The 54,535-nt window shown below is 68.0% G+C and carries 37 protein-coding genes, 2 tRNA genes and 2 pseudogenes; 15 read left to right on the forward strand and 26 right to left on the reverse strand.

What is annotated here, in order from left to right; genetic code table 11:
* From D3P35_RS22440 to D3P35_RS26335, 4 genes are all read left to right on the forward strand, one after another.
* Positions 1-77 (forward strand) — tRNA-Met (locus D3P35_RS22440).
* A gap of 595 nt (positions 78-672) precedes the next feature.
* A complete protein-coding gene (tnpB, locus tag D3P35_RS22445; protein ID WP_198670759.1) occupies positions 673-1,047 on the forward strand; it encodes an IS66 family insertion sequence element accessory protein TnpB in 375 nt (124 codons plus the stop codon).
* A gap of 1 nt (position 1,048) precedes the next feature.
* On the forward strand, positions 1,049-2,137 hold the full coding sequence (locus tag D3P35_RS22450; RefSeq protein ID WP_118138136.1) for an AAA family ATPase: 1,089 nt from the start codon (positions 1,049-1,051) through the stop codon (positions 2,135-2,137).
* A gap of 39 nt (positions 2,138-2,176) precedes the next feature.
* The gene (locus tag D3P35_RS26335) at positions 2,177-2,434 is read left to right on the forward strand and encodes a hypothetical protein (RefSeq protein WP_157982269.1); all 258 of its coding nucleotides are present in this window, start codon (positions 2,177-2,179) and stop codon (positions 2,432-2,434) included.
* Here D3P35_RS26335 and D3P35_RS22455 read toward each other — a convergent pair.
* The 4 genes from D3P35_RS22455 to D3P35_RS22470 are packed head-to-tail and all read right to left on the reverse strand — an operon-like array spanning position 2,382 to position 9,813.
* Positions 2,382-3,122, reverse strand: coding sequence for a M48 family metallopeptidase (locus tag D3P35_RS22455; protein WP_118138138.1), 741 nt, complete (start codon positions 3,120-3,122; stop codon positions 2,382-2,384). The two genes, D3P35_RS26335 and D3P35_RS22455, sit on opposite strands and share 53 nt — an antisense overlap.
* Positions 3,109-6,177, reverse strand: a complete 3,069-nt coding sequence (locus D3P35_RS22460) for a type I restriction endonuclease subunit R (RefSeq protein ID WP_118138140.1) — start codon at positions 6,175-6,177, stop codon at positions 3,109-3,111. The genes D3P35_RS22455 and D3P35_RS22460 overlap by 14 nt, the downstream gene beginning before the upstream one ends.
* A gap of 40 nt (positions 6,178-6,217) precedes the next feature.
* Entirely contained in the window at positions 6,218-7,378 is a 1,161-nt protein-coding gene (locus D3P35_RS22465) for a restriction endonuclease subunit S (protein ID WP_118138142.1), read from the reverse strand.
* Positions 7,375-9,813, reverse strand: coding sequence for a class I SAM-dependent DNA methyltransferase (locus D3P35_RS22470; protein ID WP_118138144.1), 2,439 nt, complete (start codon positions 9,811-9,813; stop codon positions 7,375-7,377). Before D3P35_RS22470 ends, D3P35_RS22465 begins: the two co-directional genes overlap by 4 nt.
* Positions 9,814-10,258: 445 nt before the next feature.
* Between D3P35_RS22470 and D3P35_RS22475 the strand changes: the two genes are divergently transcribed.
* From D3P35_RS22475 to D3P35_RS22495, 5 genes and pseudogenes are all read left to right on the forward strand, one after another.
* On the forward strand, positions 10,259-10,513 hold the full coding sequence (locus tag D3P35_RS22475; RefSeq protein ID WP_232830600.1) for a helix-turn-helix domain-containing protein: 255 nt from the start codon (positions 10,259-10,261) through the stop codon (positions 10,511-10,513).
* 205 nt (positions 10,514-10,718) lie between these two features.
* Positions 10,719-11,132, forward strand: a pseudogene (locus D3P35_RS27040) (hypothetical protein); the annotation flags it as partial.
* A gap of 231 nt (positions 11,133-11,363) precedes the next feature.
* Positions 11,364-12,383 (forward strand): annotated as a pseudogene (locus D3P35_RS27045) (IS66 family transposase).
* A gap of 390 nt (positions 12,384-12,773) precedes the next feature.
* A complete protein-coding gene (locus tag D3P35_RS22490; protein WP_118138150.1) occupies positions 12,774-14,558 on the forward strand; it encodes an ATP-dependent endonuclease in 1,785 nt (594 codons plus the stop codon).
* Between the two features lie 34 nt (positions 14,559-14,592).
* Complete coding sequence (locus D3P35_RS22495; RefSeq protein WP_232830601.1) at positions 14,593-16,362, forward strand: ATP-dependent helicase; 1,770 nt, start codon at positions 14,593-14,595, stop codon at positions 16,360-16,362.
* A 695-nt stretch (positions 16,363-17,057) separates the two neighbouring features.
* Here the strand turns inward: D3P35_RS22495 and D3P35_RS22500 are convergent.
* The 5 genes from D3P35_RS22500 to pncA all read right to left on the reverse strand — a co-directional run bounded on the left by D3P35_RS22500 (position 17,058) and on the right by pncA (position 23,730).
* Positions 17,058-17,132, reverse strand: a tRNA-Thr gene (locus D3P35_RS22500).
* Positions 17,133-17,191: 59 nt separating this feature from the next.
* Complete coding sequence (locus tag D3P35_RS22505) at positions 17,192-20,314, reverse strand: efflux RND transporter permease subunit (RefSeq protein ID WP_198670760.1); 3,123 nt, start codon at positions 20,312-20,314, stop codon at positions 17,192-17,194.
* 82 nt (positions 20,315-20,396) lie between these two features.
* Positions 20,397-21,515, reverse strand: coding sequence for an efflux RND transporter periplasmic adaptor subunit (locus tag D3P35_RS22510; RefSeq protein ID WP_118138156.1), 1,119 nt, complete (start codon positions 21,513-21,515; stop codon positions 20,397-20,399).
* A 241-nt stretch (positions 21,516-21,756) separates the two neighbouring features.
* Positions 21,757-23,046, reverse strand: a complete 1,290-nt coding sequence (gene pncB, locus D3P35_RS22515; protein WP_118138158.1) for a nicotinate phosphoribosyltransferase — start codon at positions 23,044-23,046, stop codon at positions 21,757-21,759.
* Between the two features lie 87 nt (positions 23,047-23,133).
* Positions 23,134-23,730: a bifunctional nicotinamidase/pyrazinamidase gene (pncA, locus tag D3P35_RS22520; RefSeq protein WP_118138160.1), complete on the reverse strand. Its 597-nt coding sequence runs from the start codon at positions 23,728-23,730 to the stop codon at positions 23,134-23,136.
* Positions 23,731-23,883: 153 nt separating this feature from the next.
* On the opposite strand from pncA, the gene D3P35_RS22525 reads away from it, so the two are divergent.
* Positions 23,884-24,174: a YggT family protein gene (locus D3P35_RS22525; RefSeq protein ID WP_157982271.1), complete on the forward strand. Its 291-nt coding sequence runs from the start codon at positions 23,884-23,886 to the stop codon at positions 24,172-24,174.
* A 72-nt stretch (positions 24,175-24,246) separates the two neighbouring features.
* On the opposite strand, the gene D3P35_RS22530 is transcribed toward D3P35_RS22525, so the two are convergent.
* The 4 genes from D3P35_RS22530 to D3P35_RS22545 all read right to left on the reverse strand — a co-directional run bounded on the left by D3P35_RS22530 (position 24,247) and on the right by D3P35_RS22545 (position 27,896).
* Positions 24,247-25,038 carry an NAD(P)-dependent oxidoreductase gene (locus D3P35_RS22530; protein ID WP_118138164.1) on the reverse strand — a complete coding sequence of 264 codons (792 nt, stop codon included), beginning with the start codon at positions 25,036-25,038 and terminating at the stop codon, positions 24,247-24,249.
* Positions 25,039-25,051: 13 nt separating this feature from the next.
* Positions 25,052-26,332: a TRAP transporter large permease gene (locus tag D3P35_RS22535; protein WP_118138166.1), complete on the reverse strand. Its 1,281-nt coding sequence runs from the start codon at positions 26,330-26,332 to the stop codon at positions 25,052-25,054.
* A gap of 3 nt (positions 26,333-26,335) precedes the next feature.
* Positions 26,336-26,824 carry a TRAP transporter small permease gene (locus D3P35_RS22540; RefSeq protein WP_118138168.1) on the reverse strand — a complete coding sequence of 163 codons (489 nt, stop codon included), beginning with the start codon at positions 26,822-26,824 and terminating at the stop codon, positions 26,336-26,338.
* A gap of 106 nt (positions 26,825-26,930) precedes the next feature.
* Positions 26,931-27,896 (reverse strand): TRAP transporter substrate-binding protein, encoded by a 966-nt coding sequence (locus tag D3P35_RS22545; protein ID WP_118138170.1) that lies wholly within the window; start codon positions 27,894-27,896, stop codon positions 26,931-26,933.
* A gap of 155 nt (positions 27,897-28,051) precedes the next feature.
* On the opposite strand from D3P35_RS22545, the gene D3P35_RS22550 reads away from it, so the two are divergent.
* The 4 genes from D3P35_RS22550 to D3P35_RS22565 all read left to right on the forward strand — a co-directional run bounded on the left by D3P35_RS22550 (position 28,052) and on the right by D3P35_RS22565 (position 31,720).
* Positions 28,052-28,768, forward strand: a complete 717-nt coding sequence (locus D3P35_RS22550; protein ID WP_118138172.1) for a FadR/GntR family transcriptional regulator — start codon at positions 28,052-28,054, stop codon at positions 28,766-28,768.
* Between the two features lie 69 nt (positions 28,769-28,837).
* Positions 28,838-29,752, forward strand: a complete 915-nt coding sequence (gene kdgD, locus D3P35_RS22555) for a 5-dehydro-4-deoxyglucarate dehydratase (RefSeq protein WP_118138174.1) — start codon at positions 28,838-28,840, stop codon at positions 29,750-29,752.
* Positions 29,749-30,885: a mandelate racemase/muconate lactonizing enzyme family protein gene (locus D3P35_RS22560; protein ID WP_118138176.1), complete on the forward strand. Its 1,137-nt coding sequence runs from the start codon at positions 29,749-29,751 to the stop codon at positions 30,883-30,885. The genes kdgD and D3P35_RS22560 overlap by 4 nt, the downstream gene beginning before the upstream one ends.
* A 1-nt stretch (position 30,886) precedes the next feature.
* Positions 30,887-31,720: an amidohydrolase family protein gene (locus D3P35_RS22565; RefSeq protein WP_118138178.1), complete on the forward strand. Its 834-nt coding sequence runs from the start codon at positions 30,887-30,889 to the stop codon at positions 31,718-31,720.
* 90 nt (positions 31,721-31,810) lie between these two features.
* Here the strand turns inward: D3P35_RS22565 and D3P35_RS22570 are convergent, their stop codons facing one another.
* The 9 genes from D3P35_RS22570 to D3P35_RS22610 form a co-directional block, all read right to left on the reverse strand.
* Complete coding sequence (locus D3P35_RS22570; protein ID WP_118138180.1) at positions 31,811-32,158, reverse strand: hypothetical protein; 348 nt, start codon at positions 32,156-32,158, stop codon at positions 31,811-31,813.
* Positions 32,159-32,404: 246 nt separating this feature from the next.
* Entirely contained in the window at positions 32,405-32,956 is a 552-nt protein-coding gene (locus D3P35_RS22575; RefSeq protein WP_157982272.1) for a sarcosine oxidase subunit gamma, read from the reverse strand.
* A complete protein-coding gene (locus D3P35_RS22580) occupies positions 32,949-35,888 on the reverse strand; it encodes a sarcosine oxidase subunit alpha family protein (protein WP_118138184.1) in 2,940 nt (979 codons plus the stop codon). The genes D3P35_RS22575 and D3P35_RS22580 overlap by 8 nt, the downstream gene beginning before the upstream one ends.
* Positions 35,885-36,157 carry a sarcosine oxidase subunit delta gene (locus D3P35_RS22585; RefSeq protein ID WP_118138186.1) on the reverse strand — a complete coding sequence of 91 codons (273 nt, stop codon included), beginning with the start codon at positions 36,155-36,157 and terminating at the stop codon, positions 35,885-35,887. Before D3P35_RS22585 ends, D3P35_RS22580 begins: the two co-directional genes overlap by 4 nt.
* Positions 36,158-36,168: 11 nt before the next feature.
* Positions 36,169-37,419 carry a sarcosine oxidase subunit beta family protein gene (locus D3P35_RS22590; protein ID WP_118138188.1) on the reverse strand — a complete coding sequence of 417 codons (1,251 nt, stop codon included), beginning with the start codon at positions 37,417-37,419 and terminating at the stop codon, positions 36,169-36,171.
* Positions 37,420-37,661: 242 nt separating this feature from the next.
* Complete coding sequence (locus D3P35_RS22595) at positions 37,662-39,011, reverse strand: aminotransferase class I/II-fold pyridoxal phosphate-dependent enzyme (RefSeq protein ID WP_118138190.1); 1,350 nt, start codon at positions 39,009-39,011, stop codon at positions 37,662-37,664.
* A gap of 6 nt (positions 39,012-39,017) precedes the next feature.
* Positions 39,018-46,403 carry a type I polyketide synthase gene (locus D3P35_RS22600; RefSeq protein WP_118138192.1) on the reverse strand — a complete coding sequence of 2,462 codons (7,386 nt, stop codon included), beginning with the start codon at positions 46,401-46,403 and terminating at the stop codon, positions 39,018-39,020.
* Positions 46,404-46,608: 205 nt separating this feature from the next.
* Positions 46,609-47,385: an SDR family oxidoreductase gene (locus D3P35_RS22605; RefSeq protein ID WP_118138194.1), complete on the reverse strand. Its 777-nt coding sequence runs from the start codon at positions 47,383-47,385 to the stop codon at positions 46,609-46,611.
* A gap of 4 nt (positions 47,386-47,389) precedes the next feature.
* Complete coding sequence (locus D3P35_RS22610) at positions 47,390-48,592, reverse strand: capsule biosynthesis protein (RefSeq protein WP_118138196.1); 1,203 nt, start codon at positions 48,590-48,592, stop codon at positions 47,390-47,392.
* A 107-nt stretch (positions 48,593-48,699) separates the two neighbouring features.
* Here D3P35_RS22610 and D3P35_RS22615 point away from each other — a divergent pair, with 107 nt between their 5' ends.
* Positions 48,700-49,905 carry a capsule biosynthesis protein gene (locus D3P35_RS22615; RefSeq protein WP_118138199.1) on the forward strand — a complete coding sequence of 402 codons (1,206 nt, stop codon included), beginning with the start codon at positions 48,700-48,702 and terminating at the stop codon, positions 49,903-49,905.
* 131 nt (positions 49,906-50,036) lie between these two features.
* Here D3P35_RS22615 and D3P35_RS22620 read toward each other — a convergent pair whose 3' ends face one another.
* From D3P35_RS22620 to D3P35_RS22635, 4 genes are all read right to left on the reverse strand, one after another.
* Positions 50,037-50,351 carry a hypothetical protein gene (locus D3P35_RS22620; protein ID WP_118138201.1) on the reverse strand — a complete coding sequence of 105 codons (315 nt, stop codon included), beginning with the start codon at positions 50,349-50,351 and terminating at the stop codon, positions 50,037-50,039.
* 276 nt (positions 50,352-50,627) lie between these two features.
* A complete protein-coding gene (locus D3P35_RS22625; RefSeq protein WP_118138203.1) occupies positions 50,628-51,869 on the reverse strand; it encodes an aminopeptidase in 1,242 nt (413 codons plus the stop codon).
* Positions 51,870-52,235: 366 nt separating this feature from the next.
* Positions 52,236-52,505 (reverse strand): DksA/TraR family C4-type zinc finger protein, encoded by a 270-nt coding sequence (locus D3P35_RS22630; protein WP_118138205.1) that lies wholly within the window; start codon positions 52,503-52,505, stop codon positions 52,236-52,238.
* Between the two features lie 397 nt (positions 52,506-52,902).
* Positions 52,903-54,535: capsule polysaccharide export protein (locus tag D3P35_RS22635; RefSeq protein ID WP_118138207.1), on the reverse strand; the 1,633-nt coding region annotated here is incomplete at its 5' end.

A 54,535-nucleotide genomic window follows, 5' to 3' on the forward strand; every position in this document is an offset into this window, starting at 1 on the left:
CGCGGGGTGGAGCAGCCCGGTAGCTCGTCAGGCTCATAACCTGAAGGCCGCAGGTTCAAATCCTGCCCCCGCAACCAGAAATACAGAAAGCGCCGCCCCAAAAGGGCGGCGCTTCTGCGTCGGGCGCGCCCGACAAGCATGGTCCCGCCCCGCATGCTGCCATTGGCCGAGCCATCCGGTGGTAAGCGTTGCATTTGACCCCTTGTTTACCCTCTAAACCTGACCACTTCTCGTCCGCTAGTCTGCATCCGAACTACGATCGGAGGCGACTATGGCGGAAAGTGAAGTCTGGGGGTTCAAGATCCGGACCTCCCCGTCGGGCAAAAGGATTTGGCCGAGCGAACTCAAACGCGAGGCGACAAGGCGCCTTCGGGAAGATGGCATGTCACCTGGAGATGTCGCCGCCGAGCTGGATGCCCACGAATGCCTAGTGAGAAAGTGGTGGGTCGCTGATCGGCGAGAGCGAGGCGAACAGATCTCCGTCGATGGGCCAGCCTTCGCGCAGATATCAGTCGAACCGGCTGTCGCGCCGGCGGCGCCCCAAACGACCGCTGCAGGTAATGGCTCAGCCGGCTCTGCTCATCTGTACGTGGGCGGGATCTGCCTACAATTTCCTTTGTCCATCGACGAAGCAGACCTTCTGAAGCTGATCCGTGTTGCGGGGCAGTGTCAGTGATCGCGCCGTCCAGCAGCTATCGTATCTATCTGGCCACTCAACCTGTCGACTTCCGGAAGGGGATGGATGGCTTGGCCAATTACGTCATGACCAATTTCGAACTCGATCCCTTCTCCGGTGCATTCTTCGTCTTCCGCTCGAAGGGTCGTGACAAGATCAAGGTCCTGATGTGGGACGGCACCGGCCTCGTGCTGATCTACAAGCGTATCGAAGGCGCGGGCTTCGTTTGGCCCAAACTTTCCGACGGGACGATGACCCTGACGAAGGCCCAGTTTGAAGCTCTCTTTGAAGGGATCGATTGGCGCCGCGTCGTCTCGGCCGCCTATCACCACCCCTCCATTTTCAGTAAAACAACCGCGGAGGTCGAGTGAGATGGCGACGATCCCATTCATTCAGTGCAAGATCTTTCCCGTCGAGCAGACCGCGGACTACCTCGAAAAGCGCTTTATCAAGCACCTACGGCTACTGCGAAGTGGCCCGGTCGGCCAGCCGGCGCATGAAGTCGAACTGCTTGGAGACGACAATCAGGAACTGCATGAGGTGAGGATAACCCATCTCGACAGGAGCAGGATTCAAAAGCGTGTCAAAAAGCTTATCGCACGCCGCCAGGAAGCGTCAGGGATGGGCCATTTGCAAAGGGATGAACGGGAGAGATTGACCGCCTGTGCAGGCGGCGTTCGGCTTGCGGCGGTGAAGACCGAACACCAAGCGGACGAAATCGCGGCGGCCCTTCACGATGAAATGCCCTGGATGGGGCCCGCGACCGAACAGGTCTGGAAGGCCATGCGCAGGTCGGTGAGAGAAGGCTCCAGCGGTCTTCGCCTGCCGCCCATCCTGCTCGATGGCCCTCCCGGGATCGGCAAGAGCTTTTGGGCGCGGCGCCTTGGTCGCCTCTTGACCGTACCCACGACCGTTATCGAGGCAACGAATGAAAATGCCTCATTCGGTGTCGTCGGGTCTCAGCGCGGATGGGGAAGCGCCGGCCCAGGGCGTCTCATTTCCACGATTCTTATGGAACATGTCGCCAATCCGGTCATGGTCGTGGATGAGGTCGAAAAGTCGGGGACTGCAATGTCCATGTCGGGCAGAGCGTTCGGACTGTCGGAGGCGCTGCTACCCCTGCTGGAGCCCTTGACCGCAAGAAGCTGGAGTTGCCCATTCTACCAGGTCAAGTTCGACATGAGCTGGGTCATCTGGGTCCTGACATCCAACAACTACCACATGTTGCCCGAGCCGCTTCTGAGCAGATGCCCACCCATATCCCTACGAGCGTTAACGACTGAGGAACTGGTCATGTTCATCTGGCGCGAAGGGCGCAGGCAGGGGACCAGCGACGTGGCGCTGGACGCCGCAGTCGAAGCTTTCAAGCGTGCGGGCCAGACAAGCCAACCGAGTCTGAGAACTGCAGCACGGGTGCTGCAGAGGGCAGCCGATCTCGAATGTCACCCCACGTTGCATTGAACTGATTTCACGCGCTCATCACACAAGGGAGGCGGCTTCGTGACTGAATTCGAGATCATCTTCGTCGTGGTTGGTATCGGCGCATGCATCGATGGCGCCATCCATGTCACCATCGCCTACCGCTCTTCGATACGAGATGTCGAACCAGATCCGGAACGTGTTCGGCGATTTGTGGAACGGGGAATGGAGCTGCGGCGGCAGGCCCTGGAAAAATCGCGCGCAACCGACAGGCCGAGCGACGACGTCACCGAGCCAAAGTCTGCAGATCTTCCCAAGCGGCAAGCGGATACTGATTGAGCTCGTCGCGTATGCTGCGCCACTTCGGCATATTGTCGTCAAGGACCTTGATGAAACGCTCATCATGGCGCGGCGATATCAGGTGGGCGAGCTCATGCAGCAGTACGTACTCAATCGCCCGAGCGGGTTTCTTGGCGAGCTCGAGATTAAGCCAGACGATTTTCTTGTCCGGGTTGCAGCTGCCCCATTTCGTTTTCATTGGCCGGATGCCCCAGGTTTCGGTGGCAACGCCTAAGTGCGATGACCAATGCTCTAGCCGTGGGGCGACGTGCTCTCTTAGGCGAGCCTTGTACCAGTTCTCCAGCCAACACCTGCGTACTGCGGGCGTTGTGTCTGCCGGCACCGAATAGCGGAGCCGGTCACTGCCGATGAGTTCGATCCGGTGGACCTTCTTATCCCAGTGGATCACATCCAGCCGAAGAGGCCGGCCGAAAACGAAGTGTGTCTCGCCGGAGACGTACTGCCGTTGCGTCTGGCGCTCCTGAGCTAGGAAACGGGCCTGTTTGCGACGAACCCAATCCATTCTCGTGAGTACAGCCAGCTTGACGGCATCGAGACTGACGCTCAGCGGGGCGGCAACTCTGACCTGGCCGTCAGGCGGATAGACACCGACATGGAGGTTCTTGATCGCCTTCCAGCGGACCTCGACCAGCGTCCCTCCGATGATGTGGTGTTCAGTATTCACCATGGTTCTTCAGTATATGCAGTAGCGTATCCACAGTGTCGGGATCCGAAATCTCCGCTTCCAGGCAGCGTCTGACTTTCTTTTCTTTCATCGTATGTCCGCGCCACCCGTGGGGGGCAGTCGCCCGTACAGCCTCATCGATTCGGCGCGCTAGGGCCTCATCTTGTCCCAGGTTGTCGAACAACGCCTTCTGCCCGGGCGACTTCATGCTCTCAGGATAGGTGTTGCCATGCCCGGATTTCGCGGCCCGTACCAGCTCCGCGATCTTCTCCAAATACTCGGCGTACTCGATCGCGCCGCTCCGGCGCTGCGCCACCAGGTCAGTCAACAGCTCCGACATCTTCTCGTAGAACTTTGGGTTCACCGGTGTTTCGTCGATGATCAGCTTCCTGACGTTGTTCTCGATCGCCTCGGCAACATTCTCACGCTTGCGCTTGGAGGGCGCCGGAAGATCATCCTCGGCTTCGGCGCCTTTGCTCTCGACTAGGTCAATCAGGCTGATGTCATCCAGGTGAGAGATGACCTGAGAGTCATCGGCCCTGATATAATTGTCGATCAGGTGGCGCATGGCCGGCTCGTAGAGCTTCATGTCAACGGCATCGCCGCTGTGGAGCCGCACGGCATCGCGGACGCCGATGGCATGTTCGACCTCCTTGCGCATTTCCGCCAGCTCCAGCTCGTTGAAGTCCGATCCGTCCGGCTCGGCGGCGACGTTCGTGTAGGCACGCGCATAGCGCCCCGCCAACTTGTAGAGTGCTTGGCGGCGGCGAGCTTTCTCTTCCGCGTCCGGATCGCTTTCGATGCCTTCGGGGCTGGAGAAATACGCGAAGAGCTCATCATCGCCCTTGGGCTGCTCGACCGCATCGAGAAGCCCCAGCCAGGCATCGCGCGCCGTCCGCAGATCTGTGTCAGCCTGCTCGGCACGATCCGTGATCAGGCCCTCGACATCCTCCTTATCGAAGGCATCGAACGCCTCGGACGTATAGTCATCCACCGCGCTCTCGATGTTCCGGAACAGATCCTTGTAGTCGACGATATAGCCGAAATCCTTATCGTCGCCGTCCAGGCGGTTCACTCGGCAGATCGCCTGAAACAGCCCATGATCCCGCATCTGCTTGTCGATGTAGATATAGGTCGCCGTGGGCGCATCGAAGCCGGTCAACAGCCGGCTCACCACGATCAGCAGCTTCATCCGCCCCGGCTCTTTCTTGAACAGCCGCAGCGCCTCCTCCTCGTACTCTTCCTCCGACGTATCGCCGAGGAGATCGGTGTAGACCCGGTGGACGCGCTGCTTCTCGGTCTCGCCCATGCCGGATTCTTCAGCAGTGATTTCCGGAGCAGCGCGCTTGTATGAGGTCACGATCGCGCACTTGTCGGCCAGGATTGACCCGGACTTCCGGAATATCTCGAAGAGCTCGCATGCCTCGGGGATGGAGCCTGCCACGAGGATGGCGTTCCCCATGCCCGCGTTCAGACGCGGCTTCATCTCCATGTCCAGGATGATATCATTGGCGATCTGCTCCAGCCGGTCACGGCTCGAAAGCACACGTTGAAGCGTACCCCATCGTTGCTTGAGCGTCGCCTTCGCGATCGGGGTCAGACCCTTCGTCTTGGCCTCGAACCAGGCGTCGATTTTGTCCGGCGCGCTGATCCTCTGGTCGATGTCTCGGGCTTCGTAGCGCAGGTCCAGCACCACGCCGTCCTCGACGGCCTCATCAAATCGGTAAGGCTTGCCGATGTAGGGGCCGAAGGTTTCGAGCGACGTCCCCTTGTCGGACCGTAGCAGGGGCGTGCCGGTAAAGCCGATGAACATGGCCTTGGGCAGTACCTTGCGCATCGCCTTGGCCAGCTTGCCGGACTGGGTGCGGTGTGCCTCGTCGATAAAGACGAAGAACTCGCCCTTGGGCGCACCGATGTTGGCGTTCTGGATATCAGAGATCAGGCTTTCCAGCTCGCCCTCTTCCTTCTTTCCGAACTTGTGGACGAGGGAGCAGATGATCCGATCCGTGGGATCGGCGAGTGCGGCCATCAGGTCGTTGCCTGATCGCGCGCGCCGCACCTTGTCGCCGGTATTGCCGAAAACGTCCTCGATCTGGCTGTCCAGCTCCTTGCGGTCGGTGACCACCAGGATGCGGCCGTCCGGGAACGCCTCCCGGATCCACCGGGCCAGCATAACCATGATCAGGCTCTTGCCCGACCCCTGGGTCTGCCAGATGATGCCGCCCTCCCGCGCGCCGACGCGTTCCTGCGCCGCCTTCACGGCGAAATACTGATTGGGGCGGGCGATCTTCTTGATGCCTGCGTCGAACAGGGTGAAGTCGTGGATCAGCTCGAGGAACCGCGCCGGTGCCATCATCTGGGTAACATCGCGGTCGAGCCGGGCCGAGATCTCGCTCTCTTCCTTCCAGGCCAGCCAATAGGGCTGCGGCGTCTTGATCGGGGCGTATCGCAGCCCCTCGCTGTCATTGCCCGCAAAGGTGATCTGCACCGTGGTGAAGAAGTGCTGGATGAACTCCGGCCGCTGGTTGTCGAGTGTCTGGCGGATGCCTTCGCCTACGCCCACGGTGGATTTCTTCAGCTCTACCACGCCAAGCGCGATCCCGTTGACATAGAGCACCAGGTCGGGCCGCTTGTTCCAGGCCTTGGCGTCGCGGCCCTTGACCGAGACCTCTTCGGCCACGCCAAGGTCATTGGCGCCCGTATCGGCCCAATCGACGAAGCGCACGGTGACGGGGGCCTCGCCCGGGCCGGGGGCGATGGCCACGCCGTAGCGGAGCATGTCGTAAAAGCTCTGGTTGGCCTCGTAAAGCTTGGTGCCCTCCATCCGCGCCTCGCGTTCAAGGCGGGTGATGGCCTGGGTGATGACCTCGGGCGCATAGCCGCGCGCCTCCAGCCAAGGGCGGAGCAGGGAGGGCTCGATATTGGCGTTGCCCTCGCGCTTTTGCCAGTCGCCGAGGTAACGCCAGCCGAGGCCCCCGGGAGTGCCGGATTTGTCCCCGCAGAGCAGGTCGATGACCCGGTTCTGGGCCTTGCGTTCCGCCTCGCCGATCTTGCTCATGGGGCACTCCGTTCTGGAAGTCACTCGTTGAAAAACGTCGTCAGACCAGCCTGATCCGTCCGGTCAAAAGGTTCTGCATCATGCCCTCCTTCACCTGCCGCGCTTTTGCGAGGCGGGTGTCGAGAGCGTGGATTTCCGCGTCCATGTCGTTCAGGACCTGAGCGATTGCTTTCTGCTCGCTCGGGCCTTCGGGCGTCATGACTTGATATTTGCGCAGCTGTCCCATTCCGATTTCAAGGAAGGTACTGCCGGAACAGAGCTCAATGAACCCGGCCTTCTGAAAGCTGAGCAAGTAGAATAGGAAGTCTCTATCCGTATCCGGTCGTGCGATGAAGTTCTTGAATCCCTGATTGGTCGAAATCGGCACGGTGGCGATAGCACATTCACCAATCGTCGCTCGGCTGGTCATCACGATGGTGCCCTCCGGCAAAAGCTCCGCCGCTGATTTCCGAAGGCCCAAGTCTGTAATGTAGCGCGAAGTCTGGGAAAGGAATCGTGTACCCTTCAAGGAGGTAATATCCGTCGGTGTACACCAAGCAATGTCACCATCCCACATCTCGGGTGCGGAAGTGCTTGGGGTTCCTCCGGAGCGGATTTCGGCAAGTTCCGGCAACGTGCGGGCCACCCACTCCCCCGAGAACCCTGGAAGGCGGCGCTTGGCGGTCAGGAGGTCCTGCATCGCGCCCTGCTTGATGAGCCGCTTCTTGGCGATCAGCCGCTCCAGTCCCTCGATCAGCGCATCCGCATCCGAAAGCGCCTCGACAATCCGGTCCTGCTCTTTCGGGTCCATGGGCAGACGGACCATCATGTCGGCGATCATTTCGCGACGAACTGAATCCACCGATGACTTCGCTGTCATCGACATGATGCGGTCGTAGAAGAACGAACTGAAGTAGTAATAGAAATATCGGCCCGTTATCTCCGGGCTGAAGGCGTGCATCAGGTATACGCGCTGGTGGAAGTCACATTTGCCGTTGATGTAATGGAATATCTTTCCGGTTCCGACGCCATCCCCAGCCGTCAGAACGCCTTCACCATCGAAACCTATCGAGTTGATACGCTCGATGGTCTGCGAACGGACGAAGAAAGGATATTCTCCGTTGGCTTCGCGATCCTTAGTATCGCAAGATCCGGTGGTTATCCGAGCCAGTTTTTCAATCGGGAGTTCAATCCATCCCTCGGGCAATTTCGTGTCCGTCACGCTACGAACCCCATGGCTTTGAGGTGCTCGTCAACGCGCTGCGATAGCGTATTCATCTCAGCAGAGACCTCTGGCAACGGATGCCCATACCGCTCCGTCAGCACCCGCACTCGGGCCGTCATCTGCTCGGTCCGCGCCTCGATTTCGGCCTCGATAATATCGGCGATGTCGGTCAGCCATTTGTCATCCACGACCAGGGAGCGGATCTCTTCCTCGGTCAGCTCGGGGTATTTCGCCAGCGTGGCCTCGGTCAGCGTCTCCTCGGCTTCCTTGACCGCCTTCTTCGCCGCCGTCCCGGCCGTCATCAGCTTGGCCACCTGTTTCAGCAGCTTCGCCTCGTCCAGCTCAACGGCCTTGTCCTTGGTGCGCGCCTTCACGGATGCGGCGGTCAGCTTGCCTGCCTCGGTCAGCGCATCGGCCAGCAGGCCGCCCTCGGCCCCGTGTTCCTCGACCAGTTCCTCGATCTCGCGACCCAACTCCTCGGCCCTAGCCTGCGCGTCATCGACGGCCTGCTGCAATTCAGGGAAGAAGCGCGCGACGATCAGCCGGGGCGGGATGACATCGGCCACAAGGCGCACCTTGTTCACGGTCAGGTCGGCCTCTTCCAGCCATTTGACCTTGCCCTTGTCGTCGGTCTCCTTGCGGGCCTCGCGCAGTTCCCTGGCCGCTCCCCAGCCGTCATGGGCGATGATGAAGACATCGTCCTGCATGGTCTCGGCCCAGTAGGACATGAGCCGCTGATACGCCTCGTAGCGGTCGATCAGCGGCGCCTCTGCAAAGCGGGTCAGCATGTCCTCGGCGATGGCGTGGATCAGCTCCTTGGGCTTGTCGCCCACCTGGATGCCATCCATGCGCGGCGCGTTCGCCCCGGCCCAGCCGTCGAGGATTCCATGGACACGGGTCTGGAAGGCGGTGAACTCGGCGTGGTTGCGGATGGTGCTGCGCACCTCCTCCGGCTCGACCAGAGGGTCCGAATAGCCCGGGCGCGGGTTCGGCCCGAAGAGCGTGGCGCGGATGCCGGGCATGACCTCCCAGAACTCGGCCAGCCCGTCGATATCGCGGTTGGGCACGCCGCCCTTCAGGTGCGCCTCGATGTCCTGCAGGTCCTCGGGGTCGGAGCCGTCGATGTAGCGCGGGATGTTGAGGTTGAAGTCGTTGCGCGTGATCTCGGCATAGGGAACGAGGCGGGAGTAGCCCGCGATCTCGGCCTGGCGGGTGTAAGCGTCGGTGATCTTGTGGATGTCCCGCTCGCGCAGGCGGTTCTTGTTGCCGTCCTTGATGAAGCCGCGCGAGGCGTCGATCATGAAGACGGGGCGCTCGGCCTTGGCCTGGGATTTGTCGAGCACGATGATCGAGGCGGGGATGCCGGTGCCGTAGAAGAGGTTCGCGGGCAGGCCGATGATCGCCTTAATGTAGCCGCGCTTGAGGATCTTTTCGCGCAGCTCGGCTTCCTTGTTGCCGCGGAAGAGCACGCCATGGGGCAGGATGACTGCGCCGGAGCCGGTGGCCTTCATCGAACCCAAGATGTGCAGCAGGAAGGCGAAGTCGCCGTTCTTGTCGGGCGGCATACCGAGGTCAAAGCGGCCAAAACGGGTTTCGCTGGTCAGGCCAGAGCCCCAGGCCTTGGCCGAGAACGGCGGGTTGGCGACGACGAAGTCGAAGGTGAGAAGTTCGGTCTCAGACGCCTTGAACTGGGGCTCGGCGATGACATCGCCCTGGGCGACATCTGCATCCTCGCGTCCATGCATGATCATGTTCATCTTGGCCAGGCCGCGGGTGGTGATGTCGAATTCCTGCCCATAGATGGTGAGCGCGACGTCGGCGGCGTCAGCGGCCTTCAAGAGCAGCGATCCGGAGCCACAGGTGGGGTCATAAACGGTCTGCTTCGGGCTCGAGGCGCGGTTCACGCCCGCGACAGCAGCGACGACGCGCGAGACCTCGGCGGGGGTGTAGAACTGGCCCTTGCTCTTGCCGGACTCGGTCGCGAAGTTGCGCATCAGATATTCATAGGCGTCACCCAGGATGTCGTCGCCATCGGCCCGGTTGCGGCTGAAATTCAGCTCTTCCCGGCTGAAGATGTTGATGAGCGCGGTCAGCGTCGTGACCATCTTGGCGCCACGGCCGAACTTTTCGGAATCGTTAAAGTAGGCACGGTCGATGACGTTCTTGAGGTCGTTGCCTTCGGCAATTCCCGCGATGGCCGTGTCGATACCTTCGCCAATGCCCTTGGTGCCGCGGAGCTTCTTGAGGTCCTCGAAAGAGCAGCCCTCGGGGACCTCGATCAACGCGTCGGGCTTGCCCACGCGGTCAGAGACGTACTTCACGAACAGAAGCGTGAGGATGTAGTCCTTGTAAAGGGAAGCATCCATGCCACCCCGCAGCTGGTCACAGCTGTCCCACAGGGATCTGTAGATATCGCTCTTCTTGATAGCCATCGTGTTCTGCCCTTCGCCAAGTCACCCGCGTTCTCATCGCGCGAGTTGAGTTCAGGTCTAGCGCCTCCTGGCCGCGAGGAACAGATACACCTTGCCTGATCAAGTCGAGCCAAGACCTTGAAACTGCCGACGCTGAATTGGCTACAGGCCTGGAACGTCAAAAAAGGTGCAGAAAAAATTGACGCCAAGCAGGCGTCCGCAAGACTTGCGAAAAAACGAATTAAGGCCTTGCGAAAAATAAGCCGGCCTCCGCGCGAAACGCATATTGCTAACGCTTCATAGCTGAGATGACGACTTGCGAAAAACTTACCATTGCCCTTGCGAAAAATTTTGATTATTCGACCGGTAGCGGCGTTTCACAAATAGCCGTCAACTTCTTATATCAACTTGATCGTTGATCTTCACTCTTCAGTGCGTCATTTCCTTCTTAAAGTGATTCGCGAAGGTGAAAGGCGACCCATTGGATTTGGCTATCGATAGAGAAAGGCATGCTCGAATCCGATACGAGCTTTCCCTGCGCGGTCTGACCTTCGCTGAGATCGCGAGACGCGCGGAGGTTAGCGTTTCTTCCGTCAGCGCGGTTTCACTTGGAAAAAGCAGGTCCGCGCGCATCGAACTGATCTTGGCGCAGGCTTTGGCTACTCGCCCGGAAACTCTTTTCCCGGACCGCTACCCTGCTAACGGCGGAGACGGCACATGAGCTAGAATTAACGGGCTCTGGAAGAGTTGAGGCCCCGGGACTGCAATCCCAAGGGCCTCGGAAAATCGCTCGGCGCGACATCTCATCTATCCCTCAGAAATCATCGAAAGTCAAGCAGCGCAGCCATGTGCGGCAGCGTGTTGGTTTGGCATGCCCACGTGTATACCGCAGTCTTGGCCGCGGACCGATCGGGACGACAGACGGGATGGACTCGATTCAACGGGCCTGCGATCAGCTGGCAGGTCATCAGGACAGTTTTGTTAGACAAACGGCCAGCGCGATTGCCGCTGATGATTTGGCACGCGATGGGGAGGTGGTTGTTCTTCAGGCACGGCTTTCCACTGCATCGGCGCAGATCAAGACCTTGCGCGCCGAAATCAAGCGGAAGGACGAGCGGATCGAAAAACTCACTCGGATGACGTTTGGCCAGAAATCAGAAAAGTGCCCCCAATCAGTGCCGGAAAGCGGGGATGAAGAAGAACGCGCTCCCGCGGGACCAAGGCCCGCAGATGAGCAGGGTGACACCTCGAGTGCGTCGCCGACGACACAACCTTCTGTCGCGAAAAAGCCACGAGGTTTGCTCGGGCGCCAAAAACTGACGTTTCCACAGCACCTTCGGCGCGAGGTCATCGACCTTGAGCCGGAATTGGGACAATTCTGTTCTTGCGGATGCCGCCCCGCTCTGGTGGGAGAGAAATTTGTCGAGAAGCTCGCCTATCGGCCCGCTGAGGTCTACGTCATTGAGGAGCGCTTCCCGAAATACTGCTGCCGAAAGTGCAACCGGTTCGTGCAGGCCAAAGCGCCTGAGCGGGTTTTCGATTATTCTCGCTACGACGATACGATGTCACTCATGGCGGTGATATCAAAATTCGCAGATTTCTTGCCTCATCACCGCATGCAACAGATTTTCGGGCGTAGTGGCTTGAAGTTAAACCGAGCTACGATCTGGCGACTGGCCAAGCGCGCTGGTAATTATTTGAAGCCGCTCTACGAGGCGTTGATTTCCGATCTTCAAGCATCTGGAAAATTGTTCATGGATGAAACCACTGCCCCGCTACAGGTTTAAGAGCGGCGCAAAACCAAAACAGCATACATGTGGGCAATGTGCCGCGATGATCGACGCTGGAAGGGAAATCAGCCTCCGGCAGTCGCTTTTAATTTCGCCTTGTCGCGAGAAGGCATTCATGCCGAGAAATTTCTCGGTGGTTTCGCCGGAACGCTGCAAGTCGACGGATATGCGGGTTACAACCGCCTCACTGCTCTTGACCGGATTGGCGCCCCAATAAATCTTACTTATTGCTGGGCGCATGTCCGCCGCAAGTTCTTCGATTCTTGGAACGCTACAAAATCTAAAGAAGCCCTCAAGGTAGTCCATACGATTGACAAACTTGCTGAGATTGAAAGAGCTCTGAAGGGGCAGCCGACAATTGTACGGCAGACCGAACGGGCTCGCCTGAGCGAACCGATCGTCGTTGCCCTATTTCAAGAGATTGAAGCGATTGGTGCTCATATCCTGATGAAATCAGCACTGGGCGATGCCATCAATTACACAATGAAACTTCGCGAAGGCCTGAAGGTTTTTCTAACCGACGGCCGTGTAGAGATGGACAATAACCCTGTCGAAAACGTGATCCGACCTTTGGCGTTGATCCGGAAGAATTCTCTGTTCGCGGGGTCAAAACTTGGTGGAGAAATCTGGGCAATTCTGTCAAGTCTGATCGGGACCTGCAAGCTGAACGGCGTTGAGCCGTTCGCCTACCTCAGCTGGGTGTTCGAGAGGATCGCAATGAAATTGCCACTGGCAGATTACCACAGGTTGCTCCCGTGGCATTGCCCAGCTGAGCGGTATTTGAGGGAGGAGCCGACCTGAGCCAGAATTGCGGCATGAAGTGACGGCAGTGCCGCCCCCTCCAGTTGGAGCCCCGTCGGCATGGGCGGTAAACCTATTTTGGCTGTGCGCGCAACGGCCCCCAGGGGGCACTGCAGATGTGGATATTTCACGAGCCTCATCCGCAAGAGCCGGCCTGGCCTACAAAGAAGGCGGAGAGCTGTCGGATGATATGCGGTATTCTAGTTGCGTCAAGTCGGAAAGGCGGGCGTTCACAAAACCGCAGCTAGCTTTCTTGATAGATGGTGAGTACACGCTCTGTGGTGGAGTAGCGCAAATGAAAGCCCGTAGAGGCTGTTTTTGCAGACCAAGAGACTTAAACGTAAGTGTTGAGCTTTTGCTCGACGCCTATATCGTGGAAAATTTCTACAAATGCGGATTTCGCGAGTAAGAATAACCAACTTTGCAAATTTTTCCGACCTCGATGTCGAGACGGGCGAGAGCATCGTCATCGTCGGTGAGAACAAGGTCGGCAAGAGTAACTTCATCCGCGCCCTGCAACTGATCCTCGATCCCGGGCTGTCGGAGCGTGATCGTCAGCTCGGGCTCGAACATTTCTGGGACGGCCTGGACCAGGACAAGCTCGGCGAGACGATCGAAATCTCTGTCGATCTGACGGATTTCACTGGCGACCCGCGCCTGATGGCGCACCTCAACGATTGCGTGGTGGACCCAGGCCCGCCCATGGTCGCACGCCTCACGTACCGCTTCCAGCCCAAGGCTGATCTCGGGCGTGATCCCGAAAGTCTGGCCGACTATGAGTACGTTATTTTTGGCGGCAACGATCCCGATATGGCAATCGGGTCATCCGTGCGCCGGATGCTTCCGCTCGACGTTCAGGTGGCGCTGCGCGACGCCGAGAAGGACCTGTCGAGCTGGCGAAACTCGCCGCTGAGGCCGTTGATCGAACAGTTGGCCACTTCGCTTGACGAAGACGCTCGTGATGAGATCCAGGAACAAGTAAACGAGGCCCAAGCCGAGCTTGCCGGTCATATCGAGGTGGTTGCTACCGCGCAGCGGATCAGCGGCCGCCTGATCGCTATTGCGGGTGAGCAGCATGCCGTTCCGCTCACGCTAGGCCTAGCTCCGACGCGGGTCGATGCGCTACTGCGTAGCCTGCGCCTGCTGATCGACAATGGTGCGCGCGGTATTGGCGATGCCAGCCTCGGCACCGCCAACCTGATCTTCCTGGCGTTGAAGAGCCTCGAGTTGGATCGTTTGGTGACTGACGGCGAGCGTGACCACACCTTCTTCGTGGTCGAAGAGCCTGAGGCGCATCTTCATCCACATGTCCAGCGGCTGGTCTATCGGTATTTCCTCGGCGGCGCTGCAGATGACCAAGAAGATGCTCCGCCTCTTACGACCATCCTCACGACGCACTCGCCGCATATCGCCAGCGTCACACCGATCCGCTCGATCGTCCTGCTCCGCCACGACGCCGGCGAGGATGCGACGACCGCCGTCTCGACAGCGAAGGCTCCACTGACGGAGCGCGATGAGGCCGACCTCCAGCGTTACATCGATGTCAGCCGCGGCGAGATCTTCTTTGCGCGAGGTGTCATCCTCGTTGAGGGCGATGCCGAGCGGTTTCTCATCCCCGCATTCGCCGAGGCGCTGGACATCCCGCTCGACATGCTGGGCATCACGGTCTGCTCGGTGAGCGGCACCAATTTCACGCCCTATGTCAAACTGCTTGGTCCGCAAGGCCTGAACATTCCTCATGTCATCCTGACGGATCGCGATCCGAACGGCACGAAGCCGCCGCTGGTGCGTAGCCGTCTCATCAAGGTGCTGAGCCTGGTCGAGAGCGGGGTGGACTACACGCCGCTCGACGCCGATGCCATGATCGCCCGCGCGGAGCCGCTCGGCTATTTCGTGAACGGCAACACGTTAGAGCCGGAGCTGTTCTGTGGCGGCCTCGCGGACGCGATGAAGAAGGTAATCGAGGAGGAACTGTCAATCAACCAGGCGTCCCGCGACCTGCTTCAGGGCTGGGTCGACGACACCGATACGCTCGATGAGGAGAGGTTGATCAAAAGCATCGAACGGATCGGAAAGGGACGCTTTGCGCAGGCGCTAGCGCCGTACGTCGAGGAGGATATGTGCCCGGACTATATCCGGAAGGCCCTGGAGCATATTCGCGATGCCCTTGCGTAGTGTAAGCGCCGCCTACCTCGCGCAAGCAGCGGACTTGGCCAGTAACCCAGGCCAGCAAGCCGCCTATGACTCGACCGGCCATTGTGTGGTGCTGGCGGGCCCCGGCAGTGGCAAGACCAAGACGCTGGTGCTCAAGCTTGCCCGGATCATGGCTGAAGACGTACGCGCGCCACGCGGCGCGGCATGCATCACCTACAGCCAGGAGTGTGCGCGTGAACTGACGCGCCGGTTGGAACAGCTGGGTCTAAGAGAGGCGCCGAACCTCTTCATCGGCACGGTCCATGGTTTTTGCATGAGGCATCTGTTGATGCCCTATGGCCGTCTTGCCAATTTGCCGGCGCCCTTCCCGCTTGCGGTCGCCACGCAACGACAGAGCGACCAGGCGATGAAGCGGGTCGGGGAAAGGCTCTTCGGCCTAGGTCATCCGAACAAGCCGATGGACCTGGGGCGTCATCGGCGATCGATATTGGACAGGACGTCGGAAGCCTGGACAGATGAGGAGGAGCTTGCGGCTTGGGCCGAGGGCTACGAAGCCGAGCTGCGGCGAACAGGTCTTGTCGATTTCGATGACCTCGTGATTTTCGGCCAGCGTCTAGTGTCGGATCACGACTGGGTGCTCCCGCTACTCCAGGCAAAATTCCCGGTCCTAGCGGTCGATGAGTATCAGGATCTCGGCGTTGCGCTTCACCGCATAGTCAAGCGGGTAGCCTTCGACGGGGGTGTCCGCCTCTTTGCGGTCGGCGATCCGGATCAGTCGATCTACAGCTTCACGGGCGCGGACGGAGCTTTGCTGGAGGAGATGGCGGAGCGCGACGATGTCGAGCGCGTTCAACTTCAACTCAATTATCGCTCGGCCTCGCGGATTGTTCGTGCCTCCGAAATGGCGCTCGGCGAGGATCGCGGCTACCGATCGAACGACCCGGACCGCCAGGCGGTAATCGCAATCGTTGAGTGCGACGATGGCCTGGAAGGCCAGGCCGCGCACGCGGTCGCCGAGATCATCCCAGCGGCGCTTGCCGCCAAACCGGGACGCGCGCTCGGCGACATCGCCATCCTCTACCGGGACTATCGTGCCGGCGACGTGGTGGCGGAAGCGGCCACGGCGGCGGGTCTCGACTTTGTGCGGGTCGACACGGCTGCGCCTTATCGCAAGGTTGCACTCACGAGCTGGATCGAGGACTGCGCCGCCTGGTGCGCGGGGGGCTGGCGTGAAGCAAAGCCGCAATTGCGTGGCTTGTTGGACCGCTGGATCGGTTTTCATCGCGCTCGGATTTCAGATGCGGAGGCCAGCGCTGAATTGCAAAGCCTCACTCGGCTTCTCTGGTCGCTCCGAGTTGAGGAGGGGCTAGCCCGCGACTTCGTAACGGCGCTGCGGGCAGGAATGCTCGACGCGCTGATGGCGGTTGAGCCGAGCCTTGGCGATCAGCGCGAACAGGTCGAGCGGATGTCAGCGGCAGTCGCCATGGGGGGGCCGCTTGCGGACCTTAATCTCGCCAGTCTTGGTGGGCGTGATGGCTCACCACTTCACCTCAATTTATTGACGCTGCACTCTGCAAAGGGGTGCGAATACGATGTGGTCATCATGGTGGGACTCGATCTTGGGAGCCTGCCATGGCGTAACGAAGCACCTGCGGCCCAGCGTGAGAGTCGACGTCTGTTCTATGTGGGGCTAACGCGGGCCCGCGACGAAATCCACATGCTATATTCTGGTTTCGTCGATACCCGCTTCGGGCGAAAGTATTGGGGGCGCTCTCCGTTCCTGGACGAGCTTGAGCTGCGAATGCGTGAAGCCGAAGGCGACTAGGTGAAAAAGTGGCGCAATTTGTAACAACTGCGTCTAATCGACGGCATGAAAGCCACGAGCGACTGCTTCGGGAAAGCCGAGCCGCGGCGTGGGCACGCTTCGACCGTCAGCTCGGGGCCGATGCTGTATAAAAACTCGCATGAACATAGCATGCTTTGAAATTGTGTTCGCCAGAGTGATCTTGGGAGGTTTTTCCGATGCCGTCGTCGCTAGCGGCCTAGTCGGGTGGGGGAATTGTCCTTCGAGATTTCAGGAAATCTGTATTTCTACACAGAATCGGCCGAAAATCTTGAATCTTTTGGCGTTTCGTCTTGGCGCGTAGCGCCAAGATAAGGCCCTATCGCCAGTCTCGAAAGCTCCTATGGCAGGGTTCACATGCAACGCTTACATCCGGTGGCAGCGGTGACGGGGTTCATCTGCAGCCGCTGCGGTCAGCTCTTCACCGGGCTGCCGGGCCCGCGCGAGACCCGCAGCGCCTTCGACATCCCGCGTGAGGACTGGTCCGGCCGGCTCGGGAGCGACCAGTGCGAGGTGGCTCGCGGAGCCGCTTTCCTGGCTCGCTCGGGCGAGGAGAGCTGCGCGCAGTTCCACGTGGCTGATGGAGGAAGTCCGGGCGATCCTCGGGCCGCCGAACCAGCGTGGCGGGCCGTGCCGCTCCGGCCTGCTCGGTTGCTCGTCTCTCGGCTGAAGGGGGGTGGTGCCGGATGAGGGATTCGAACCCCCGACCTTCGGTTTACAAAACCGCTGCACTACCGCTGTGCTAATCCGGCCCCTCCCCGGCTGATAGCATACCTGACGGCAAGCTCAAGCCGTGAGGTGGCCACCGGCGCTATTCCGCCGGGTGGCCCAGCACGCGGGCGCGGGCGATCTCGGCCTCGAGGCGGGCGTCCTCGTCGCGCCGGGGGGTGGAGAAGCGGGCCAGCACCAGGTAGCAGACCGGGGTGAGGAACAGCGTCGCCAGCGTGGCGAGGCCGAGCCCGCCCACCACCACCCAGCCGAGGGCGATGCGCGCCTCGGCGCCGGCGCCGCTCGCCACCACGAGGGGCGCGCCGCCCAGCACGGTGGAGATCGCGGTCATCGCCACCGGGCGCAGGCGGATGAGGCTCGCGGTCTCGATCGCCGGGCGCAGGGCGAGGCCGCGCTCGCGCAGCTGGTTGGCGAATTCCACGATCAGGATGCCGTTCTTGGCCATCACCCCCACCAGCATCACCAGCCCGATCTGGCTGTAGACGTTGAGCGTGCCGCCGGAAAACAGGATGGCGAACACCGCGCAGGCCAGCCCCAGCGGCACCGTGAGCAGGATGATCACCGCCGAGACGAAGCTCTCGAACTGTGCCGCCAGCACCAGCAGCACCACGATGATCGCCACGGCGAAGGTCATCGCCAGGCCCTGGGAGGTCTCGCCCACGGTGGCGGCCTCGGCCAGCGGTATGATGCGCGCGCCCGGCGGCAGCAGGCCCTCGGAGAGGCGCAGAACCTCGCGGTAGGCGTCCTGCAGGGCGAGGCCCTCGCCGAGGCTCGCGGTCACCGGCACGGCGCGCAGCTTGTCCTCGCGGCGCAGGTCGGCGGGGGCGGCGGCCTCGGTGAGCGTGGCAATGGAGGACATCGGCACCATCTTGCCCGAGGCGGTGCGCAGGAAGATGTTCTCGAGGTCCGTCGGGTCGTCCACCGGGGTGCCGGTGGAGAGCAGCTTGATGGGCGAGGTGCGGTCCGGCAGGTAGACCGTGCCCACCTCGCGCCCGTCGAGCAGCGACTGCATGGCATTGGCGAGGCCGGTCACGTCGATCCCGAGGTCGGAGGCGCGCTCGCGGTCGACCTTCACGGTGAGCTGCGGCTGGGTGAGGTCGAAGCTCAGGCGGATGCTGCCGAAGCGCCCGTCCTCCTGCATGCGCTCGATGATCTGGTTTGCGGCGTAGGAGAGCTGGTCGTAGGTGGCGCCGGCCACGGCGAACTGCAGCCCCTCGCCGCCGCCGCGGATGCCCAGCGAGTTCGGCTGGATGGCGAAGGCGCGCACGCCGGGCAGGGCGCCCATGCGGGTGTTGATCTCCTCGGCGATCTCCTGCTGCGAGCGGCTGCGCTCCTCCCAGGGGGCGAGGGTGAGCACCATGAAGCCGCGGTTCACCGCGCCGCGCCCGGCGATGGCGAAGAGGTTCTGCGCCTCGCCGTTCTGCAGGTAGGCGGAGGCGATGTCCTCGATCAGGCGCATCTGCTTGGCGGTGTAGCTCAGGCTCACGCCCTGCGGCGTGTTCACCGAGAACAGCAGCACCGAGCGGTCTTCCGGCGGGGTGAGCTCCTGCGGCACCTGGCGGAAGGCCATCACCGCGCCGAGCGAGAACACGACCGCCACGGTGATCGCCACCAGCGGCGCGTCGAGGGCGGCGCGCAGGATGCGGGCATAGAGCCCCTGCAGCCCGGCGCCCAGGCTCTCGAAGGCCCGGCCCAGCAGGCCGCGGCGCGCGGCCTCGGTCTCGGCCGGGGCGGGCAGCACCCGGGCGGCGATCATCGGGCAGAGCGTGAGCGTGACGATGGAGGAGATCACCACCGAGATGGCCAGCACGAAGCCGAACTCGCGGAACAGCCCGCCCGCGGTGCCCGGCAGGAAGGAGATCGGGATGAACACCGCCGCCAGCGTGGCGGTGGTGGAGATCACGGCGAAGAACACCTCCCGCACCCCCACCAGCGCCGCGGCGCGGGGCCCGAGGCCGAGGGCGCGGCGGCGCATCACGTTCTCCAGCACCACGATCGCGTCATCCACCACCATGCCGGTGGCGAGCACGAGGGCGAGCATGGAGAGGATGTTGATCGAGAACCCGGCGAGGTAGATGCCCCCGAAGGTGCCGATCAGCGCCACCGGCATGGTGACGGCGGGGATCAGCACCGCGCGGGCCGAGCGCAGGAACAGCAGGATCACCCCGATCACGATCACCGTGGCGAGCACCAGCGCCCCCACCACCTCGCTGATCGAGCCGCGGATGAAATTCGCGTCGTCGCTGGTCACGCGGATGTCGGTGCCCTCGGGCAGGATGGCGCGCATCTGCTCCACCGCGGCGCGCACGTCGCGCGAGATGTTGAGCGTGTTGGACTGAGCCTGGCGCACGATGCCCATGCCCACGCCGGTCTGGCCGTTGGCGCGCAGGATGGCCTCGTTCACGTCCGGCCCGAAGGTGACGGAGGCGACATCGCCCAGCCGGGTGTGGGCGTCGAGCATCAGGGCGGAGAACTCGTCGGCCGTGGTGAGGCCGGAGTTGGCGCGCACCACGATCTCCTGCGTGTCGGAGGTGATGGTGCCGGCCGGGCTCTCGCCCGAGACCTCGGCCAGCAGGCTCGCCACGTCGGCGAGGGTGAAGCCCCGCCCCGCCAGCGCCGCCTGGTCGATGTCCACGCGCAGGATCGCTTCGCGGTCGCCATAGACCTGCACGTCGGCCACGCCGTCGATGGCGGCGAGCGTGTCGACCACCTCGTCCTCCACCAGCCGGGTGAGGTCCTGGATCTCCAGCCGGTCGGAGGTGACCGCCACGCGCATCACCGCGGAGGCATTGGCATCGGCCTTCACGATGCGCGGGTCGTCGATGTCGTCGGGCAGGTCGCGCTCGATGCGGCTGATCGCGTCGCGCAGGTCGTTGGCGGCCACGTTGAGGTCGGTGTCGTCGGTGAATTCCACCGTCACCCGGCTGCGGCCGAAATTCGAGGAGGAGGCGATGGATTTCACCCCCGACACCCGGGTGGCGGCGCCCTCGATCTCGTCGGTCACCTCGGCGTCGATGGTCTCGGGGGCAGCACCGTCATAGGTGGTGGTGACGGTGATCACCGGGCGGTCCACGTCCGGCAGCTCGCGGATCTCGGCGCCCCAGAGGGCCGCGAGCCCGGCCACCACGATGAGCAGGTTCACCACGATGGCCAGCACCGGGCGTTTCACGAAGGTGGCGGTGAAGGCGGCGGCGCCGTCATCCATGCCCGGCGGCAGGGCGCGGGCGGCGGCCTCGGTTTCGGCCAGCGCCTGCGCGGTGTCTTCGGGCTCGTGCTGCGCCATCGGCTCAGCCCGCCTCGGCAGGGGCGTCGATCTCGGAGATGGCGGTGCCCGGGCGCAGCTTCTGCACGCCCTCGGTCACCACCACGTCGCCCACGCCGATGCCGGAAAGCAGCACCCGGTCATCCTCGCGCTCGATCACCTTCACCGGCACCTGGCCCACGGTGCCCTCGGTCACCTTCCACACGTAGGGCCCGTCGGAGCGCCACTGCACGGCGAGGGCGGGCACCGCGACATGCGCCTCGCCGGGGAAGGCCATGATGACGTTGAAGGAGAAGCCGGGGCGCAGCGCGTCGTCCGAGTTCTCGATGGCGGCGCGCAGGCGCAGGGTGCGGCTCTCGGGGTCGATCTGGCTGTCGATGGCGGTGACGGTGCCGTTGAAGAGCTGGTCCGGCGCGGCGGGGCTGGTGGCGACGAGGGTCTGGCCCAGGCTGATGAGCGCGGCGAAGCGTTCCGGCGCGTAGAGGTCGATCTCGAGCTTGGAGCGGTCGTCGAGCACGGCGATGGCGGTGTCGGCGCCGATCAGGTCGCCCACGTCGACCTCGGAGAGGCCCATCACGCCGTCGAAGGGCGCGCGCACCAGCCGGCGCTCGAGGTCGAGCTCGGCGGTGCGCAGGTCCAGCTCGGCGCGCTGGCGGGCGCGGTCGGCCTCGTCGAGGTCGACCTGGCTCGCGATGCGGCGGCTCGCGAGCGCGGTGAGGCGCTCGAAGGCGGCCGAGGCCTCGGAGAGCGCCACCCGCGCGCGGGAGACCGCGATCTCCTCCGCGTCGCTGTCGAGCCGGGCGAGCACGGTGCCGCGGGCCACCTTCTCGCCGGGGGTGAAGCCCAGTTCCTCCACCTCGCCGGTGGAGCGGGCGAAGAGCGTGACGCTGCGCAGCGCCCGGCCGGAGCCGATGAGCCGCAGGCGGGTGGCGGCGCGCGCCTCCTCCGCCGTGGCGGTGACCACGCCGACGCTGCGCTCGGCCCGGCCGGGGGCGGCCTCCTCCGTGGCGGTGAGGGCGAGGGGGCCGGTGTCGATGCCCACGCGGCGCAAGAGGTCGCGCGCATCGGGGCTGAACGCCGCGATGCCGGCGCCCGCGGCGCCAAGCACGATGATAGAAACGATGGCCTGTCGGACCATGGACATCCGGCGCTCTCCCTGCTCCCCGTTCCCGAACGATACGTCGGTCAGCGCAGAAACCGTCGCTCACGCTTGCGTGTCCGGAGGGAAAAATGTGCGCCCGGCGGCGAATTTCCGCAAGGAGATTGAAAACTGTTGCGGCGGTGCAGCATTCTTCCGCGTCCGCAGTGGCCGCCAGGCACCGCAAGCGGGCCCGATTCAGCGATTTGTTCAGGAAACCGGGCCGAATCCCCTCCGCGCGGCGGGCTCAGACCACCACGGGCTGGGCCACCTGCCGGCCAACGCCGAACACCCGCTTGTAGCGGGTGATCTCGTCTTCGGGGCCCATGGCCTTGTTGGGATTGTCGGAGAGCTTCACCGTGGGCCGGCCATTGGCCGAGACCGCCTTGCACACCAGGCTGAACGGGTCGAGCGCGCCGCCATGCGCGAGGCCGCGGAAATCGTTGGTCAGCAGGGTGCCCCAGCCGAAGCTCACCCGCACGCGGCCGCGCAGCTTCTCGTCGAGCATGATGATCTTGTCCACGTCCAGCCCGTCGGAGAAGATGATGAGCTTGTCGCGCGGGTCCTGGCCCATGCGCTTCCACCAGGCGATGGCGGTCTCGGCGGCGGTGAGCGGGTCGCCGCTGTCGATGCGCACGCCGGTCCAGTGGGCCAGCCATTCCGGCGCGCGGGCGAAGAACCCCTCGGTGCCGTAGGTGTCGGGCAGGATGATGCGCAGGTTGCCGTCATAGTCGCGCTGCCAGTCGGCCATCACCTTGTAGGGCGCCTCGGCGAGGGCGGAATCATCCGCCGCCAGCGCGGCATAGACCATCGGCAGCTCGTGGGCGTTGGTGCCGATCGCCTCCACCTCCGAGCGCATGGCGATGAGCACGTTGGAGGTGCCGGTGAAGCGCGGGCCCAGCCCCTCGCGCATCGCCTGCACGCACCAGTCCTGCCAGAGGAAGGAATGCCGCCGCCGGGTGCCGAAATCGGCGATGCGCATGTCGAGGGGCTGCAGCCGCTGCACCTTCTCCCACACCCGCGCCATGGCCCTTGCGTAGAGCACCTGCAACTCGAACTTGCCCATCTCGCGCAGCACGGCGCGCGAGCGCAGCTCCATCATCACCGCCAGCGCCGGGATCTCCCAGAGCATGGCCTCGGCCCAGGTGCCTTCGAAGGTGAGCTCATACTGGTCGCCCCGCCGCTCCAGCTCGTATTCCGGCAGCTGCAGGTTCTCCAGCCATTCCATGAAATCGGGGCCGAACATCGAGCGGATGCCGTAGAAGGTGTTGCCGCGCAGGTAGGTGCTCTCGCCGCGCGAGAGCCGCAGGGAGCGCAGGTGGTCGAGCTGGTCGCGCAGCTCGCTCTCGTCCACCAGCCGCGCCATGGGCACCTTGTCGGAGCGGTTGATCAGGCTGAAGCGCACCCGCACGTCCGAATGGTTGCGGAAGATGCTCTGCGCCATCAGCAGCTTGTAGAAATCCGTGTCCAGAAGCGACCGCACGATGGGGTCGATCTTCCAGTTGTGGTTGTAGACACGCGTGGCGATATCGGTCATGGCGCGGTTCCCGGACAGGTATTGCCGCTCTAGAACAGGCTCGGGTCGGGTTGTCCAGCCCGTCATCCGTCGAAATGTCGCAGGGCCTCAGGCGAATACAACCCCGGCCGTGGCCATCTCTTCCTTCGCTGCGGCGAGCGAGCCCTCCATGTCGATGCCCCGGCAGGCCTCCTCGATCAGCGTCACCCCGAAGCCGAGGCGCAATGCGTCGAGCGCCGAGAACTTCACGCAGAAATCGGTGGCGAGGCCGCAGAGCGCCACCGCGCTCACCCCGCGCTCGCGCAGGTAGCCGCCGAGGCCGGTGGGGGTTTCGTGATCGTTCTCGAAGAAGGCGGAGTAGCTGTCGATGCCGGGGCGGAAGCCCTTGCGCAGCACGAGGTCGGCGTCGCGGCGCAGGTCGGGGTGGAACTCCGCGCCTTCAGTGCCCTGCACGCAATGCACGGGCCAGAGCACCTGCGGCCCGTAGGACATCTCGACCATCGAGAAGGGCTCGGCGCCCGGGTGGCTGGCGGCGAAGGAGGAGTGCCCGGCCGGGTGCCAGTCCTGCGTGAGCACGCGCACCGGGTAGCTGTCGGCCAGGCGGTTGACGAGGGGCACGATGCTGTCGCCCTCCGCCACGGCCAGCGCGCCGCCGGGGCAGAAGTCGTTCTGGATGTCGATCATCAGCAGGGCGGTGTCATGCATGCGCGGGCTCCTCGCGGCCGTGTGCCTCGGGGGCAGAGCAAAGGCCCGCCGGGGCCCCGCGTCAACCCCGTGCCGAGGCTTACCGGCGGTTAACCGGGGCCTGCGATGCTGGGCCGTGGTGAGGGAAACGGGTTCGCGGGGAGGAAGGCGCGCATGACGTCCGTGCTGGTGCTGGTCTATCACATGCTGAGCGCGCTCTGGCTGCTCATCCTGCTCCACCTGGTGATGGGCCTGCTGCTGCGTCTCCGCGTGCTGGACCATGAGGGCCCCGCCGTGCGCCGGGCCTGGAACGGGCTGAGTTCGATGCTCGACCCGCTCTACCGCCCGCTGCGCCGGGTGCTGCCCTGGCACGGGCGGGTGGATATCGCGCCGGTGGCGACCCTGTTCTTCGTGCTGGGGGTGCAGGCGATGTTCCTGCTCGCGGGCGCCGCCCGCATCATCTGAAGGGGGGGCGCCCCCCGCGGGGGGAGGCGCCGTGCCCGCGCGAGAGGCCCTGCGCGGGCGGCCCCGGGGGCCTCACTCGCCGGTGTGCGGCGCGACGGGCCAGACCCCGCCCTGGTAGACGACCGCGGGGTCGTCATGGCTGCGGGCCGGGTCGGCGGCTTCCACCTCGGCGCGGAACTGCTCGGAGGAATGTTGCGGCACCCAGCCCAGGAAGGCGGCGTGGGAATTGTCCCACCACATGTCGCGGTTGGCCGAGGCGCCGTAGACCATGGTGCAGCCGGTGCGCGGCGCCTCGCGGATGCGCTTGACCAGGCTCACGAAATCCTCCGGCGCCAGCCAGGTGGAGAGCATGCGGCGGTCCTTCGGCCTGGGGAAGCAGGAGCCGATGCGCACCGACACGCTCTCCACCCCGAACTTGTCCCAGTAATAGCGGGCCATGGTCTCGCCCATCGCCTTCGACAGGCCGTAGAGACTGTCGGGGCGCATGTCGGAGGCGCCGTCGAGCAGCGTCTCGCGGGTGTGGAAGCCGATGGCGTGGTTGGAGGAGGCGAAGAGCACCCGCGCCGGGCCCAGCCGCCGCGCCGCGTCGAAGATGTTGAAGGCGCCGCGGATGTTGGACTGCTCGATCACGTCCCAGGTGTTCTCAACCGACATGCCGCCCAGATGCACGATGTAGGAGCAGCCCTCCACCAGCGCGTCCACCGCCGCGCGGTCGGCGAGGTCGCAGCGCACGATCTCCTCGCCCTCGCGGGCGGGGGCCATTTCGGAGAGGTCGGAGAGCCGCAGGGGCGCGTAGCCCTGCAGCGCCTCGCGCAGCATGGCGCCGACGCCGCCGGCAGCTCCGGTGATCAGGATGCGGGTCATTGGGCTTCCTTCTTCAGTCCATGAGGTTCGGCAGCGTCATCGACACGGCCGGAATGAATGTGGTGGCCGCGAGCGCCACCAGGATGGCCGCGTAGAACGGCCAGATGGTGAGCACCACGCGCTCGATCCTTTCCTGCCCGATCACGCAGCCGATGAACAGGCAGGCGCCCACGGGCGGCGTGCACAGGCCCAGCCCGAGATTCATCATCAGGACCATGCCGAACTGGATCGGGTCCATGCCGAAGCCGGTGACCACGGGCAGGAAGATCGGCGTGCAGATCAGGATCAGCGCCGCCATGTCCATGATCATGCCGAGCACCAGCAGCATCACGTTGAGGATCAGCATGATCACGATCGGGTTCGAGGAGATGGAGGTGAGCGCGTCGGCCAGCACCTCGGGCACCCGGTAGAGGGCGAGCAGGTAGGCGAAGGCCGTGGCGCAGCCCACCAGCACCATCACCATCGCCGTGGTGCGCACCGAGTTCAGCACCGCAGTCTTGAACCCTTCCCAGCTCAGCGAGCGGTAGACGATGAGCGTGACGAGGATGGCCCAGATCACCCCCATGGCGCCGGATTCCGTCACCGTCACGATGCCCGAGAGCACGCCACCCACGATGATAACCGCGGTGAGCAGCCCCGGCAGCGCCGAGACGAAGCTCGCCAGCAGCACCATGCCGCCGGGGAAGGGCTCGGACGGGTAGCCGCGCCGCCGCGCCACCAGGTAGGCCGCCACCGCGAGGCAGCAGCACATCACGAAGCCCGGCACGATGCCGGCGATGAACAGTTTCGACACCGAGATGCCGCCGCCCGCCGCCACCGCGTAGAGGATCATGTTGTGGCTCGGCGGGATCATGATACCAGCGATTGAGGAGGTGACGGTCACATTCACCGCGTAATCGCTGTCATAGCCCTTCTCCTTCATCGTGGGGATGAGGATGGAGCCGAGCGCCGAGACATCGGCGACCGCCGAGCCGGAGATGCCGCCGAACAGCATGGAGGCGAAGACGTTCACCTGCCCCAGCCCGCCGCGGATATGGCCCACGGCGGCAAAGGCCACCTTCACCAGCCGGCTGGCGATGCCGCCGTGCAGCATCAGCTCGCCCGCGAAGACGAAGAAGGGAATGGCCAGCAGGCTGAACACCGACACGCCGGAGACGATGCGCTGGAAGCCGATCATCATCGGCAGGCCCTCGTAGGCAAACACCGACATGGCCGAGATGCCCAGGGCGAAGGCCACCGGCACGCCGGTGACCACGAGTACGGCGAAAAGGCCGAGCAGGAGAGCGAGACCCATGGCTTACTCCTCCACGCCGGCGCGCAGGCGGCGCAGGATGCGCGCGCCGCAGAACAGCACGACGAGCACGCCGCAGACCACCAGCGGCAGGCTGCGCAGCCCCTCGGGCCAGCCCAGCAGCGGGATCTTGGCGCGCCACTTGAACAACACGAGCTGCCAGGTGAACCAGGCCATGGCCAGCGCGAACAGCGCCAGCACCAGGTCGTTGAACACCGACACCCAGAGCCGGCCGCGCGGCGGCAGGGCGTCGCGGAAGAAATCCACGCTCAGGTGGCCCTCGTCATGCACCACCACCGCGGCGCCGAGAAAGCTGATGAACACCACCAGCAGCAGCGCGAGCTGCTCCACCCATGTGGGCGTGGAGTTCATCACGTAGCGCCCCCACACCAGCCAGCCGAAGATGGCGATGAGAAGCACGAGGCCCGCCCCGGCTATCCAGAGCACGAGGGCGGAGAGGCCGTCCAGCAGACGATCGAGGGCAGAGCGGGGCATGGGGCGTTCCGGGTTCGGGGAAGGGGGGAGGCCGCCCCGCGTGCCGCAGCCGGGGAGGCCGGTGCGGGCGGGCAGGGGCCTCGGCGCCCGCCCGCCCGCGCGCGTGTCATTCGGTGGCCTGGATTTCCTTCACCAGCCCGTCGAGGCTCGGATGCTCCTCGAGGAACCTGGCGTAGACCGGCTCCATCGCCTTCTGGAAGGCGGCCTTGTCGGCGACCTCGTTGAACTTCACGCCCGCGGCCTCGACCTTCTTCTGGCTCTCGTCCGAGCGCTCGGCCCAGAGCTGGCGCTGCAGGGTGGCGCTCTCGCGCGCGGCGGTCTTCACGATCTCCTGGTCCTCGGCGGAGAGGCCGTTGTAGAGATCGGCGTTGATGCACAGGCACTCGGGGATGATCAGGTGGTTGGTGGCCGAGTAGTAGCCGGCAACCTCGTAGTGGTTGGTCGATTCGTAGGAGGGCCAGTTGTTCTCCGCCCCGTCCACCACGCCGGTCTTGAGCGACTGGTAGACCTCGCCGAAGGCCATCGGCGTCGCGTTGCCGCCGAGCGCCTCGACCATGCCCACGAACATCTCGTTGTTCATCACCCGCATCTTCATGCCGGTGAGGTCCTGCGGCTCGTTGATCGGGTGCCTGGTGTTGTAGAAGGAGCGCGAGCCGCTGTCGTACCAGGCGAGGGCCACGAGGCCTTCCTCTTCCATCGCCGCCGAGATCTCCTCGCCGATCGGCCCGTCCATCACGCGGTGCATGTGGTCGAGGTCCTTGAAGATGAACGGCAGCGAGACGACATTGGTCGCCTCCACGATCGGGCCCATGGGGCCGAGGTTGAACACCGCGAAGTCGATGCCGCCGAGGCGCACCTGCTCGATGGCGTCGGGCTGGTCGCCCAGGATGCCGGAATGGTAGGTGCGGGCGGTGAGGCGGCCGTCGGTGCGCTCGTCGAGCAGCTCGCCGAACTTGTCCATGCCCTGCGACACCGGGTACTCCGGCACGTGGATGTTCCATCCCCGCCATTCGGCGGCGGCGCTGGTGGCCGTGAGGGCCAGCGCGCAGAGGGGGGCGACGATCTTGAGCATGAGTGGTTTCCTCCCGGGGGTCGCTGCGGCCTTGGGCCGCTGTTTGCTGTTGCAGTCATCCTATGTGTGGTATGATGACCTGTCAATGTGGCGCAATTGAAGCCCGCCGCCACACCACCTATGGTGGACGTCACGTCAGCAACGGGGACCTGTCCATGAAAGCCAGCGCCGAGATCCGCCGCCCGCGGGAGAATCTGACCCAGAAGGTGACCGGCATCCTGCGCGAGCGCATCGAGACCGGCGCGCTGCGCCCGGGCGACAAGCTGCCCACCGAGCAGGGGCTGATCGCCGAGTTCGGCGTGTCGCGCACGGTGATTCGCGAGGCGATCTCCGGCCTGCGCGCCGACGGGCTGGTCGAGCCGCGCCACGGCGTGGGCGTCTTCGTGCTCGACAGGCCGGCGCCGGCGTCGGGCCTCGAGATGCTGCGCGGCAGCCTCGACCGGCTGTCCTCGATCATCGAGATCCTCGAATTGCGCACCGCAACGGAGATCGAGGCCGCCGGCATCGCCGCCGAGCGCGCTTCCCCCGCCCAGCAGGCCCGCATCCGCGAGGCCTGCGCCGAGATCACCCGCGCCGTGTCCCGCGGCGAGCGGGCCGAGGCGGCGGATTTCGCCTTCCACCTCACCATCATGGAAGCCACGAACAACCCGCTGTTTCCGGAGTTCCTGCAATTCCTCGGCCAGCGCACCATCCCGCGCTCGCAGATCACCAGCACCGTGCCGGAGGGCTATCTCGAGCGCATCCAGGCCGAGCACATGTCCATCGTCGAGGCCATCGCGGCGGGCGACGTGGAGCGCGCCCGCTCGGCCATGCGAACCCACCTGCGCGGCTCGCTGGTGCGCTACGAGACCCTGCTGCGCAGCATTCGATGATGTCTCTTGACTAAGTCATCATATGACTTATTCTGAGCCGGAAAACGACGGCCAGGAGGAAATGCGCCCGTGTCCCTCAATGATCTGAAAACCCGCATCGGCAGCGGCCTGCTGTCGTTCCCCGTCACGCCCTTCCACGCCGACCTCACGATGGACGGCAAGGGCCTGGCGAACCACGTGGAGTGGCTGTCGCAGTTCGACGCCGCGGCGCTGTTCGTGGCCGGCGGCACCGGCGAGTTCCACTCCCTCGCGCCCTCCGAGGTGGTCGAGGCGGTGAAGATCGCGAAATCGGTCTCCGGCGACATGCCGATCATCTCCGGCTGCGGCTATGGCCACCGGCTGGCCATCGACATCGCCCAGGCCGCCGAAGCCGCGGGCGCCGACGCCATCCTGCTGCTGCCGCATTACCTGATCTTCGCCAACCAGCAGGGCCTGTTCGACCACGTGAAGGCGGTGTGCGACGCGGTGAAGATCGGCGTCATCGTCTACAACCGCGACAATGCCCAGCTGAAGGCCGACACGCTGGCGAAGCTCTGCGCCGCCTGCCCGAACCTGATCGGCTTCAAGGACGGCTCGGGCGACATCCACACCGTGCGCCACATCACCTGCACCCTGGGCGACCGCCTCACCTACATCGGCGGCATGCCCACGCATGAGCTCTTCGCCCAGGCCTACAACGGCGCCGGCGTCACCACCTATTCCTCGGCGATCTACAACTTCGCGCCCGAGCTGGCGCTGAGCTTCTACGCCGCCCTGCGCGCCGGCGACAACGCGAAGATGGAGGAGATCCTGAAGGGCTTCTTCTACCCGTTCGCCGCGGTGCGCGACCGCTCGCCGGGCTATGCCGTGTCGATCATCAAGGCCGGCCTGAAGCTCATCGGGCGTGACCCCGGCCCGGTGCGCCCGCCGCTCACCAACCTCACGGAGGAGGAGCTGGAGATGTTCCGCCCCGTCATCAACCGGTACGTGCTGGAACACGCATGAGCCGGATAGCCGAGGTCTCGGTCCACCTGCTCGACACCGCGCTGGAAGAGCCGTTCCAGAGCGCCACCGGGCAGTTCGACCGCAGGCAGCACTGCCTCGTCGAGATCACCTGCGAGGACGGCACGACGGGCTGGGGCGAATGCCTCGGCCCGGCGCTGCCGAATGCCGCCATGGTGCGCGCGATGCGGCCGTTGCTGATCGGGCAGGAGGCAGGGCGGATCGAGCCGCTCTGGCTCCTGCTCTACAATTCCTTCCGCGACCAGGGCCAGACCGGCCTCACCGTCACCGCCCTCTCGGGCATCGACATCGCGCTGTGGGACATCGCCGGCAAGCGCTTCGGCGTGCCCTGCCACGAGCTGCTCGGCGGTGCCTTCCGCACCGAGGTGCCGGCCTATGCCACCGGCGGTTTCCGCCGGCTGAAGCCCGGCCGCCCGGCCTATCTCGCCGAGGAAACCGCTGCTTACGTGGCGCAGGGTTTCGGCGCGGTGAAGATCAAGATCGGCTATGACATCGCCGAGGACATCGCCGCCATCCGCGCCGTGCGCGAGGCGATCGGCCCCGACATCGGCTTCATGATCGACGCCAACCACGGCTATGACGCGATCGAGGCACTGAAGCTCGCCCGCGCCGTGGCCGATTGCGATATCGGCTGGTTCGAGGAGCCGGTGGTGCCGGAGGATTTCGAGGGCTACCGCGCCCTGCGCGCCGGCCAGCCCATCCCCGTGGCGGGCGGCGAGACCTGGCACACCCGCTGGGGCTTCGCGCGCGCCATCGCGGCACGGGTGGTCGACATCCTGCAGCCCGATGTCTGCGGCATGGGCGGGCTCTCGGAAGCAAAGAAGGTCTCCGACATGGCCTCCGCCGCCTCCATCCGGGTGATCCCGCATTGCTGGGGCACTGGCGTGGCGGTGGCGGCGGGGCTGCAATACCTCGCCATCCTGCCGGATTACCCCTCGCGCCACGAGCCGCGCCAGCCGATGCTGGAGTTCGACCAGACCCCGAACCCCTTCCGCATGGCGGTGCTCACCGAGCCCATCACCCACACGGGCGGCGTGGTGAAGGTGCCCGATGGCCCCGGCCTCGGCATCGAGATCGACCGCGCGGCGCTTGCCCGCTACGCCATGGAGGCCTGAGATGCGCAACACCGACGGCCCGGCGTCGAAGCTGAAGGCGCCCGCGGGCGCCACCGACTGCCACATCCACATCTACTATCCCGGCGTGCCCTCCGCCCCCGGAGGCCCGCCGGTGCCCGAGCCGGCAACGCCCGAGGACTACCGCCGGCTGATGGCCCGGCTGGGGCTGAGCCGGGTCGTGGTCACCCAGTCCAACGCCTTCCAGGCCGACAACACCTGCACCCTGCGCGCGCTGGAGGAATTCGGCGACATCGCCCGCGGCGTGGTGGCCGTGACGCCGGACACCACCGAGGCCGAGATCGCCCGCTGGCACGAGGCCGGCGCCCGCGGCGCGCGCATCATGGACCTCGGCGGCGCCGCCCGGCTCGACGTGGCCCATGCCGTGGCCGAGAAGGTGAAGCCCTACGGCTGGCACCTGATGGTGCAGTTCGACGGCCGCGACTTCGAGCGCCACGAGGCCGCCCTCACCGCCCTGCCGGTGCCCTTCATCATCGACCATGTCGGCAAGTTCCTCGAGCCGGTGGCCCCCGACAGCCCGGCGATGGACGCCTTCCTGCGGGTGCTCAAGCGCGAGGACACCTGGGCCAAGCTCTGCGCCGGCTACGAGACCTCGCAGCGGGCGGACTGGTCGGACGTGGGCGCCATGGCGGCCCGCATCGTCGAGGCGGTGCCCGACCGGCTGCTCTGGGGCTCGAACTGGCCGCATGTGGGGGTGAAGCCCGGCACCGCGCCCGACGATGCCGCCCTGCTCGACCTCATGCTCGACTGGGTGCCCGACGAGACCACCCGCAACCGCATGCTGGTCGACACGCCCGCCGCGCTCTACGGGTTCTGAGCCCGGGCGCATGTCACGTGCAGATGTGAAAAGAGCCTGCCGCGGGGGCCCCGCGGCAGGCTCTTTCCGTTCCGGCCCGGGGGCCGGGCCTCAGTTGGTGAGGTCGGACTGCACCGGCGCCGCGGTCACGCGCAGCGCGCCGGCCTCGCGCTCGAAGCTGTAGGCGGTGCCCGCCTGGCCCGGCAGGCCGAAGACCACGCGGTCTTCCGCGCCGAGGCGCATCTGCAGCAGGCGCGGCGCGGCCTCTTCACCGCGCTCGGTGTAATAGGCGACCACCTCGAGCGCGTCGTCTTCGGCGGGCAGCCAGTAGACCGACATGTCGACGGCACCGGCATGCAGGGTGCCGCCGCTCATCGGGGTGGCGAGGGTGAGCGTGTCCGCCTGGGCGGCCACGGAAGCGGTTGCGCCCAGCAGGGCGGCGAGGATCATGGTTTTCATCGCAATCACTTTCGGGTCTGAGGGGTGGCGGCACGCATTCCGCCTCTTGTGCAGTGCAATATGATACGGGGCAGGCGCCACGAAAATCGCCAAAGACGAATAGCGGCCATGCGCGAGATACCAAGGAATACTGGATAAAATTGTGAGGAGTCTCACAATGGCCCGCGCCAAGGCATTGTGCAGGCGCAGCATTTCTGTGGGGGGCCCTGCAAGGGGGGCGCGGCATCCTGCCCCCGGTCCGGGCCTTCAGCCGGCGCCGAGACCCTGCTGGGCGGCGATGCTGCGCATGGCCGCGCCGATCTCGTGCACCGTCCAGGCCGCCGAGGAGCGCGGCAGCAGCAGGCCGAATCCCTCCCCCTCGCGGGTGATCAGCGCGCGGGAATGCGCGAGCTCGGTCGGCGCGGCGGAGGCAGGCGTGAGGCTGCGCGCATCGAGCGGGCAGAGCCGGGCCAGCACCGCCTCCGCGTCCGGGCCGGTGAGGATGAGCTCGGCCCAGGCGTCGCTCTCGTCGGTCACGCCGGCGAGGCCGTGCAGGCGCGGGGCGAGGGCGGCGGCCTCCGCCCCCAGCGCCAGCCAGGCGCCGCGCCCGGACCAGAGCAGGGTGGCATGCGGCGTCTCCGCCCGACCCTGCGGCGCGGGCAGCGGCCCGCCCAGCACCTCCGAGAGCGCCGCCGCCCGGCCGCGAAACGGGCGCAGCCCGGTCTTCGCGCGGTGCGGTCGCTCGGCGAGGGTGCAGCGGCCGGCCTGAAGCGCGGCAAAGCCGGGGCCGAGCGGGCTCAGGTGTCGCAGGTCAGCCACGCAGTCTCTCCCCCTCCGGATCCACGAAATGCGGCGCGCAGATCTCCACCTCGATGTCGGCGCCGCGCAGCAGGTCGACCATGCGGATCACCTCGCCACGCCGGGCGCGGCCGTTCACCACGAAACCGAGCCCGATCATGTGCCCCAGCACCGGCGAATGGCAGACCGAAGTGAGGTCGCCCTGCTCCTCCGCCGCCACCGCCTCGGCGCCGCGGTTGAGGAACTTCGCGCCGGCGAGCAGCTTCGCGCCCGGGTCCACCGGCTTCACCCCCACCAGCTGCGCGCGCTCCGGCCCGTTCAGCCCCGGCCGGGCGGCGCCGGCGCGGCCGATATAGTCCTTCTTCGAGGACATCATCTTCGCGAAGCCGCAGTCGAACGCGGTGGTGCGCCCGTGCAGCTCGGCCCCCGTCACATGGCCCTTCTCGATGCGCAGCACGTTGAGCGCCTCCATGCCGTAGAGCCCGCCGCCGAGCGCCTCGGCCTCCTCCGCCAGCAGGCGGGCCAGCGCGTCGCCATGGCCCGAGGGCACCGCGATCTCCCAGGCGCGCTCGCCGGAGAAGGAGATGCGGAACAGCCGCCCCGGCACGCCCGCCACGCTCACCGACCCGCAGGCCATGAAGGGGAAGGCGGCGTCGGAGACATCCTCGGCCACCACCCGCTCCAGCAGCGCCCGGCCCTTCGGCCCCGCCACGGCAAACTGCGCCCATCCTTCGGTCACCGAGGCGCAGACCGCGTCGAGCTCCGGCCAGAGCACCTGCAGGCAGAACTCGAGGTGGCGCAGCACCGGGCCCGCGTTCGCCGTGGTGGTGGTCATCACGTAATGCCCGGGGCCGAGGCAGGCGGTGGTGCCGTCGTCGAAGACGAACCCGTCCTCGCGCAGCATCACCCCGTAGCGCACCCGCCCGGGCGCGAGAGTGGAGAAGGTGCCGGTATAGACCCGGTCGAGCAGGGCGGCCGCATCGGGGCCGGTGATCTCGATCTTGCCCAGGGTGGAGACGTCGGACACCCCCACCGCCTCGCGCACGAAGCCCACCTCGCGGTCGCAGGCATCGCGCCAGCTGGTGTCGCCCGCCTGCGGGAAGTAAGCCGCGCGCTTCCACAGCCCGGCCTCGATCATTGGCGCGCCGCGCGCGCGGGCCAGCGCGTTCGACGGCGCTTCGCGCACCGGCTGGAAGGCGCCGCGGGCGTGGCGGCCGGCCAGCGCGGCGAGGGTCACCGGCGTGTAGGGCGGGCGGAAGGTGGTGGTGCCCACCTCCTCCGGGCCGCGGCCGGTGAGGGCGCCGAGCACGCCGAGCGCCAGCACGTTGCCGGTCTTGCCCTGGTCGGTGGCCATGCCCAGCGTGGTGTAGCGCTTGAGGTGCTCGGGCGCGCCGAAGGCCTCGTCGCGCGCGGTGGCGATGTCCTTGGTGGTCACGTCGTTCTGCAGGTCGACCCAGGCGCGGCCGCGCGCCGGCACCGCCCAGAGCGGGGTGAGGCGGGGGGGCATGTCCTCGGCCTCCGGCAGGGGCAGGCCGGGCGCGGTCCGGCCCAGTTCGGCGAGGGCTTCGGCCGCCGCCGCCTGCCCGCCGGCCAGCGCGCCCGCGGTGGTGAACACGCCCGCCGCCGCCCCGGCCACGCGCAGGCCCGGCACATGGGCGGCGGAGGGCACGAAGGCGGCGAGGCCCGGGTCCCACTCCGGCCGGCCGCCAAGATGGGCGGTGAGGTGCAGCGTGGGGTTCCAGCCGCCGGAGACGGCGAGGCAATCCACCGCGAGCTGCTCCGTGCGGCTGCCTGCGCGCAAGGTCAGGCCGGTGAGGCCGCGGCGGCCGGCGGTGTCGGTCACCACCGCGCCGGTGATCACCCGGCCGGAAAGGGTGGGCGGGCTCACGCCCTCGCGGCTGTCGATGAGCGCGGCGAGGGTGAGGCCCGCCGCCTCCACCGCCTGCGCGGTGCGCCAGCCGTCGTCGTTGTTGGTGAACACCGCCACGCGCTGCCCCGGCGCCACCCCGAAGCGGGTGATGTAGCTGCGCAGGGCGGAGGCCAGCATCACCCCCGGCCGGTCGTTGCCCGGAAAGGCCACCGGCCGCTCGATCGCCCCGGCGCAGAGCACTGCCGCCTGCGCGCGGATGCGCCAGTGGGTCTCGCGCGGGCAGCCCTCGGGCGGGGCGGCGAGATGGCCCGCCACCTCCTGCACCGCGCCGTACATGCCGCCGTCATAGGCGCCGAACACGGTGGTGCGCGGCATCAGCGTGACATTGGGCATGGCCGAGAGCCGGGCCACCGTGTGCGCCGCCCAGGCATGCGGGGCGGCGCCGGCGAGCGGGGCGGTCTCGGCGTTGAGCCGGCCGCCGAGGGTGAAATCCTCGTCGGCGAGGATCACCCGCGCACCGGCCTCGCCCGCCTCCAGCGCCGCCATCAGCCCGGCGGGGCCGGCGCCGATCACCAGCAGGTCGGCATGGGCGAAGGCCTGGTCGTAGACATCCGGGTCGTCCTGCCCCGCGAGCCGCCCCAGCCCCGCCGCGCGGCGGATCAGCGGCTCGTAGACCCGCTCCCAGAAGCTCTTCGGCCACATGAAGGTCTTGTAGTAGAAGCCCGCGCCCAGCAGGGGGGCGGCGAGGTCGTTCACCGCCATCAGGTCGAAGGCGGGGGAGGGCCAGGCGTTCTGGCTGCGCGCCACGAGGCCCTCGGTGAGCATCACCCGGGTGGCCCGCGTGTTGGGCGTGCGCCGCGCGCCCACGCCGATCTCCATCAGGGCGTTCGGCTCCTCCGAGCCGGCGGAGAAGATGCCCCGCGGCCGGTGATACTTGAACGACCGCCCCACCAGCCGCACGCCATTGGCCAGCAGCGCGGAGGCCAGCGTGTCGCCCGGGTGGCCGGAAAGGCGCCGGCCGTCGAAGGTGAAGGAGAGCCGGCGCGAGCGGTCGACCAGCCCGCCGGAGGCGAGCCGGCTCATGCGCCCCCCTCCGCGCCCTCGCCGGCGAGGGCGGCGCCCATCACCTCATGGGTGAGCGTGTTGCGGGTGACGACGAGCCAGGCGGCGCAGCCGAGCTCGTGGTACGACAGCTCGCGGTGCGGCCCGGCGGGGTTCTCGCGCAGGTGCAGGTAGGCATGCGCGGCCTCGGGGCCTGCGTCGAAGCCCGGGCGGTGCATCAGCGCGGCATCGCCCCAGGGGGTGAACTCGCGCAGGTCGCGCTCGCCGCAGAGGGGGCAGGGGATGCGCATCCGTCGTCTCCTCAGTGGCGGTTCGGCTGCGCCCCGGTGCCCTCTTCGTCGAGGACATGGCCGGTGGCGAAACGGTCGAGGCGGAAGGCGCGGGCGGTCTCGTGGCTCTCGCCGGTGGCGAGCAGGTGGGCGAAGGCCCAGCCCGAGGCGGGCGTGGCCTTGAAGCCGCCGTAGCACCAGCCGCCGTCGAGGAAGAGCCCCTCCACCGGGGTGCGGTCGATGATCGGCGAGCCGTCCATGGTCATGTCGGCGATGCCGCCCCAGGAGCGCAGCACCCGGGCGCGGCCGATCATCGGCATCATCGCCATGCCGGCCTCCATCACGTGCTCGACCATGGGCAGGTTTCCGCGCGCGGCGTAGGAATTGTAGAAGTCGATGTCGCCGCCGAACACCAGCCCGCCCTTGTCGGACTGGGAGATGTAGAAATGCCCCATGCCGTAGGTGATGACCGAGGGCAGCAGCGGCTTCAGCCCCTCGGTGACGAAGGCCTGCAGCACCTGGCTCTCGATCGGCAGGCGCAGCCCGGCCATCCGCGCCACCTCCGAGGTGCGCCCGGCCACCGCCATGCCCACCTTGCCCGCGCCGATGTAGCCCCGCGTGGTCTCCACCCCGCGCACCCGGCCGTTCTCGATGCGAAAGCCGGTCACCTCGCAGTTCTGGATCAGGTCGACGCCCCGGCTGTCGGCGGCGCGGGCATAGCCCCAGACCACCGCGTCATGCCGCGCCGTGCCGCCGCGCGGCTGCAGCAGCCCGCCGCGGATGGGAAAGCGCTCGTCGCGGAAGTTGAGGTAGGGTGCGAAGCCGCGCACCGCCTCGCGGTCAATCAGCACCGCGTCCTCGCCGTGCAGGCGCATGGCGTTGCCGCGCCGGGCGTAGAAGTCGAACTGGCCGTCGGAATGGCACAGGTTCAGCACCCCGCGCTGGGACATCATCACGTTGTAGTTGAGGTCCTGCTCCAGCCCCTCCCAGAGCTTCAGCGAATGGGCGTAGAAGGGCTCGTTGCCGGCGATGTGGTAGTTGGAGCGCACGATGGTGGTGTTGCGCCCGGAGTTCCCGGCCCCGAGGTAGGAGCGCTCGAGCACCGCGACATTGGTGATGCCGTGGTTGCGCGCGAGATACCAGGCGGTGGCGAGCCCGTGGCCCCCGCCGCCGATGATGATCACGTCATACTGCGGCTTCGGCGCCGGCTCGCGCCAGGCGGGGGCCCAGTGCTTCTGCCCCGACAGGGCGTTCCTGAGGATCGACAGGCCCGAGTAGCGCATGCGTGATTTTCTCCCCGCTCAGGGAAATTTGAACCACGCCCGCGCCGTTCCCGCAAGGGTGACGGCCGCGGCGGGCCCGCACCGGCGCCGGCACCGGGCGCGGCGGTCGGCTCGGCCGGGGCAGGCGCCCTGCCCGGGAAGGGGGTGACGGTCGGCGGGCCGGAAGCGCCGGCTTCCGGCGGTGCAGGCCGTGCCGGGGGAAGGTGCGCGCCCCGGGGCATGACGCCCCGGGGGCTGCCGCGTCAGGTGCGCAGGCGGGCCATCAGGTCCTCGTCCTGCCGGGCGGTCACCGCCTCGGCGGTCTTGGTGACTGCCTCGTCGATCTGGTGGGCGCTGTGCTCGGAGGTGAGGAAGAAGCGCAGCCGCGCCTGCTTGTCGGGCACCGCGGGGGCGATGATCGGCAGGGCGTTCACCCCGGCGCGCAGCACGTCATCGGCCACGAAGGCGGTGCGCAGGCTGTCGCCGATGATCACCGGGGTCACGGCGAAGCCCTCGGAGAGGCCGGTGTCGAGCCCCGCCTCCCGCGCGCGGGTGCGGAAGCGCTTGCCGTTCTCGGCCAGCCGCGCCACGCGCTCGGGCTCGCGCAGCATGATCTCGAGGCTCTTGCGCGCCGCCGCCGCCAGCGGGGCGGCGAGACCGACGGAAAACACGAAGCCCGGCGCCGAGTAGCGCAGGATGTCGATCAGCGCCTTCGAGCCGGCGATGTAGCCGCCGCAGCTCGACAGGGTCTTCGACATGGTGCCCATCCAGATCTCGACCGTGCGCGGGTCGACGTTCTGGTGCTCGGCGATGCCGCGGCCCGTGGCGCCCAGCACGCCCAGCGAATGCGCCTCGTCCACCATCAGCCAGGCGTCGTGGCGGGATTTCACCTCCACGAAGCGCGGCAGGTCGGGGAAGTCGCCGTCCATCGAGTAGAGCCCCTCGACCACGATCAGCACCCGGTCGAACTGCCGGCGCACGCGGCGCAGGGTCTCGTCCACCCAGGCGAAATCATTGTGCGGGAAGCTCATGCGCTGGGCGCCGGACAGGCGCACGCCCTCGGAGATCGAGTTGTGGATCAGGCTGTCGACCAGCACCAGGTCCTTCGGGCCCATCAGCGTGCCGATGGTCGAGACATTGGTGGCATGGCCGGAGACGAAGCACAGCGCGTCCTCGGTGCCGAGCGCGGTGGCGATGTCCTCTTCCAGCGGGCGGTGATAGGCGTGCTCGCCCCCCACCAGCCGGCTGGCGCCGGCCGAGACGCCGTAGCGGTCCACCGCCTCGGCGGCGGCGGCGCGCACCTCCGGGTGGTCGTTCAGGCCAAGGTAGTTGTAGCTGCCGAAGTTGATGCAGCGCATGTTGCCGATCAGCGTGCGCGAGGGGTCCTCATGCGCGTGCACCCGGAAGAACGGGCTGTCGATGCCGATCAGCTCGGCCGCCGCCTGCTGGAGACGCATCTGCTTGAAGGCCGGCAGGGCGGTGAAGTCGTAGCCGGTGGCGGGCCGGCCGGCCGTGGTGTCGTCGCGCGGCGTCTCGGCGGGCTGGTCCTGACGGCGCTGGCGGCGCGCACTTCGTGCCTGCCGCAGCGAGTCGAGGAGCGGGTTTTCGGCCATTCGAAGTCAGTCCTTGATGCTCGATGCGTGGTCGGTCACGCGTTTCACGATATCCTCGTCGATGGCCTCGGTCACGCCTCCCATGTGCTTGCTCACCAGCTTGTCGGCGTTGTCGTCGCCGGTGACGGTGGCGGACTGGCCGCGCAGCTGGCCCAGGATGCGGCCCGAGAGCTGCGCCAGGGTCATGCCGTCGCCGATGGAGAGCAGCGGGATGGTGATGCCCATCGCCTCCTCGGCGGCGAGCTTGAGGTCCATCGCCATGAGGCTGTCGAACCCGAGCTCCGTGAGGGGCTGGTAGGGGTCGATGTCCGAGGCGGGCTGGCGCAGGATGCGCGCGGTCTCGATGGCGAGGGCGGCGGTGATCTTCTTGATCGCGGCGTCGTCGGAGAGCCCGTCGATCATCGCCATCAGGTCGGCCACGCCGTCTGCCATGCCGCCGGCCTCGCCCATGTCGATGCGCGAGAACAGCGGGCGGCTCAGCAGCGCGAGGTCGCTCGCGAGGCTGCGCCAGCGCATCGGCGCCACCGAGACGGCGGCGTCGGGCAGGCCTGCGTCCAGCACGTGGCGCAGGTTTTCCAGCGCCTCGGCGGCGGTGAGCATGCGGGTGCCCATGCGCTTGTCCAGCACGTCGCGGGTGCGGGTCTCGCGGGTGAGGTAGCCCTGGTCGGCGATCGGGCCCCAGGCGATGGCGAGCCCGGGCAGCCCGGCCTCCCGCCGCTCGGCCGAAAGGCTCTCCAGCGCCGCGTTGGCGGCCACGTAGGGCAGCTGGCCAGGGTTGCCGAACAGCGTGGTGACCGAGGAGTAGAGCCAGAAATGATCGAGCGCGCTGTCGCGGGTCAGCTCGTCGAGCAGCCGCGCGCCGGTGATCTTGGGCGCCATCACGGCGTGGATGTCCCCGGCCGAGAGGTCGCGCTCCATCGCGTCGCGCAGCAGCATCGCGGCGTGGATCACCCCGCGCAGCGGCGCCTCGCCGGCCTCGATCTCGTGGATGATGCCGCGCAGGGCCGCCTTGTCGGTGATGTCGGCGGCGCGGGTCTCCACCCGGATGCCGGTTTCGCGCAGGGCGGCGAGCGCGGGGGCATCCGCCTCGCGCGGGGTGCCGGAGCGGCTCACCAGCCAGACGGCGCTCGCCCCCTGCCCGGCCAGCCAGCGCGCGGTGGCGAGGCCGAAGCCCCCCAGCCCGCCGGCGATCAGCCAGGCATCGCGGATCGGCGCCGGCTCCGGCCGCTCGCGCTGGGCGCGCGGCTGCGGCGGGCAGACGATGATCTTGCCGATGTGGCGCGACTGCTGCATCAGCCGGAAGGCGTCGACGATCTCGGTGCCCTCGAAGATCTGGCACGGCGGGGCGGAATAATCGCCCTGCTCGAAGCCCGCCGCGATGTCGGAGAGCAGGCCCTCCGCGAGGTCGGGCCGCTGGCTCAGCAGCTGGTCGGCATCCACGCCGAAATAGCTGAGGTTCTTGCGGAACGGGCGCAGGCCCAGCCGGGTGTTGGCGTAGAAGTCGCGCTTGCCGAGCTCGATGAACCGGCCGAACGGGCGCAGGCACTGCAGCGAGCGCTCCATCGCCTCGCCGGCGAGCGAGTTCAGCACCACATCCACCCCGGTGCCGCCGGTCCACTCCATCACGTCGTCGGAGAAGGCGAGCGAGCGGCTGTCGAACACCGCGTCGGCGCCGAGGTGGCTCAGCAGCCGGCGCTTGGCCGGCGTGCCGGCGGTGGCGATCACCTTCGCGCCGAGGCGCCTGGCGATCTGCAGCGCCGCGAGGCCCACGCCGCCGGCGCCGCCATGCACCAGCAGGGTCTCGCCCCGGCGCAGGTTGGCGAGCGTGGCGAGCGCGTATTGCGCGGTCACGAAGATGGTGGGCACCGCGGCCGCGGTCTCGAAGGAAGTGCCGGCGGGCAGCCTGGCCACGCCCTCGGCCCCCACGGTGACATGGCTGGCAAAGCAGGAGGGCGCGAAGGCGATCACCGCGTCGCCCTTGCGGAAGCCCGACTGCCGGCCGGCCCGCACCACGGTGCCGGAGCATTCCATGCCCAGCGTGGGGCCGGCGAACCCGTCCTCCAGCGCCTCTTCCGGCAGCAGGCCCTGGGCCCACATCAGGTCGCGGAAGTTGAGGCCGGTGGCGCGCACCTCGATCTCCACCTCGCGCGGCCCGGGGGCGCGGCGGGTGGCGGCGTGCCAGCCAAGGGTGTCGAGCGCGGCCTGCTGGCCGATCTCCAGCCGCAGCGCGTCGCCGGTGCGGGCATTGTCGCGCAGCTCGCGGATCGGCTCGACCCGCGGCGAGAGCACCGTGCCGGGGCCGACCACGATCTCCGAATCGGCCGGGCCGGACAGCACCAGGCTGCACAGCTCCTCCGCCAGCGCCTCGGCCTCGATCTCGGGGGCGAAGTCGATGGTGCGGAAATCGGTCTGCGGATACTCGTTCGCCAGCACGCGCATGGCGCCCCAGGTGGCGGCATCGCCGGGCAGGCGGCCGGCGGCGGGGCCGGTGGCGCCGGGGCGGCCGCCGCGGCACACGGTCCAGATGCGGTGGGGCCGGTGCTCGAGCCCGATCAGGCTGCGCAGGGTGGCGATGCGCCGCTCGGCCACGCCCAGCGGGTCGTCCCCGTCCTGAGCGAGGTCGGCGAGGTGGATCACGTCGGTCGCGGGCGCGGGCAGCACCGGCGCCTCGCCGGCGGTGCAGCACTCCACCCGCAGGCCGGAGGTGGAGAGCGAGGCCTCCACCAGGGCGGCGAGCTGCAGGTTTGCCGGGCGCTGGTCGGCCAGCACCAGCAGGGCGGCGCGCTGGTTCTCGCCGCGGGCCTCGGGCAGGTTCGCCCGCACGGCCTGCTGGCGCGGGCGGCCGGTGAGGATCACCGCCTCCACCGTGCCGGTGTCCAGCGGCTGGCGGGTGATCTCGCGGAACCCGTCGGAGAGCAGCGCCTCCCAGTCCGGCGTGCCGCGCTCGGCCCACCAGGTGGTGCTGCCGCCGTGGTGCAGGTCGCGCGCGAGGCTCGGCGCCGGCTCCACGGCCAGCAAGAGGCCGGAGAGCGCGAGGCTCTCGGACAGCAGCTCCCGCCGCTCGTCGGTGAGCTGGGCGAGGCTGTCGACCGTGAGGATCACGTCATGGCCCAGCGGCTCCAGCGCCTCGGCGAGCGGGCGGATGGAGAGCGCGGGGTCATGCGGCAGGGTGCGGCGCATCAGCTCCACCTGGCGCTCGGTGGCGGCGGTGACGGTGACGGTATCCACCCGCCCGCCGGCCAGCAGCCGCGCCAGCGCCGCCGGCGGCACCGCGCCGAGCAGCAGGATGTTGAGCCGGTCCTCGCCGGGCCAGTGCTCGGCGAGATCGTCGAGCACCCGGGCCGACACCTGCCACAGCGCGCGCTGCGCCGCCGAGAGGTCGACCCCGCCGGGCGCCGGCGCCTCGGCCGGCAGGCCGTCGGCGAGCAGGGCGGGAAGGTCGGTCTCCAGCCGCATCAGGTCGAGCACGTCGGAGGCGCGCTCCGGCGCCTCGCGGATCAGCATCTCGACGAGCTCGTCCATCCCGGGATAGGGGCAGGCGGGCGCCAGCCGGCCGTCCTCCACCGCGCCGTCTTCCTCGAGTGCGGCGATCATCCGCTCGAAGAGCGGCATGGCCGAGGCCTCCACCGTTGCCGGCACGGGCGGCAGCGCGCCGCCCTCGGCATGGGGGGCGACCGCGTCCCAGCACAGGCGGCGGCAGGCGGCGTCGAGCAGCAGGGCGCCGGCGTCGGGGTCGGGCTCGGAGACGGAAGCCGCCCCGAGCGCGCGCAGCCGCGCGGCGGGCGAGGCCCAGCCCTTGGGCAGGGCGACGTTGAAATCGGTCGGGCGCAGCCGCACCAGGCGCTGGCGCCAGGCGATGTCGTCGCGCCCCGAGCGGCCGTGCAGCCGGGCGGCCTGCAGGCGCAGCCCCTCCACCGCCGCCACGGTCTCTCCCCCGGCGTCATGCAGGGTGAGGCGCAGCTCCACCCCGCGCGCCGAGCGGCGGGTGATCTCGATGCGGGCCGAGCACACGTCCGTGCCCGGGCGCAGCAGGCGCAGGGCACCGAAGCGCACCGGCAGGAACACCATGCCGTCGATGCTGCCCTCGGGCGCGTGCTCGGTCACCAGGCGGAACACGCCGTGCATGCCGGCGTCGAGCTGCGCGGGGTTGAGGGCGAGGCGCGCGTCCTGCGGGCCGCGGGCGGGGTCGATGTCGGCCCGCGCCCGGGCGCCGGAGACCCGGACGTTGTCGGCCAGCGCGAAGCTCGGCCCATAGGCGAGGCCGAGGGCGGCGAGCGGCGGGTAGAAGGCCGCGGCCTCCACCGGGGTGCCGCCGGTCACCTCCGCGATCTCCACATGGGCGGCGGAGGGCACGGCGCGCACGGTGCCGAAGGCATGCAGCGCCCAGTCGCCGTCCGAGAGGCGCGGCCGCGCCTCGATGCGCACCACGCCGGTGAGCACGTCGCCGGTCACCCGGGTTTCGGCGGCGCCGGTCTGGGCGTCGAGCACCAGCGGGCGCAGGATCTCGAAATCGGTGAGCTCGACCGTCTCGCGGCCGAGCATGCGGCTGCCGGCGGCCAGCGCCATCTCCACGAAGCCGGCGGCGGGGAACACGATCGCCCCGTCCACCTGGTGGTCGGCGAGCCAGGGCAGGCTGCGCGGGTTCACGTCGCCCTGCCACACGGTCTGGCCCATCATGTAGGCCCGGCCGATCAGCGGGTGGTAGTCCTGCAGGCCCCAGTTGTTGCCGGCCTCGGTGGTGGGCTCGGCGCGGAAGGCGGTGTTGGCCCAGGGGTAGGCGGGCAGTGCCTCCGGCGCGGAGGCGCGCGGGCCGAAGAAGGCGGCGCGGTCGAGCGTGGCGCCCACGGTGAAGGCGGCGGCGGCCATGGCGGAGGCCGGGGTGTCGGCGGCCGCCCCCTGGTCCATCGTCTTGGCGAAGGTGCCGGAATGGCCGAGGCCGCGCAGCTTGTCCTTCACGTAGTTCTGCAGCACCGGGCGCGGCGAGATCTCGACGAAGGTCTGCACCCCCGCCTCGCACAGCGCCTCCACCGCCTCCTCGAAGCGCACCACCTCGCGGGCGTTGCGCCACCAGTAATCGGTGTCGAGCGACTTGCCATGCGCGACCTGCCCCGTGGTGGAGGAGGCGTAGAGCACGGCGCTCTCCTGCGGCTGCAGGCCCTTCAGGTCGTCGATCATCCGCCGGCGCAGCGGCTCCACCGCCGGGCTGTGGTAGGGGTGGTCGATCTCGAGCATCACGCCGGCCACGCGCCGGGTCTTGCGCAGGTGGGCCAGCAGCGCCTTGATCTCCGCGCGGTCGCCCGAGACGGTGACCGAGCGCGGGCTGTTCATGCCGGCGATGCACACGCCCTGCAGGCCCGATTCCTCCAGCGCCGCCTCCACGTCGGCCGGCGCGGCCGAGACCGCGGCCATGCCGCCGGTGCCGCGCAGCGTGTCGAGCGCCAGCGAGCGGGTGTGGATGAGCTGCACCGCGTCGGAAAGCGAGATGATGCCGGCGGTACAGGCCGCCGCCACTTCGCCCACGGAGTGGCCGGCCACGGCGTCGGGGCGCAGGCCCTCGGCGTCGAGTGCGGCCACGGTCGCCATCTGCACGGCGAAGAGCACCGGCTGCGCCACGGCGGCGGAGCCGAGCTGCGCCTCGAGGTCGTCGGCGGCCAGCAGGGCTTCCAGGTCGGCGCCGCCGCGCTCGGCGAAGAGGGCGGCCACGGCGTCGAACGTGGCGGAGAACACCGGGTTCGAGGCGTAGAGATGCCGCCCCATGCCGGCCCATTGCGAGCCGTTGCCGGAGAAGACGAAGGCGGTCTTGCCCGCGGTGCGGGTGCTGCGCCCGGCCACCAGCGCGGCGCTCTTCCGCCCGCCGGCATGGGCGTCGAGCGCCTCGATCAGCTCCGCGCGGCTGCTGCCGAGCGCGACGAGCCGGTGCGGCATGGTCTCGCGCCGCCAGGCGGCGGCATTGGCGAGGGCGGGGATCTCGTCCTCCTCCGCGGCCTCCAGCCGGTCGCGCCAGGCGCGGGCCAGCTCGGCGAGGCTCTCGGCGGTGGCGGCACTCAGCGGCAGGGCGCGCGGGGCCGGGGCATCGGCCCGGGCGCCGCGCTCGGCCGCATCGGCCTGGCGCAGCAGCACATGGGCATTGGCGCCGCCGAAGCCGAAGGAGTTCACGCCCGCCACCCAGGGCCGGTCGCGCCGCGGGATGTCCCGCGCCTCGGTGGCAACCTCGAGGTTCAGCGCGCCGAAATCGATGTTCGGGTTCAGCTCGTTCACGTGCAGCGAGGCGGGCAGGCGGTGCTTCTCCAGCGCCATCTGCGCCTTGAGCAGCCCCACCAGGCCCGAAGCCGGCTCCAGGTGGCCGAAATTGGTCTTGGCCGAGCCCACCGGCAGGGCGGCGCCGCGCGGCTGGCCGAAGCTCTCGCCGATGGCCATCGCCTCGATCGGGTCGCCCACCGCGGTGCCGGTGCCATGCGCCTCGAGGAAGGCGAGGTCGTCCGGGTTCAGCCCGAAGGCCTGGCGCATGTACTCCAGCAGCGCGCGCTGGCGCGGCATGGAGGGCAGCGACATGCCCACCGTGCGGCCGTCGGAGTTGATGCCCGAGCCCATGAGCATCGAGCGCACCGTGTCGCCCTCGGCGCGCGCCACGTCACCGCGGCGCAGGATGAAGGCCACCGCGCCCTCGGAGCGCACGTAGCCGTCGGCCGAGGCGTCGAACGCCTTGCACAGCCCGTTGGGCGAGAGCATCGAGGCGCGCGAGAACCCCACGAAGGGGCCGGGCGACAGGAGCAGGTTCACGCCGCCCACGATGGCGGTGTCGATCTCGCCGCGCGCCAGCGCCTGGGTGGCCTGGTGCAGGGCGTAGAAGGAGGAGGAACAGGCGGTGTCGACCGTGAAGGACGGCCCGCGCAGGTTCAGCAGGTAGGAGATGCGGTTCGAGACGATCGACAGGGTGTTGCCGGTCATGAACTGGCTGTCGATGCGCGGCAGGTCGAAGAAGAACTGGTTGGAGTAATCCGAGCTGGAGGCGCCGATGAACACGCCGGTGCGCTCCGAATCCATCTCGGCCGGGCGCAGCCCGCCATGCTCCAGCGCTTCCCAGACCACCTGCAGCAGCACGCGGTGCTGGGGGTCCATCTGCGCCGCCTCGCGCGGCGAGAGCGAGAAGAAGCCGGGGTCGAAATCCCAGACGGAGTCGAGCTGCCCGGCGGCGAGCGTGTAGGACTTGCCGCGCGCCGAGGGGTCGGGATCGTAGAGCAGGCCGGTTTCGAACCGGTCGTTCCGGATCTGCGATATCACGCAGGTGCCGCTCTCCAGCACGTTCCAGAACGCGTCCGGCGTGGACGCTCCGGGCAGGCGGCAGGCGTAGCCGGTGACCGCAATGTCGTAACCGCTGAAGTCAGTGCTCATGCACGATACCTTTTGATATCTCGGGATGCCATGCCGTCAACTCGCACCCAGCTGCCCGAGTGCACGCGTTCGCCATCAAGGAGTTCTGTCCCCATGCCCGCCACTGTTGTTTTTGCAGTGCAGCATCCTCTGCACTTTAGCTGAAGTATTGACGCCTTCAAGGCACCATTTGCCGGATTCTTCACGATAATTCCGCCCACGTCCATCACCCCGCTTCTATCCGGGCGGCAAAAACCCGCTCGAGACGCTCGGAAATTGCAGGCGGAAGCAGGTTCGCACCCCATGCGAGCAGGGCCAGCGGCAGCGGGAAGATCACCGAGGAACGGCCCCGCCGCGCCCCGCGCAGGATGACCTTCGCGGCATGCCCCGCGCTCACCTCGAAGGGCTTGAAGCCCGCGTGCCGCGCCGACATCGGCGAGGTCACGAAGCCGGGGCAGACCACGGTCACCCCCACGCCCAGCGGCCGCAGCCAGCCGCGCAGCGCGATGCCGTAGGCCCGCACGCCCGCCTTGGAGGCGGAGTAGGAGGGCAGGTCCGGCTGCGGGCGAATCGCCGCCATCGACGAGATCAGCACCAGCCGGCCGGCGCCGCGCGCCATCATCGGCGCCAGCATCGGCTCCACCGTGTTGAGCAGTCCGAGCAGGTTGGTCTCCACCTGGGCGCGGGCGGCGCCCTCGGGCTCCGGGCGGTCCCGCCCGGTGAGCCCGGCGGAGATGCCGGCATTCGCGATCACCAGGTCCACCGGGGCGATGGCGTCCCAGGCGGTGAGGGCGCGGGCCATGCCCTCGGTGTCGGTGACCGAGAGCAGCGCCGTGTCCACCTGCGTGCCCTTCAGCCGGGCCAGCTCGGCCACCGCCTCGAGTCGCTCCGGGTTGCGCCCGATGAGCAGCATCGCGCGGTCCGGGCCGGCCAGTTCGCCCGCCAGTGCGGCCCCGATGCCCGAGGAGGCACCGGTGAGCACGATCCGTCTGAAGTCGGTCATCTGTTCAATCGAACTCCGCTGGGGCGAGCAGCCGCCCTGCCACGGCCTCCGCGCCTGGCCTGGCGCCGGTGCCGTCGAAATTCCCGGGCACCTGTATGGTGGCTCCGAGCGCCCGCTGAAACGCGTCGAGCAGTTCCGGGTCCGGCCGCGGCGGCTGCTGCCAGAAGGCATCCAGACCGTCCTGCGCGGTGAGCCCGGGTACGTCGTAGATCGCGCGGCCGAGGGCGATCACGGGCACGCCTGCGCGCAGCGCCGTCAGTCCCACGGTCGAGTTCACGGTCACAACTCCCACCATCTCCGACAACATAGCGTCGAGATTGCCGCCGTCGAGCCAGATGCAGCGCGGATGCCCGCTGTCACGCACCAGTCGCGCCCAGGGCGCGTGGCCGTTGTCGAGCGGATGCGGCTTTACGATCAGCAGCGCCTCCGGCCCGGCATGGGCCGCGTGGGAGGCGATCACCCGCTTCAGCGTGGCGCGCAGCCCCTCCTCCGGCCCGTGCAGGCGGATCTGGTAGTCCGTTTCGAGCTGCAGGGGCAAGAGGAATTTCGGACCGCGGTGCGAGGCGATGCGCGCCAGCGCCGCCTCGCGGCCGCGGGCGCGGGCCGGGTAGCGGGCCGCCTTGCCCACCCATCCGGCCCATTCCCGCAGGGGCCCGTCGAGCGCATGGGTGCGGTAATGGGGATAGAAGAGCCGCCCGGCCAGCAGGTTGGCCAGGTTATAGGACACGTCCATTGCCGAGAAGGCCGCGAAGCTCGAGCGGTAGGCCGGCCGGGGCAGGGCCGGCGCCCCCGCCGCGAGGCGGCGGATTGTCGCGGGGTCGGAGGGAAAGCGGCTGTGCCCGCCGGTGCCGTCTGGCTCCACGGTGAGGAAGGCGGGCCGCAGGTATCCCTGCTCGACGAGATGCACCCGGACGCCCTCCGGGCGCAGCGCTGCGATCGCGGCGGAATGGATCTCCCGGCCGTCGCCCAGGCTCACCATGTCGGTGATGCCGCGCTCGGCCGCGAGCCGCCGCACGAAGCCCGGCCACTCCTCCCGCCGGCCGCGATAGGCCACGGCGCCCGGGCCGCGCCAGAACAGCCGGTCTCCGGGGCAGAAGAGCACGCGGGTCACTGCGGCACCCCGCTGGCGCAGCGCCTCCGCGAGATGGGTGAAGAACCACGAGTAGGGGCCCTGCAACAGCAGGAAGTGGCGGCTCGGCGACGTCATCTGGCTCCTGGCTTCCGGGCGCGCCCCCCGGTCTCGTGTTGACACCCCACCCCCCACTCTCTATCCACTGCGTCGGACGAGTTGAAGCCCTTTTGCCTTCCGGACCCATGCCCTCCTCGCGATGCTTCCTGTTTCTGCAGGGCCCCCCGGGCCTGTTCTGGGCCCGCCTCGGTGATGCCCTCAAGGCCCGCGGCCACGCGGTGCGGCGCATCAACCTCAACACGGCGGACTGGCTGAGCTGGCCGCGCCGCGGCGCGCACAACTACCGCGGCTCCTTCGCCGGCTGGGAAGGCTGGCTCGCCGACTACCTCGAGCGCGAGGGCGTCACCGACATCCTCTACTACGCCGACCGGCTGCCCTACCACGTGGTGGCGCTGGCCGAGGCGAAGAAACGCGGCATCCGCGTGCACGCCATCGAGTTCGGCTACCTGCGCCCCGACTGGCTCACCATGGAGCCCGAGGCGATGGGCCGCCATTCCACCATCCCGTCCGACCCCGCCGAGATCCGCCGCCTCGCCGAGGGCCGCCCCGACCCCGACATGGAGCCGCGCTACACCCACGGCTTCTGGGCCGAGAGCGCGCGCGAAGTGTCCTACAACCTCGCCATGGTCTTCGGCCGGCCACTCTACCCGCTCTACCGCTCCGACAAGTACTACTGGCCGGTGGCGGAATACCTCGCCTGGCTGGCGCAGCTCGTCGCCGGCGCGGTCACCGGGGGGCGCGACGAGGCGAAGGTCGACGAGGCGCTCTCCGGCGCCTGGCCCTTCTACCTCGTGGCGCTGCAGCTGCAGATGGACTACCAGATCCGCGCCTCCACCGATTACGGCCATATCGAGGAGATGCTCGACGAGGTGGCCGCGAGCTTCGCCGCCAACGCCCCCGCCGAGGCGCATCTGGTCATCAAGACCCACCCGCTGGACTGCGGGCTGGAGTTCTGGCCCCGCCGGGTCGCCCGCGTCGCCCGCCGCCACGGCATCTCCGAACGGGTGCACCTCGTCGACAGCAAGCGCCTCGCGCCGCTGATCAAGGCCTCGCGCGGGGTGATCCTGGCGAATTCCACGGTGGGGCTGCACGCGATCGGCGTCGAGAAATCGGTGATCGCGCTGGGCGACGCGGTGTTCAACATCGCCGGCCTCACCCACCAGTCGGGCCTCGACACGTTCTGGACCGCGCCCGAGCCGGTCGACCCCACCCTCGCCCGAGACCTCCGCCGCGCCCTCGCCGCCCACTGGCAGGTGCGCGGCTCGTTCTACAACCCCGAGGGGGTGAAGGTGGCGATCGAGGGGATTTGCGAGCGGTTGGAGGGGGAGTAACCCGGTTTCCGGCTCATCCATGCCACGGCCAGCGAGCCGCATCGCGGGCATCACATCGCTGCCGTCACGTCATCTGCCGGGCGGCCTGCACGGGCGGGCCCGGCATTCAGGCGAGAGGGCCCGGAAGGCGGTCACGGGGTGACGTCGCTTTTCCGCCCCCTGTAGATGCCGTCATCAACCATCTTCGCACGCCACTCGCGGGAGCGCATCCAGGGCTCCCTGTGCCGTATTCTCTCCACGACACACACGAAGCCGATCACGAAGGCGACGCCCTCGAAGACGCCATCATCATCGTAGACGAAAGCCGTCTCCCCTTCGCGCGTGTTCTCATGCTCGAACTGATAGATGGATTTCTGCCCGGTCTCGTCTTCGGAAATTGCGTTGAAGTCACCCCGGGCCATCCTGATCGTGGCCGGAAGCGTCTTCATATCGAGGTATTCAACCATGTCTTCGCTCCTGTCCGGTACGGCGGGCCCGGAGTGAACGAATCCTCCGGCGCCGCGTATTCAGGCCACCGAGGCAGGCAGGCTTCGCACCTTGCCGGCCTGCGCCCGATGCGTGTCCGGAGCGTTCCCTCACGCGGAGGTTCATCCGTTCGCGACCGTGCTCATGTCCAACCTGCATCGTGAAGCCAGTATCGGATGCATGCCAGTCCGTTCGGAGACAGGGTGGAAACTGCGCCCGGTCCCGGCGCCCTTCGGGCAGGGGCAGGGTCTACCCCCTCACTCCACCCATTCCCCCTTTCGGAACACCGGCACCGTCGCCCCGTCGGCGGTGATGCCGTCGATGTCGGTGTCCGGGCCGCCGATCATCCAGTCGACGTGGATCATGCTCGCGTTGCCGCCGCGGGCCGCGATCTCCTCGGTCGAGAGGCTGGCGCCGCCCAGGAAGCACTTGGAGTAGCACTGGCCGAGGGCGATGTGGCAGGAGGCGTTCTCGTCGTAGAGCGTGTTGTAGAACAACAGCCCCGAGGCCGAGATCGGCGAGGAATGCGGCACCAGCGCCACCTCGCCCAGGCGGCGGGCGCCCTCGTCGGTCTCGAGCAGTTTCAGCAGCACCGCCTCGCCGCGGCTGGCGCGGGCCTCGGTGATGCGGCCGCCCTCGAAGCGCACCTCGATGTCCTCGATCAGGCTGCCCTGGTGCGAGAGCGGCTTGGTGGCGCGCACCCGGCCCTCCACCCGCGCGGCATGCGGGGTGGTGAACACCTCCTCGGTGGGGATGTTGGGGTTGCACACCACGCCGTTCTTCGCCTCCGAGGCGCCGCCGTGCCACTCGTGCCCGTCGGCGAGGCCCACGGTGAGGTCGGCGCCCGGGCCGGAGTATTTCAGCGCCGAGAAGCGCCGGTCGTTGAGCCAGCGCGTGCGGGTGCGCAGGGCGGCGTTATGGGCCTCCCAGGCCGCCACGGGGTCGTCTCCGGTCACGCGGGAGGCGGCGAAGATCGCCTCGGCCAGTTTCGCCACCGCCGCCTCGGGGGCGAGATCGGGGAACATCCGCCCGGCCCAGGCGGCGCCGGGGTAGGAGATGATGCTCCAGTTGATGTCGAAATTGGCGATCTTCTCCAGCGCCGGGCGGTAGGCGACGGAGGTGGCCTTGCCGGCGCGCGACACCCGCTCCTGGTCTTCGGCGGCGAGCAGCATCGGGTCGTCGCCCACGATGGCCATGCGCGCGGCGCCGGCCTCGTAGGCCTTCGCCATGCCCTCGAACATCCAGCCGGCGGCGCGGTCGAAGCTCTCGTCCGGGGCGTTGTGGTAGCGCGCGAGGGTGAGTTCGCTGTCGGAGAACACCGGGGTCACCAGCCCGGCCCCGGCCCGGTAGGCGGCGGCGGCCACGAGGCGCACCAGCGGCAGGGCCTCCACCGGGGCGGTGAGCACCAGCTCCTGGCCCGGCTGCAGGTTCAGCCCCACGCGCACCGCGACCTCCGCGAGACGGTCGAGAAGGCGGGGGTCGATGGCGGTGCTTGTCATGGGAGATCCTTTCGCTGGTCGCGGCCGGGAGGTTCGGCGAAGCCGGGGCGGAGGTCAAGCCGGGGTGTCCGCGACGCGCCGCGCCCCCTCCGGGACGCATCGCGACGGCCGGGGCACTCCGGGGCGGCTCCGGTCAGCAGTCGCCCGTCCGGCTCGCGCGCCGGTGCCTGCCGGCCGGCCCCTGCGGCGCCGGGAGGGCCGCGCGGGTGGCCGGCGCCTTTCCGGAGGCAGCCCTTCGCCGGCGCCCTGCGTGAAGGGACAGGCTGTCCCGCGCCCGGGATGACCCCGGGATGACGGCGAGCCCCGTTGCGCGCCTGCCGGGCAGGGTTTCCGGGCCCGTGGTTGCCCGGGGCGCCACGCGGGCGGCTACTTGAGCTGGCTGTCCTTCGAGCCGCGGCGGTTGATGCCGGCGCGCTGTTCGGGGCGGCGGTCGCGCTCCTGCTGGCAGTCGATGCACAGCTTCACGCCGGGCAGCGCCTGACGCCGGGCCTCGGGGATCGGCTCCTCGCATTCGGCGCAATGGGTGCGGCTTTCCCCGCCCGGCAGGCGGCGGGCCTGCATGCGCTTGAGTTCGTCCTCGATCGAGGCGTCGATCTGTTCCTGTACGGCGCCGTCACGCGCCCAGCCTCCGGCCATGACCCGTCCTCCCGTTGCGGAGCGTTTCGCGCGCCCGGCGCGAGCGGCCGGGCTGCTCCCTGAATGTCGGGTGTTTCGGGCTGTCGCACAAGGGGTCGGCGCCGGGGCGGTGAACGGGGCGGGCGCCGCGCCATGCGGCCTGCGCCCGGGGGCGCGGCGCTGCGCTGCTGCATGGATGGCGGCGCCGGGGCGGGGGAGGTGCTGCCGGCCGCGCAGGCGGAAGCCGGGCACGGGCGCAGGCGCCCGACGCAGGGCGATGCGCGCCCCGGCGGCGCCGCGATGGCTTCTGCGGAGCGCTTGCGGCGCCGGCGGGTGTGGAAGGGGGCAGGCGGCTTCCGGAGCGGGGGTTCCGGCCGTGCCGGGCCCGCCACCCCCGAGGGGCGGCGGGCCGCAGGGGTCAGCGGCGGTCGGTGACGTTGACCACCAGCAGCATCAGCACGCCCCAGATCGCGATCAGCGCACCCACGGTGAGCGCGCTCAGCAGCAGGCGCTGCGGGTATTGCGGCTGCTGGCTGAAGGTGGGCTGGATGTGCGGCGCGAGGTAGCGGCTCTGGCGCCGGGCCTCGATGCGGGCCTCGTCGAAGGCCTTCTGCGCGGTGACATAGGCCTCCTCGGCGAAGCCGAGATCGGTCTTGAGCTCCTCGAACTCGCCCACGGTGCTGGCCAGCGGCACGGCCCTGTCGGGGTCCTCGCTGGTGTTGCCGATCTTGGCCTTCTCCTCGGCGATCTGCTGCTCCACGGCGCGGATGCGCCGGTCGGCCTGGGCGATGCGCGGGTCGTTCTGGCTGGTCACCTCGGTGAGCTCGGCCCGGTCGATCAGCGCCTGCGCGAGGTTCTGCTGCAGCGCGGTGAGCAGGGCCATCTGCACCTCGACGTCCTGGGTCGGGTCGGCGGTCTGCTCGCGGTCGCGGAACTGGCGCAGCTTGAGGCGGATCTCGCGCAGCCGGGCCTGGGCCTCCTCCACGTCGGTGCGCGCGTAGCTGATCGCGTCCTCGCGCGCCTGGGTGGAGAGCGAGTTGATCAGCTGCGAGCTCTCGTCGAGCACGCCCTGGGCGATGTTCTGCGCGTCCTCGGGGGTGAAGGCGAGCGCGGTCACCTCGATCAGCCCCGTGGTCGAATCGTAGTCCACCGTGGTGGCCCAGTTCCAGTAGTCGACGAGGTCCTCGATCGGGTGGTCGGTGCCGAAGGCGAAGATCTCGTCATCCGGGCGCTTGTTGTAGATCGCGCGCAGGTCGAGGTCGCCCTGCAGGGTCTCGACCATCTGCTGGCTCTGGATGAACTCGTAGAGGATGTCGCTGTCCGAGGGGCCGGTGACCGTGGGCAGCGAGACCCCGAGCTCGGAAACCGACGGCGCCTCCTCCGAGCGCACGGAGAAGGCCACCACGGAGTGATACTGGTCCGCCGCCTTCTCGTAGAGATAGTTGATCACGATGGCGGCGGGCAGCAGCACGAGCAGCACGAAGGTCACCGGCATCAGCCAGGCCGGCAGGCGGCGCGGGCGCCGGCCGGCGGCGGGCTTGGCATTGCGCGGCTTGTTGCGCGGCTTCGCCGGCGCGCCCACCTCGGTGCCGGCGGGGCTGGTGAGCGGCCTGTCGGGCACCACGGTGAGGTCGCGGCGCTCGGCGGTCACGCGCGGGCGGGGCAGGTCGTCGTCGTCATCGTCGTCGTCCTCGTAGCGCCGGGCCGGGCCGGACTCGCCGTTGCGGCTCACCGGGGGGGTGTCCCCGGGGCGGTCGGAGGCGCCTTCCGCGCCCGGAGCCGGGCCGGATGCGGGCCCGGATGCAGCGTTGGCCTGGCCGCTCGCGGCGGCGGCCTTCTGTTCCTCGCGGGCGCGCAGCTCGGCCTGGCGGCGGGCGGCGATCTCCTGGCGGATCCGTGCCCAGTCGCCGTCCTGCCGGCGCGGACCGGCCTCGTCGGGGGTGCCGCTCCCGGCCGCGGAGGGCTCGGCCGCGCCCTGCGGGGTCCGGGCCGCCTCGCCGGCGGGCGGCTCGCTGCGCGGGGCCGCGCCTGACGTCGCGTCATTGCCGGCC

This window comes from Oceanicella sp. SM1341, assembly GCF_003448965.1.
Classification (GTDB): Bacteria; Pseudomonadota; Alphaproteobacteria; order Rhodobacterales; family Rhodobacteraceae; genus Paroceanicella.

What these genes read in the sequence shown, in the direction of transcription:
- D3P35_RS22560 (WP_118138176.1), top strand. Translation starts at nt 29,749, where the DNA reads ATGAGCCGGATAGCCGAGGTCTCGGTCCACCTGCTCGACACCGCGCTG.
- D3P35_RS22470 (WP_118138144.1), bottom strand. Translation starts at nt 9,813, where the DNA reads ATGGCTATCAAGAAGAGCGATATCTACAGATCCCTGTGGGACAGCTGT.
- D3P35_RS22625 (WP_118138203.1), bottom strand. Translation starts at nt 51,869, where the DNA reads ATGACAAGCACCGCCATCGACCCCCGCCTTCTCGACCGTCTCGCGGAG.
- D3P35_RS22450 (WP_118138136.1), top strand. Translation starts at nt 1,049, where the DNA reads ATGGCGACGATCCCATTCATTCAGTGCAAGATCTTTCCCGTCGAGCAG.
- D3P35_RS22615 (WP_118138199.1), top strand. Translation starts at nt 48,700, where the DNA reads ATGCCCTCCTCGCGATGCTTCCTGTTTCTGCAGGGCCCCCCGGGCCTG.
- D3P35_RS22600 (WP_118138192.1), bottom strand. Translation starts at nt 46,403, where the DNA reads ATGAGCACTGACTTCAGCGGTTACGACATTGCGGTCACCGGCTACGCC.
- D3P35_RS22585 (WP_118138186.1), bottom strand. Translation starts at nt 36,157, where the DNA reads ATGCGCATCCCCTGCCCCCTCTGCGGCGAGCGCGACCTGCGCGAGTTC.
- D3P35_RS22540 (WP_118138168.1), bottom strand. Translation starts at nt 26,824, where the DNA reads ATGCCCCGCTCTGCCCTCGATCGTCTGCTGGACGGCCTCTCCGCCCTC.
- D3P35_RS22610 (WP_118138196.1), bottom strand. Translation starts at nt 48,592, where the DNA reads ATGACGTCGCCGAGCCGCCACTTCCTGCTGTTGCAGGGCCCCTACTCG.
- pncA (WP_118138160.1), bottom strand. Translation starts at nt 23,730, where the DNA reads ATGCATGACACCGCCCTGCTGATGATCGACATCCAGAACGACTTCTGC.
- D3P35_RS22605 (WP_118138194.1), bottom strand. Translation starts at nt 47,385, where the DNA reads ATGACCGACTTCAGACGGATCGTGCTCACCGGTGCCTCCTCGGGCATC.
- D3P35_RS22620 (WP_118138201.1), bottom strand. Translation starts at nt 50,351, where the DNA reads ATGGTTGAATACCTCGATATGAAGACGCTTCCGGCCACGATCAGGATG.
- D3P35_RS22525 (WP_157982271.1), top strand. Translation starts at nt 23,884, where the DNA reads ATGACGTCCGTGCTGGTGCTGGTCTATCACATGCTGAGCGCGCTCTGG.
- D3P35_RS22455 (WP_118138138.1), bottom strand. Translation starts at nt 3,122, where the DNA reads ATGGTGAATACTGAACACCACATCATCGGAGGGACGCTGGTCGAGGTC.
- D3P35_RS22490 (WP_118138150.1), top strand. Translation starts at nt 12,774, where the DNA reads ATGCGGATTTCGCGAGTAAGAATAACCAACTTTGCAAATTTTTCCGAC.
- D3P35_RS22535 (WP_118138166.1), bottom strand. Translation starts at nt 26,332, where the DNA reads ATGGGTCTCGCTCTCCTGCTCGGCCTTTTCGCCGTACTCGTGGTCACC.
- D3P35_RS22565 (WP_118138178.1), top strand. Translation starts at nt 30,887, where the DNA reads ATGCGCAACACCGACGGCCCGGCGTCGAAGCTGAAGGCGCCCGCGGGC.
- D3P35_RS22545 (WP_118138170.1), bottom strand. Translation starts at nt 27,896, where the DNA reads ATGCTCAAGATCGTCGCCCCCCTCTGCGCGCTGGCCCTCACGGCCACC.
- D3P35_RS22580 (WP_118138184.1), bottom strand. Translation starts at nt 35,888, where the DNA reads ATGAGCCGGCTCGCCTCCGGCGGGCTGGTCGACCGCTCGCGCCGGCTC.
- D3P35_RS22530 (WP_118138164.1), bottom strand. Translation starts at nt 25,038, where the DNA reads ATGACCCGCATCCTGATCACCGGAGCTGCCGGCGGCGTCGGCGCCATG.
- D3P35_RS22630 (WP_118138205.1), bottom strand. Translation starts at nt 52,505, where the DNA reads ATGGCCGGAGGCTGGGCGCGTGACGGCGCCGTACAGGAACAGATCGAC.
- pncB (WP_118138158.1), bottom strand. Translation starts at nt 23,046, where the DNA reads ATGACCGATATCGCCACGCGTGTCTACAACCACAACTGGAAGATCGAC.
- D3P35_RS22510 (WP_118138156.1), bottom strand. Translation starts at nt 21,515, where the DNA reads ATGTCCATGGTCCGACAGGCCATCGTTTCTATCATCGTGCTTGGCGCC.
- D3P35_RS22505 (WP_198670760.1), bottom strand. Translation starts at nt 20,314, where the DNA reads ATGGATGACGGCGCCGCCGCCTTCACCGCCACCTTCGTGAAACGCCCG.
- D3P35_RS22550 (WP_118138172.1), top strand. Translation starts at nt 28,052, where the DNA reads ATGAAAGCCAGCGCCGAGATCCGCCGCCCGCGGGAGAATCTGACCCAG.
- D3P35_RS22460 (WP_118138140.1), bottom strand. Translation starts at nt 6,177, where the DNA reads ATGAGCAAGATCGGCGAGGCGGAACGCAAGGCCCAGAACCGGGTCATC.
- D3P35_RS22590 (WP_118138188.1), bottom strand. Translation starts at nt 37,419, where the DNA reads ATGCGCTACTCGGGCCTGTCGATCCTCAGGAACGCCCTGTCGGGGCAG.
- D3P35_RS22570 (WP_118138180.1), bottom strand. Translation starts at nt 32,158, where the DNA reads ATGAAAACCATGATCCTCGCCGCCCTGCTGGGCGCAACCGCTTCCGTG.
- D3P35_RS22595 (WP_118138190.1), bottom strand. Translation starts at nt 39,011, where the DNA reads ATGGCCGAAAACCCGCTCCTCGACTCGCTGCGGCAGGCACGAAGTGCG.